At 64.7% G+C, this 56257-nt stretch carries 54 protein-coding genes and 2 tRNA genes (2 of these 56 only partly in view); 33 read left to right on the plus strand and 23 right to left on the minus strand.

Going from position 1 to position 56257, the window contains the following annotated elements:
- Together ettA and IEW81_RS10960 are read left to right on the plus strand one after the other, a co-directional pair.
- On the plus strand, positions 1–637 hold the 3' portion of the coding sequence (gene ettA / locus IEW81_RS10955) for an energy-dependent translational throttle protein EttA (protein WP_097061300.1). It extends 1046 nt beyond the left edge of the window; the window shows 637 of its 1683 coding nt (coding positions 1047–1683); its start codon lies off the left edge, out of view; the stop codon is at positions 635–637.
- Positions 638–654: 17 nt separating this feature from the next.
- Positions 655–1116, plus strand: a complete 462-nt coding sequence (locus IEW81_RS10960; protein WP_308421904.1) for an acyl-CoA thioesterase — start codon at positions 655–657, stop codon at positions 1114–1116.
- Positions 1117–1147: 31 nt separating this feature from the next.
- Here IEW81_RS10960 and IEW81_RS10965 read toward each other — a convergent pair whose 3' ends face one another.
- The 4 genes from IEW81_RS10965 to IEW81_RS10980 form a co-directional block, all read right to left on the minus strand.
- A complete protein-coding gene (locus IEW81_RS10965; RefSeq protein ID WP_097061298.1) occupies positions 1148–2035 on the minus strand; it encodes a glycine betaine ABC transporter substrate-binding protein in 888 nt (295 codons plus the stop codon).
- A gap of 104 nt (positions 2036–2139) precedes the next feature.
- Positions 2140–3090 (minus strand): ABC transporter permease, encoded by a 951-nt coding sequence (locus IEW81_RS10970; RefSeq protein ID WP_097061297.1) that lies wholly within the window; start codon positions 3088–3090, stop codon positions 2140–2142.
- Positions 3087–4385, minus strand: a complete 1299-nt coding sequence (locus IEW81_RS10975) for a quaternary amine ABC transporter ATP-binding protein (RefSeq protein ID WP_097061296.1) — start codon at positions 4383–4385, stop codon at positions 3087–3089. The genes IEW81_RS10970 and IEW81_RS10975 overlap by 4 nt, the downstream gene beginning before the upstream one ends.
- A 379-nt stretch (positions 4386–4764) precedes the next feature.
- Positions 4765–5628 carry an acyl-CoA thioesterase gene (locus IEW81_RS10980; RefSeq protein ID WP_179691881.1) on the minus strand — a complete coding sequence of 288 codons (864 nt, stop codon included), beginning with the start codon at positions 5626–5628 and terminating at the stop codon, positions 4765–4767.
- Between the two features lie 21 nt (positions 5629–5649).
- On the opposite strand from IEW81_RS10980, the gene IEW81_RS10985 reads away from it, so the two are divergent.
- Positions 5650–6330 (plus strand): DUF8185 domain-containing protein, encoded by a 681-nt coding sequence (locus IEW81_RS10985; protein ID WP_097061295.1) that lies wholly within the window; start codon positions 5650–5652, stop codon positions 6328–6330.
- An 8-nt stretch (positions 6331–6338) separates the two neighbouring features.
- On the opposite strand, the gene IEW81_RS10990 is transcribed toward IEW81_RS10985, so the two are convergent.
- From IEW81_RS10990 to pepN, 4 genes are all read right to left on the minus strand, one after another.
- On the minus strand, positions 6339–6953 hold the full coding sequence (locus IEW81_RS10990) for a DUF2510 domain-containing protein (protein WP_097061294.1): 615 nt from the start codon (positions 6951–6953) through the stop codon (positions 6339–6341).
- Positions 6954–7001: 48 nt separating this feature from the next.
- Positions 7002–7385 carry a globin gene (locus IEW81_RS10995; RefSeq protein WP_097061482.1) on the minus strand — a complete coding sequence of 128 codons (384 nt, stop codon included), beginning with the start codon at positions 7383–7385 and terminating at the stop codon, positions 7002–7004.
- 56 nt (positions 7386–7441) lie between these two features.
- Positions 7442–8536, minus strand: a complete 1095-nt coding sequence (locus tag IEW81_RS11000) for a mechanosensitive ion channel family protein (RefSeq protein ID WP_097061293.1) — start codon at positions 8534–8536, stop codon at positions 7442–7444.
- 61 nt (positions 8537–8597) lie between these two features.
- Positions 8598–11141: an aminopeptidase N gene (pepN, locus tag IEW81_RS11005; protein ID WP_097061292.1), complete on the minus strand. Its 2544-nt coding sequence runs from the start codon at positions 11139–11141 to the stop codon at positions 8598–8600.
- A gap of 83 nt (positions 11142–11224) precedes the next feature.
- On the opposite strand from pepN, the gene IEW81_RS11010 reads away from it, so the two are divergent.
- The gene (locus IEW81_RS11010; protein WP_097061291.1) at positions 11225–11860 is read left to right on the plus strand and encodes a mycothiol-dependent nitroreductase Rv2466c family protein; all 636 of its coding nucleotides are present in this window, start codon (positions 11225–11227) and stop codon (positions 11858–11860) included.
- Positions 11861–11909: 49 nt separating this feature from the next.
- On the plus strand, positions 11910–12512 hold the full coding sequence (locus tag IEW81_RS11015; RefSeq protein WP_097061290.1) for a hypothetical protein: 603 nt from the start codon (positions 11910–11912) through the stop codon (positions 12510–12512).
- Here IEW81_RS11015 and IEW81_RS11020 read toward each other — a convergent pair.
- Positions 12465–13136, minus strand: coding sequence for a hypothetical protein (locus IEW81_RS11020; protein ID WP_143544708.1), 672 nt, complete (start codon positions 13134–13136; stop codon positions 12465–12467). The two genes, IEW81_RS11015 and IEW81_RS11020, sit on opposite strands and share 48 nt — an antisense overlap.
- A gap of 83 nt (positions 13137–13219) precedes the next feature.
- Between IEW81_RS11020 and IEW81_RS11025 the strand changes: the two genes are divergently transcribed.
- The 5 genes from IEW81_RS11025 (at position 13220) to IEW81_RS11045 (ending at position 17864) form a co-directional block, all read left to right on the plus strand.
- A complete protein-coding gene (locus IEW81_RS11025; RefSeq protein ID WP_229671367.1) occupies positions 13220–14200 on the plus strand; it encodes a DUF2332 domain-containing protein in 981 nt (326 codons plus the stop codon).
- 75 nt (positions 14201–14275) lie between these two features.
- Positions 14276–14764 (plus strand): ribose-5-phosphate isomerase, encoded by a 489-nt coding sequence (locus IEW81_RS11030; protein ID WP_097061287.1) that lies wholly within the window; start codon positions 14276–14278, stop codon positions 14762–14764.
- The gene (locus IEW81_RS11035; RefSeq protein ID WP_097061286.1) at positions 14764–15711 is read left to right on the plus strand and encodes an Fpg/Nei family DNA glycosylase; all 948 of its coding nucleotides are present in this window, start codon (positions 14764–14766) and stop codon (positions 15709–15711) included. Before IEW81_RS11030 ends, IEW81_RS11035 begins: the two co-directional genes overlap by 1 nt.
- A gap of 16 nt (positions 15712–15727) precedes the next feature.
- A complete protein-coding gene (locus IEW81_RS11040) occupies positions 15728–16405 on the plus strand; it encodes an FMN-binding negative transcriptional regulator (RefSeq protein WP_097061285.1) in 678 nt (225 codons plus the stop codon).
- Complete coding sequence (locus IEW81_RS11045) at positions 16392–17864, plus strand: amidohydrolase (protein ID WP_097061284.1); 1473 nt, start codon at positions 16392–16394, stop codon at positions 17862–17864. The genes IEW81_RS11040 and IEW81_RS11045 overlap by 14 nt, the downstream gene beginning before the upstream one ends.
- A gap of 76 nt (positions 17865–17940) precedes the next feature.
- Here IEW81_RS11045 and IEW81_RS11050 read toward each other — a convergent pair whose 3' ends face one another.
- Positions 17941–18429 (minus strand): Dps family protein, encoded by a 489-nt coding sequence (locus tag IEW81_RS11050; protein WP_097061283.1) that lies wholly within the window; start codon positions 18427–18429, stop codon positions 17941–17943.
- A 175-nt stretch (positions 18430–18604) separates the two neighbouring features.
- Between IEW81_RS11050 and IEW81_RS11055 the strand changes: the two genes are divergently transcribed.
- Positions 18605–20005 (plus strand): sensor histidine kinase, encoded by a 1401-nt coding sequence (locus tag IEW81_RS11055; RefSeq protein WP_229671368.1) that lies wholly within the window; start codon positions 18605–18607, stop codon positions 20003–20005.
- Positions 20006–20024: 19 nt separating this feature from the next.
- Positions 20025–20672 carry a response regulator transcription factor gene (locus IEW81_RS11060; protein ID WP_097061281.1) on the plus strand — a complete coding sequence of 216 codons (648 nt, stop codon included), beginning with the start codon at positions 20025–20027 and terminating at the stop codon, positions 20670–20672.
- Between the two features lie 52 nt (positions 20673–20724).
- On the opposite strand, the gene IEW81_RS11065 is transcribed toward IEW81_RS11060, so the two are convergent.
- A complete protein-coding gene (locus IEW81_RS11065) occupies positions 20725–24489 on the minus strand; it encodes an SCO7613 C-terminal domain-containing membrane protein (RefSeq protein ID WP_097061280.1) in 3765 nt (1254 codons plus the stop codon).
- 110 nt (positions 24490–24599) lie between these two features.
- Here IEW81_RS11065 and IEW81_RS11070 point away from each other — a divergent pair, with 110 nt between their 5' ends.
- Positions 24600–24773, plus strand: a complete 174-nt coding sequence (locus IEW81_RS11070; RefSeq protein WP_179691880.1) for a hypothetical protein — start codon at positions 24600–24602, stop codon at positions 24771–24773.
- Between the two features lie 5 nt (positions 24774–24778).
- A complete protein-coding gene (locus IEW81_RS11075; protein ID WP_097061279.1) occupies positions 24779–25672 on the plus strand; it encodes an alpha/beta hydrolase in 894 nt (297 codons plus the stop codon).
- Positions 25673–25767: 95 nt separating this feature from the next.
- On the opposite strand, the gene IEW81_RS11080 is transcribed toward IEW81_RS11075, so the two are convergent.
- Positions 25768–25838: transfer RNA gene (locus IEW81_RS11080), tRNA-Gly, on the minus strand.
- 168 nt (positions 25839–26006) lie between these two features.
- Here IEW81_RS11080 and IEW81_RS11085 point away from each other — a divergent pair.
- The 4 genes from IEW81_RS11085 (at position 26007) to IEW81_RS11100 (ending at position 29099) form a co-directional block, all read left to right on the plus strand.
- A tRNA-Pro gene (locus tag IEW81_RS11085) sits at positions 26007–26080 on the plus strand.
- A gap of 38 nt (positions 26081–26118) precedes the next feature.
- On the plus strand, positions 26119–27531 hold the full coding sequence (tig, locus tag IEW81_RS11090; protein WP_097061278.1) for a trigger factor: 1413 nt from the start codon (positions 26119–26121) through the stop codon (positions 27529–27531).
- A 276-nt stretch (positions 27532–27807) separates the two neighbouring features.
- Positions 27808–28428 carry an ATP-dependent Clp protease proteolytic subunit gene (locus tag IEW81_RS11095; protein ID WP_097061277.1) on the plus strand — a complete coding sequence of 207 codons (621 nt, stop codon included), beginning with the start codon at positions 27808–27810 and terminating at the stop codon, positions 28426–28428.
- A gap of 2 nt (positions 28429–28430) precedes the next feature.
- Positions 28431–29099 (plus strand): ATP-dependent Clp protease proteolytic subunit, encoded by a 669-nt coding sequence (locus IEW81_RS11100; protein ID WP_097061276.1) that lies wholly within the window; start codon positions 28431–28433, stop codon positions 29097–29099.
- Between the two features lie 113 nt (positions 29100–29212).
- Here IEW81_RS11100 and IEW81_RS11105 read toward each other — a convergent pair whose 3' ends face one another.
- Together IEW81_RS11105 and IEW81_RS11110 are read right to left on the minus strand one after the other, a co-directional pair.
- Positions 29213–29839, minus strand: coding sequence for a copper resistance CopC family protein (locus tag IEW81_RS11105; protein WP_229671369.1), 627 nt, complete (start codon positions 29837–29839; stop codon positions 29213–29215).
- Positions 29840–30014: 175 nt separating this feature from the next.
- Positions 30015–30596, minus strand: a complete 582-nt coding sequence (locus tag IEW81_RS11110; protein ID WP_188732718.1) for a hypothetical protein — start codon at positions 30594–30596, stop codon at positions 30015–30017.
- 182 nt (positions 30597–30778) lie between these two features.
- Here IEW81_RS11110 and clpX point away from each other — a divergent pair, with 182 nt between their 5' ends.
- The 3 genes from clpX (at position 30779) to IEW81_RS11125 (ending at position 34348) form a co-directional block, all read left to right on the plus strand.
- Entirely contained in the window at positions 30779–32053 is a 1275-nt protein-coding gene (clpX, locus tag IEW81_RS11115; protein WP_097061274.1) for an ATP-dependent Clp protease ATP-binding subunit ClpX, read from the plus strand.
- A gap of 66 nt (positions 32054–32119) precedes the next feature.
- Complete coding sequence (locus tag IEW81_RS11120) at positions 32120–33295, plus strand: benzoate/H(+) symporter BenE family transporter (protein WP_097061273.1); 1176 nt, start codon at positions 32120–32122, stop codon at positions 33293–33295.
- A gap of 36 nt (positions 33296–33331) precedes the next feature.
- The gene (locus tag IEW81_RS11125; RefSeq protein WP_097061272.1) at positions 33332–34348 is read left to right on the plus strand and encodes an LLM class flavin-dependent oxidoreductase; all 1017 of its coding nucleotides are present in this window, start codon (positions 33332–33334) and stop codon (positions 34346–34348) included.
- On the opposite strand, the gene IEW81_RS11130 is transcribed toward IEW81_RS11125, so the two are convergent.
- Positions 34345–36384, minus strand: a complete 2040-nt coding sequence (locus IEW81_RS11130; RefSeq protein ID WP_097061271.1) for a M3 family metallopeptidase — start codon at positions 36382–36384, stop codon at positions 34345–34347. The two genes, IEW81_RS11125 and IEW81_RS11130, sit on opposite strands and share 4 nt — an antisense overlap.
- 123 nt (positions 36385–36507) lie before the next feature.
- Here IEW81_RS11130 and IEW81_RS11135 point away from each other — a divergent pair, with 123 nt between their 5' ends.
- Positions 36508–37302 carry a methyltransferase domain-containing protein gene (locus IEW81_RS11135; RefSeq protein ID WP_097061270.1) on the plus strand — a complete coding sequence of 265 codons (795 nt, stop codon included), beginning with the start codon at positions 36508–36510 and terminating at the stop codon, positions 37300–37302.
- A gap of 8 nt (positions 37303–37310) precedes the next feature.
- Here the strand turns inward: IEW81_RS11135 and IEW81_RS11140 are convergent, their stop codons facing one another.
- From IEW81_RS11140 to valS, 3 genes are read right to left on the minus strand one after another with little or no spacing between them, the layout of a single operon-like run.
- Complete coding sequence (locus IEW81_RS11140; protein WP_097061269.1) at positions 37311–37532, minus strand: hypothetical protein; 222 nt, start codon at positions 37530–37532, stop codon at positions 37311–37313.
- Positions 37532–37972 (minus strand): GNAT family N-acetyltransferase, encoded by a 441-nt coding sequence (locus IEW81_RS11145; protein WP_097061268.1) that lies wholly within the window; start codon positions 37970–37972, stop codon positions 37532–37534. The genes IEW81_RS11140 and IEW81_RS11145 overlap by 1 nt, the downstream gene beginning before the upstream one ends.
- Positions 37972–40608: a valine--tRNA ligase gene (gene valS / locus IEW81_RS11150; protein ID WP_097061267.1), complete on the minus strand. Its 2637-nt coding sequence runs from the start codon at positions 40606–40608 to the stop codon at positions 37972–37974. The genes IEW81_RS11145 and valS overlap by 1 nt, the downstream gene beginning before the upstream one ends.
- Before the next feature lie 206 nt (positions 40609–40814).
- Between valS and IEW81_RS11155 the strand changes: the two genes are divergently transcribed.
- Together IEW81_RS11155 and nusA are read left to right on the plus strand one after the other, a co-directional pair.
- Positions 40815–41087: a hypothetical protein gene (locus IEW81_RS11155; RefSeq protein ID WP_097061266.1), complete on the plus strand. Its 273-nt coding sequence runs from the start codon at positions 40815–40817 to the stop codon at positions 41085–41087.
- Between the two features lie 319 nt (positions 41088–41406).
- A complete protein-coding gene (gene nusA, locus IEW81_RS11160) occupies positions 41407–42408 on the plus strand; it encodes a transcription termination factor NusA (RefSeq protein ID WP_097061265.1) in 1002 nt (333 codons plus the stop codon).
- 86 nt (positions 42409–42494) lie between these two features.
- Here the strand turns inward: nusA and IEW81_RS11165 are convergent, their stop codons facing one another.
- On the minus strand, positions 42495–43550 hold the full coding sequence (locus IEW81_RS11165; protein WP_097061264.1) for a LacI family DNA-binding transcriptional regulator: 1056 nt from the start codon (positions 43548–43550) through the stop codon (positions 42495–42497).
- Positions 43551–43749: 199 nt separating this feature from the next.
- Between IEW81_RS11165 and IEW81_RS11170 the strand changes: the two genes are divergently transcribed.
- Genes IEW81_RS11170 through IEW81_RS11185 form a run of 4 tightly spaced genes read left to right on the plus strand, consistent with a single transcriptional unit; the run spans position 43750 to position 47499 of the window.
- The gene (locus IEW81_RS11170) at positions 43750–44760 is read left to right on the plus strand and encodes a substrate-binding domain-containing protein (protein WP_143544706.1); all 1011 of its coding nucleotides are present in this window, start codon (positions 43750–43752) and stop codon (positions 44758–44760) included.
- Positions 44761–44775: 15 nt separating this feature from the next.
- Positions 44776–45810: an ABC transporter permease gene (locus IEW81_RS11175; protein ID WP_097061262.1), complete on the plus strand. Its 1035-nt coding sequence runs from the start codon at positions 44776–44778 to the stop codon at positions 45808–45810.
- Entirely contained in the window at positions 45810–46583 is a 774-nt protein-coding gene (locus tag IEW81_RS11180; protein WP_097061261.1) for an ATP-binding cassette domain-containing protein, read from the plus strand. Before IEW81_RS11175 ends, IEW81_RS11180 begins: the two co-directional genes overlap by 1 nt.
- Positions 46576–47499 (plus strand): carbohydrate kinase family protein, encoded by a 924-nt coding sequence (locus IEW81_RS11185; RefSeq protein ID WP_229671370.1) that lies wholly within the window; start codon positions 46576–46578, stop codon positions 47497–47499. Before IEW81_RS11180 ends, IEW81_RS11185 begins: the two co-directional genes overlap by 8 nt.
- Here IEW81_RS11185 and IEW81_RS11190 read toward each other — a convergent pair.
- Positions 47496–47792, minus strand: a complete 297-nt coding sequence (locus tag IEW81_RS11190; protein ID WP_097061259.1) for a putative quinol monooxygenase — start codon at positions 47790–47792, stop codon at positions 47496–47498. The genes IEW81_RS11185 and IEW81_RS11190 overlap by 4 nt on opposite strands.
- Before the next feature lie 55 nt (positions 47793–47847).
- Between IEW81_RS11190 and IEW81_RS11195 the strand changes: the two genes are divergently transcribed.
- The 3 genes from IEW81_RS11195 to rbfA all read left to right on the plus strand — a co-directional run bounded on the left by IEW81_RS11195 (position 47848) and on the right by rbfA (position 51643).
- The gene (locus IEW81_RS11195; RefSeq protein ID WP_097061258.1) at positions 47848–48135 is read left to right on the plus strand and encodes a YlxR family protein; all 288 of its coding nucleotides are present in this window, start codon (positions 47848–47850) and stop codon (positions 48133–48135) included.
- A gap of 92 nt (positions 48136–48227) precedes the next feature.
- Complete coding sequence (gene infB, locus IEW81_RS11200) at positions 48228–51005, plus strand: translation initiation factor IF-2 (RefSeq protein WP_097061257.1); 2778 nt, start codon at positions 48228–48230, stop codon at positions 51003–51005.
- A gap of 167 nt (positions 51006–51172) precedes the next feature.
- Positions 51173–51643, plus strand: a complete 471-nt coding sequence (rbfA, locus tag IEW81_RS11205; protein ID WP_097061256.1) for a 30S ribosome-binding factor RbfA — start codon at positions 51173–51175, stop codon at positions 51641–51643.
- A gap of 25 nt (positions 51644–51668) precedes the next feature.
- Here rbfA and IEW81_RS11210 read toward each other — a convergent pair whose 3' ends face one another.
- Positions 51669–52562 carry a DNA-formamidopyrimidine glycosylase family protein gene (locus IEW81_RS11210; protein WP_097061255.1) on the minus strand — a complete coding sequence of 298 codons (894 nt, stop codon included), beginning with the start codon at positions 52560–52562 and terminating at the stop codon, positions 51669–51671.
- A gap of 53 nt (positions 52563–52615) precedes the next feature.
- Positions 52616–53482 carry an iron-sulfur binding domain-containing protein gene (locus tag IEW81_RS11215; protein ID WP_229671371.1) on the minus strand — a complete coding sequence of 289 codons (867 nt, stop codon included), beginning with the start codon at positions 53480–53482 and terminating at the stop codon, positions 52616–52618.
- 23 nt (positions 53483–53505) lie between these two features.
- On the opposite strand from IEW81_RS11215, the gene IEW81_RS11220 reads away from it, so the two are divergent.
- Positions 53506–54243 carry a nucleoside/nucleotide kinase family protein gene (locus IEW81_RS11220; protein ID WP_143544705.1) on the plus strand — a complete coding sequence of 246 codons (738 nt, stop codon included), beginning with the start codon at positions 53506–53508 and terminating at the stop codon, positions 54241–54243.
- Positions 54244–54247: 4 nt separating this feature from the next.
- Here the strand turns inward: IEW81_RS11220 and IEW81_RS11225 are convergent, their stop codons facing one another.
- Positions 54248–55243: a ketopantoate reductase family protein gene (locus IEW81_RS11225; RefSeq protein ID WP_097061253.1), complete on the minus strand. Its 996-nt coding sequence runs from the start codon at positions 55241–55243 to the stop codon at positions 54248–54250.
- Positions 55244–55332: 89 nt separating this feature from the next.
- On the opposite strand from IEW81_RS11225, the gene truB reads away from it, so the two are divergent.
- Positions 55333–56257: the 5' portion of a tRNA pseudouridine(55) synthase TruB gene (gene truB, locus IEW81_RS11230; protein ID WP_097061252.1), read on the plus strand. 38 nt of this gene lie beyond the right edge of the window; the window shows 925 of its 963 coding nt (coding positions 1–925); the start codon lies at positions 55333–55335; the stop codon falls past the right edge of the window.

The following is a 56257-nucleotide window of genomic DNA, read 5'->3' on the forward strand; positions in this document are numbered from 1 at the left end:
CGGAATCGTCGGCGTCATCGGCCCGAACGGCGTCGGAAAGACCACCATGTTCAAGACGATCACCGGTCTCGAGCCCCTCGATGGTGGAGACCTGAAAATCGGTGAAACCGTCGACATCTCCTACGTCGATCAGGACCGCGGCGGTATCGACCCGAACAAGACGCTGTGGGAGGTCGTCTCCGACGGCCAGGATTACATCCAGGTCGGCAGGACCGAGATCCCGTCGCGAGGCTACGTGTCGCAATTCGGTTTCAAGGGACCCGACCAGCAGAAGAAGGCTGGCGTGCTCTCCGGTGGCGAACGAAACCGGTTGAACCTCGCACTGACGCTCAAGCAGGGCGGAAACCTGCTGCTGCTCGATGAACCGACCAATGACCTGGATGTGGAGACCCTCGGCTCGCTCGAGAATGCGCTGCTCGAGTTTCCCGGTTGCGCTGTGGTCATCACTCACGACAGGTGGTTCCTCGACAGGATCGCCACCCACATCCTCGCTTATGAGGGAACCGCCGATGACCCGTCCAACTGGTATTGGTTCGAGGGCAACTTCGAATCGTACGAGGAGAACAAGATCGAACGTCTCGGTCCGGATGCGGCCAAGCCGCACCGCAGCGCTTACCGCAAGCTCACCAGGGACTGACCATCGCCAGGGTCACCGTGCCGGTCGCCCTTCGGTGGGGCGACATGGACGCTTACGGGCACGTCAATAACGTCGAGATCCTGCGCCTCATCGAAGAAGCACGGGTGCGGGTCATCTGGCGTGCCGATGTCCCGGGGGAGAACCTGCCGACGGCGATGCTCGACCCCGGCGTCGGGGATGTGCTGACGGTCGTGGCGAGGCTGGAAACCGAATATCTGGCGCAGATGCCGTACTCGAGGGCTTCTGTTGACGTCGAAGTATGGTTCGGAGCTATCGGCGGCGCAAGTTTCGACATGTGCTACGAGGTGTACTCGCCCGCACGAATCGAGCCGCGGGTGTTGTTCGCGCGGGCGGTGGTGACGATGGTGACGGTGACGGCAGCCGATGGGCGACCCACCCGGCTGCCTGAATCCTGCCGCGCCGCGTGGGCCGACTACACCGAGGATCCCGTGACGTTCACGAGGCGATCCCGCGCGTAGCGGCCACACGAGGCGGCTTCGACGGCAGTGCCTAGGAGGTCAGGCCGTCGACGTACTCCTGGTTGTCGGTAATCCACTTCTCGATGATGGGCTCGAAATCGGTTCCGTCGTATTCGTTGTACATGACGTTTTCGAGCGAGTAGAGCAGCTCTGAGCTCATCGTGAAGTCTGAGAGCCAGGCAGCGACCTCGGGGCTGTCGCCCTCGAAACCATCACGAGCAAGCGTGTGAAGTGACTCCTTGTCGCCGAGCGTTCCCTCGGGGTCTGCGAGATCCTTGAGGGGGAACGCGTCATATGCCCAGTGTGGGCGCCACAGGGTCACAGCGATGTTCTCGCCAGCGGCCAGGGCGGCTTTGAGCTCACCGAGCATCGCGGGAGTCGACGACGTCTGGAAGTCGAACGAGTCGAGTCCGTAGGTCGGGATCGTCTCGTCGCTGACGGCCTCGGTCAGTCCTGCGCCCGGCTCGATGCCGACGATGCGGTTGTCGAAGAGATCGCCCTCCGCGGCGAGTTCCTCGAGAGAGTCGATCGGGGCATCCTCGTTCACCGCGACGGTCAGCACGGCCTCGTCGTTCCAGGCACCGAGGTCGCTGATGGTGTCGCCGTACTCGTCGAGGAGGGTCTTATGGGTGGTGGGGAGCCAGCCGTCGAGGGTGACGTCGTAGTCTCCGGTGCTGAGCGCCGAGAAGACGGGCAGCACATCGGCGTATTCGAGCTCGACGTTATAGCCCTTTTCCTCGAGAATGGTCTTCCAGAGGATCGAGACCGCTTCGCCCTCGGGCCAGCCGTTGAACACACCGATCGTGAGGTCCTTGTTGCCAGCGCCGCTGGCGTTATCGCCTGACGGGGTGGCGCAGGCCGTGAGTGCGAGGAGAGCGCTTGCTCCGATGGCGGTTGCCATCCTGAGATTCTTCTTCATACGGGTGTCATCCTGTTCTGCCCGCAATGCTGCGCGGGCGGCGTTGACTTGAGTGTCATGCGAATGGTGCTGCATGATTCACGAGTGCCGTTGGCACACGAGAACTAGTGGCGCGCTGGGATACCCAACGCTGCGGGGGCGGCGGCGGCCGTGGCATCCGGAGTCGACGACGTCGTATCGGTGCGAGAGCGCAGTTTCATGGAGTTGACGAGGAAACCGATGAACCCGGTTCCCGACCCGAACGATGCCGTGAGCCGGTCGAGGAAGATGGCGAGCACGACGACCGAGAGCCCCGCTTCGAAGCCGAGGGCGACGTCACCGCGACTGAGGCTCCGGATGACCGGCTGGCCGAGCCCGTTGGCCCCGACCATCGACGCGATGACGACCATCGAGAGCGACAGCATGATGACCTGGTTGATGCCGGCCATGATCGACGGCATGGCCAGGGGCAGCTGGATCTGGCGCAGGATGCGCATGGGTGAGGCTCCGAAGGCCTGGCCGGCTTCGACGATCTCGGAATCCACGCCTCGGATGCCGAGCTCGGTGAGCCGGACTCCCGGGGCTACGGCGAAGACGACGGTGGCAACGATTCCGGGAACGTCGCCGATCCTGAACAGGATGAGTGCCGGAATCAGGTACACGAATGCGGGCATTGTCTGGAGGAAGTCGAGAATCGGTTTGAGGATCGTCGACACGGTGCGATTGCGTGCCGCGAGAATACCGAGCGGCACGCTGATCGACACCGCCACCAGAGCAGCCACCAGCACGAGGGCGAGGGTATCCATCGCATTCTCCCACTGGTCGACGCCCAGAATGATGCCGAAGCCGACAACGGTACCGACCGCGAAGATCCAGCCGCGTGCCGCATATGCGATCGCTGCGAAGATCAGGATCATGACCCAGAACGGCGGTGAGGTCAGGAGCACATTGACGCTGTCATGAGCGCCGCTGATGACGAACCGGATGGCGTCGAAGAACCAGCCGAAGGTTTCTGTGATGTAGTCGATGCCACCTTCGACCCACTGGCCGAGGGGGAGGCGGAAGAAGTCGGTCATCGGTTTCCTCCTGCAGCCGTCATTGACTCATCGGCGACGCGCAGCGCAGCGGTGATCGCTGCGGGTTCGACGGTAGGTGGTGGATCGAGCACCGGTGTCTCCGCGGTGTCCGTACTCACGTTGCCGAGGGCAGCGAGCAGCGTGACCCGGGGGATCACACCCACGAGCCGCTGCCGCTCATCCACCACAGCCAGGGGAAGAGTGCTTTCGACCGAGGGAAGGAAGAGGTCAGAGAGGAACGTGGCCGAATCGACGGCCGAGTAGTCATCGGTGATGATCGACCCGAGGTCGGGGTTACCGCTGCGCACGAGCTTCATGGCTTGGCCGTCACGGACGACGCCCAGCAGTTTGCGGTCACGCCCGAGCACGAACGCGGCAGAGGTCTGCAGGTCGCGCATCGTTTTGAGCGCGGCTCGCGGGCCAGCCGTCGAGTGCACGGTGGAGCGCGCGGGCTCCATGACGCTCGCGGCGGTGAGAACGCGGGCGCGATCCACATCCTGCACGAACTGCTCGACATAGTCGTTGGCGGGATCGGTCAGGATCTCTTCGGGAGTGCCGACCTGCACGATGCGACCGTCGCGCATGACGGCGATGCGGTCACCGATGAACATGGCCTCGTTGAGGTCATGGGTGATGAAGATGATCGTCTTGCCGAGATCGTGCTGCAGTTCGAGCAGCTGCTGCTGCATCTCGCGACGGATGAGGGGGTCAAGGGCACTGAACGCTTCATCCATGAGCAGCACATCGGTGTCTGCGGTGAGGGCGCGGGCCAGGCCGACGCGCTGCTGCATCCCGCCGGAGAGCTCGGATGGCATACGCTCGCCCCAGCCGCTGAGACCGACAAGCTCGATGGTGCGATTGGCGCGCTCCAGACGCTCGGCACGAGGAACACCCTGTACCTCGAGCGCATAGGCCGCATTCTCGAGCACTGTGCGATGTGGGAAAAGGGCGAAGTGCTGGAAGACCATGGAGATGCTCTTGCGACGCACGGCCCTGAGTTGCTTCGCGGAGATGCCCGTCGCGGTCTGGCCGTTGACGGTCACGGTGCCGGCCGTCGAATCCAGGAGGCCGTTGAGCATGCGGATGAGCGTCGATTTTCCTGAGCCGGACAGGCCCATGACGACGAAGATTTCACCCTTCTTCACTTCGAAGCTGGCGTCGATGACCGCAGCCGTGCCGAGGTCGGCGATCTCTGTTCGGGAGGAACCATCGCGCAGTCTCTGCACGGCTTCCTGTGGGCGGCGGCCGAAGACCTTATAGAGGTTTCTGGCGCTGACGGCGATGTTGTCGGTCACGTTCTCCTGGAGGCACGCGCACAGCGCTGCTTCTTCGGTTGACGGTCCGGGTCGGGCACACAATGTCAGTGGCTGACTGCAATGGCAATCTTCGGCGGTGGAATCGTCACGGGGCGATTCGACGTGTACCGACCATACGACCACGGTTGCACTGGGCTTCCGGGTCGCGGCCTGCGGGATGATTCAAGCCTGCGGCAGATCGGATGATCCGCCCTGCATGGCTCCCTCAACATTAGCTGGGTTTGCGTGTCGCAACAACCAATCGCCATCCACGCAGGCCGTTCGCCGGCGTTCCCGGGCCCAAAATCTCACCAACGACGGGGATCCTGAGGCCCATAGCTGTTATTGATCCGTTAGGCGACACCATGGTCTCGCGTGCTTACGGCACCCGAACCATAATCTCCTGGGCGACGCTCGCCAGGAGCATTCCCGAGCGGGAGTAGATGCGACCCTGGGCCAGTCCACGCCCTCCCACGGCGTTGGGAGACTCCTGGACGTAGAGGTTCCACTCGTCGGCGCGACCGAACCTGTGGAGCCACATCGCGTGGTCGAGACTGGCAACCTTGAGTCCCGGTGTAACCCATGGCAGGCCGTGACGCCTGATGACGGATTCCTGGATGGTGAAGTCGCTCGCGAACACGAGGGCGGCGCGGTGGAGGTTCTCGTCGTCGGGCATCGCCGAAACCGTCTTGAGCCACACGGCCTGGTGCGCGACGTTCCGACCTTCGACGGCCAGGTAGATCGGTGTGGGAACATGACGGATGTCGAAGGGCCGCTCATACGCCCATGCCTTCGCGATGGGGTGGTCGAAGTCTTTGAGGATCTCTGCGGCGGTCGGCAGAGACTCGGGGTCGGGGATGTCGTCGGGCATGTTGGCCTGGTGATCGAGACCGGCATCCGGATCCTGGAACGAGGCGATCATCGACAGGATCGGCATACCGTCCTGGTAGGCCTGCGTGCGTCTGGTCGAGAACGACCTTCCGTCGTGGATGCGATCGACGGAGAAGGTGATCGGCAGGTCGAGACTGCCGGGGCGCAGGAAGTATCCGTGCATGGAGTGTGCCGCGCGCTCTGCGGGGAGGGTGCGCTGGGCCGCCACCAGCGACTGGGCGAGCACCTGGCCACCGAATACCCGCCCGTGGGGCTGCCATTGGCTGTGGCCGGTGAAGATGTCTTCGCTCGTTCGCGCACCGGTGTCGGTCAAATCCAGTGCGGAGAGAAGTCCGGCCAGTGGGTCGCTCATGCCCTGTAGTTTAGAAGACCTATGAGCAACACCTTCACCCTCACCGACTCCCTGGCGCTGGGGGACCTGCACGTGTTTCTCGGTCGAGCCATGCGAGTCGACGACGGTTCTGTGCGCCTGATTGCCGGCTCCGGAGTGCTCGCTGTATACGTGTCTGTGCTGCATCCTGCCGGGCTTCTCGATGAGAGCCCGACGGTGCTCGGGCTTCGCACGTTCGCCATTGCGCCGGATGACATATTCGATGTCGTTGTGCCCGTGCGCTCGCTGCTGATGCGCGTGGAAGGGAAGCTCGAGGCCGCGAATGCCAGCCCAGACGAGCGCATCACGATCTCACTGCCGATGCAGGTCAACACGGTGACCTGGGCGGCGATTTCACCGCCGCGTGGCGGTTGGATCACCCTGGAGTCGACCGATAGTGCGAGGCTCGAGGCGGCCGCGCGAGCCGGCATCGACGAGATTGCGCAGGCGATTCCCACAGGCACGGGGGAGCAGATCGTGCAGCGGGTTCGCACCGAGGTGTGGGGCCGCTCGATCGACGAGCTCGATTTCGTGCCGACCGGTGCTGCGTTCGCGGCACTCAGCCTGGGTTTCCTCGGCGAGAACGAGCCGGTGTCGATCTATGAGACCGGCCCCTGGACGCGATTGACCACCCGGGGTGGGCACGTACTGGTCAAGCGCCGCGCCTGGAGTCTCACGCGCTGATCCGGCACTCAGGATGACGTGAACGTCGACAGTTGCTGGAAAATCTGCGAGAACACCAGGCCCATCCAGACGACTGACACGACCAATGACACTGCGTACATGGCAATAGCGGCCCACATCGGCGCAATTCCCCGGCCCGTGCGGCGGCGCACGATGACGGAGCGGCCGATGGCATAGGCCGGAGACGACAGGAACGTCCAGGCCCAGTGGAACGGGCGCGGCACTCCTCGTTCGATGAGCGCCTTCCGGTCGAGGAAGGCGAAGAGGGCGCAAAGGCCATACGTCAGAAAGCCAGTCAGAACCAGGGCCAGGTACCCGGGGGAGGTGAGCATCTCGAGCTGGGCCATGCTCGTCGAATTCGGGTCGGTGGAAGCGAGGCCGGTGAACATCCCGCTGGTGTCCACGGTGAACAGCAGGGGGAGCGTGAGGTACGGCAGGAAGACAATCAGCCAGATCCAGGGCGTGTAAACCCTCGTGTTGTTGGGAGCGAGGGCCGCTGCAGAGGCTGTCGGATCGTACGGCTGTTGCCGATGGTCGGTCCATTGCGAGCCGTCCCACCACCGTGACGCGGCGGGTTCTGCGGGATCCGGATACCAGCCTGCTGGGGTCGCGGGGATGGTCATCATTCAGCTCACTTTCGGATGGGGTACTCGCGCAGGGGCATCGAAGCGTTACTCGTCGAAGGTGTTCACCATCGACTGCGCGGCGCGGTCGAGGTAGGACCACAGCGTCGCGTCGTGCAGGGGCGACAGCTCGAGGGTGTCGAGCGCGGCCCGCATGTGCGTGAGCCAGCGATCGCGGGCATCCGGATTCACTCTGAAGGGAACGTGGCGCATGCGCAGTCGCGGATGACCTCGTTCGTCACTGTATGCCGTCGGACCACCCCAGTACTGCTCCAGAAACCCTGTGAGCCGCTGGATTGCCCCTTCGAGGTCGGGTTGCTCCGGATACATCGGCAGCAGCACCTCGTCGGTGGCGATCCCGTCGTAGAACGCGCGCACGAGCTTCTCGAAGGTCGGTCGTCCGCCGACCTGCTCCCAGAAATTCCCCTGCACCGATTCGCCTCCGGAGCTCGCCCGCAAGCGGATCGGAGTCGGTTGGGCGTTGTCGCTCACGGTTGCGCTCCGGGTGCTGTGGTCTTCGGTGTGGACCGAGATGCTGTGGTCTTCGGTGTGAACCGAGCGGTCGGGGCCGCACCATCCTGTTCCTGCACCTGTTCCTGCACCGCGACAGGCTTGGTTTTCGGCGGCTGCGCTCCGTTCACGCTTGCCGCGTTCTCGGCTCCGGAGAGCACCATCGTGTTCAGCGAGGGCAGGCGCACGCCCATCTCGTCGAGCGAGGTTTTGAGCCTCGCGCGCAACTCACGAGCCACATCGTCTTTCGATGCCGATGCGGTTTTCACGACGATGCGCAGCACGACAGCCTCCGCGGAGATGGATTCGATGCCCCAGATCTCGGGCTTTTCCAGGATGCGCGATGTCCACTTCGAGCTGGTGGCCATCGTCGTCGCGGTCTGCAGGATCCGATCCTGCACGGCATCGACATCGGTCTCGTATGGCACGGCAAGGTCGATGATGACCCTGGCCCAACCCTGCGACTTGTTGCCGACGCGCAGGATCTCGCCGTTGCGCACGAACCACAGTGTTCCGTTGACGTCGCGCACCTGGGTGATGCGGATCCCGACCCCCTCGACCACGCCGGTCGCCGGCCCGAGGTCTACGACGTCGCCGACGCCCAGCTGGTCTTCGGCGACCATGAACAGCCCGCTCAACACATCCTTGACGATGTTCTGTGCGCCGAAACCGAGCCCGGCACCGAGCGCAGCGGTGATCAGGGCGAAGGCCGACGTCGCGCCGGGGAAGATTTTGTTGAACAGCACGAGGACGGCCATGATCACGATGACGGTCGTCACAAGGTTGCTGAGTACGCTGCCGAGTGTGCGGGTGCGCTGCACAACGCGGACAGCCGCCAGCGGCGACATCAGGAGAGCCTGGGTGTCGTCGAAGTTCTGTCGCCTCTTCGCCCCGTTGATGATGCGGCGCACGACTCGGCGAATGGCGAACAACAAGGCCCAGCGCAGGATGATGGCCCCGACAATCACAAACAGGACCGTGAAGAGGTGCCAGCTAGCGTCGAACGCGAGAAGGTTTTGAACGAGAACGTTCCAGGGAGCGGCGGTCGCGGGCGGTTCAGTCGTCTGGTGCATAGCCATCCAAGTTTAGCGACGGCGGCTGTGCCCACTCTGGAGCGGCACAGCCACCGGTCGACTATTCGGCTGCGTCTCGCTTCTGCGCCTCGATCGCCCGCTCAACACCCGCGAGGTTCTCGATGAGCATTCGACGCAGCGCCGGGATGCCAGGGTTGGCCGTGAGCCAGGCTTTCGTGGCATCCACCAGGCCGGCGGAGGCCAGCGGAGCGGGATACAGCCCCATGATGATGTATTCGGCGATCTTGTACGAGCGGTTCTCCCAGATGTCGTTGATCGCCGCGAAGTACGGCCCAACGAGGGATTCGAGTGAGGCGGGATCGTTGACGTGCTGGTAGCCCATCGTCGCCATGCGCACGATGGCGTTCGGCAGGCTGTCGCTGGTCACGAGGGAATCGAATGCAGCGCGCTTTCCCTCGACCGTGGGAATGGTGGCACGAGCCCGAGCGGCAGCCTGTGCCCCGTTGGACGTGTTGTCTTCCGCCAGTGCAGCGTCGATCGCCGCGTCACCCGCAGCGCCGTTGAGCACGAGGCCCTCGAGGATCTCCCACCGCAGGTCGGTGTCGATCTCGAGACCATCGAGTGTGAGCGAGCCGTCGAGCAACCCGGCCAGCGTCGTTGCATGCTCACCAGTGGATGCCACGTTCGCGAAGAACTTCACGAACTGGAACTGTGAATCAGACGCAGATTCGGCCGTGAGCGCCAGCGCCCACAACGCGTCCCCCACCGTCTGCAGGGTGGCGACCCGAGTCGAGGGGGTCACATAGAGCCGTGCCACGCTCACCACCTGGTTCAGCGTGGTGCGGATCGTGGTGGACTCCGTCTCGCTGCCGATGTTATTCAGCACGAGGTGCACGTAGTCGCTCGCGGCGGTCTCGGCGTCGCGAGCCGCGTCCCACGCTGCTCCCCACACGATGGACCGGGCCAGCGGGTCGCTGATGTCGGCGAGGTGCTCCATCGCGACCGCGAGCGACGCGTGATCCAGCCGGATCTTCGCGTAGGCGAGGTCTTCGTCGTTGACGAGCACGAGGTCGGGGCGGCCGAGCCCGACAAGCGCCGCGACATCCGTCCGCTCACCGTCGACATCGATCTCGATGCGGTGGTCGCGCGTGAGCTTGCCACCGTTGAGGTTGTAGAAGCCGATCGCGAGCCGGTGCGGGCGGATCGTCGGGTAGTCGGCAGCGGCCTCCTGCAGCACGGCGAACGAGGTGATCGTGCCATCGTCGGTCGTCGTGATCTGCGGACGCAGGGTGTTCACGCCGGCAGTTTCCAGCCAGAGTTTCGTCCACTCGCTGAGGTCACGGCCGCTGGTGGCCTCGAGTTCGACCATGAGGTCGCTGAGTTCGGTATTGCCGAACTCGTGCTTGGCGAAGTAGTTGCTCACGCCCAGCATGAACTCCTGAAGCCCGACCCAGGCGACCAGCTGCTTGATGACCGAACCACCCTTGGCGTAGGTGATGCCGTCGAAGTTGACCTGCACGTCTTCGAGGTCGTTGATCGTCGCGACGACCGGATGCGTGGATGGCAGCTGGTCCTGCTTGTACGCCCAGCTCTTCTCCATCGCCTGGAACGTCGTCCAGGCCTCGGTCCATTCCGTAGCCTCGGCCGTCGCGAGGGTCGATGCCCACTCCGCGAAGCTCTCATTGAGCCACAGGTCGTTCCACCACTTCATCGTGACGAGGTCGCCGAACCACATGTGCGCCAGCTCGTGGAGGATCGTGACGACCCGGCGTTCCTTGATGGCATCCGTCACCTTGGAGCGGAAGATGTAGGTCTCGGTGAAGGTGACGGCACCCGCGTTCTCCATGGCGCCGGCGTTGAACTCAGGAACGAAGAGCTGGTCGTATTTCTCGAAGGGGTACGGGTAGTTGAAGTGCTTCTCGTAGAACTCGAAGCCCTGCTTCGTCTTCTCGAAGATGTAGTCGGAGTCGAGGTATTGACTCAGCGACTTGCGGGCGAAGATCCCGAGGGGGATGACCCTGCCACTGCTCGAGGTGAGTTCGTCATGCACCGAGACGTATGGCCCTGCAACGACAGCGGTGACGTAGCTGGACAGGATTCCCGTGGGAGGGAATGCCCAGGTCGCGGAGTCGCCCTCGGCGACTGGCTCGGGAGTGGGGGAGTTGCTGACGACCACCCAGCTGGCCGGGGCCGTCACGGTGAACTGGAAGGTGGCCTTGAGGTCGGGCTGCTCGAACACGGCGAAGACGCGGCGGCTGTCTGGTACCTCGAACTGCGAGTAGAGATAGACCTCCTGGTCGACGGGGTCGACGAAGCGGTGCAGCCCCTCCCCGGTGTTGGTGTACGCGGCATCCGCGACGACATCCAGCACATTCTCGGCCTTCAGGTCATCGAGCTGGATGCGCACGCCATCGCTCACGGCGGTCGGGTCGAGCACGATGCCGTTGAGCGTCACCGAGTGCACGGTCGTCGTGATCGCATCGATGAACGTGGATGCGCCAGCTTTCGCCGCGAAGGTGACCCGGGTCGTGCTGCTGAAGGTTTCCGGGCTCGAGGTGAGGTCGAGCGAGATCTCGTAGCTCGACACTGATACGAGAGCTTTGCGCTCCTGTGCTTCGATTCGGGTGAGATTGTCTCCAGGCACTGGCGCTCCTTGTGGTTCGGGTGCGGCTCGTGGCCGCACCAAACCAGCTTAGGCACTCAGATGCGCCGAACTAGTCTGGAATTGTGACTGACGCCAATGCGACCGATGAGAATGCACTACGAACCGCCGTCGATTTCTGGTTCGACCCGAGCTGCCCCTGGGCCTGGATGACCAGCCGCTGGGTCGATGAAGTCGCCCGCCAGCGTCCTCTCGACATCACCTGGCACATCATGAGCCTCGCTGTCCTCAATGAAGACAAAGACGTCAGCGACGATCACCGCGCCTTCTTCCCCCGAGCACTCAGGTACACGCGGCTCGTGACCGCGGTGGGTGAATTGCACGGCGCCGATAAGGTCAAGCCGCTGTACGACGCACTGGGCGAACTGATCCATCCCGGCGGCAGCGAAGACCCGGATACGGTGATTCCTGCGGCGCTCGCCGCCATCGGCCTGCCGGTGGACCTCGCGCGTTACTCGGACAGCGACGAATTCGACGCCCGGATGCGCGAATCGCATTTCGATGGGATCTCCCGGGTGGGGGAGGATGTCGGTACCCCCGTGATCGCAGTCAACGGTGTCGCCTTCTTCGGTCCCGTGATCTCGCCTGCGCCGCGAGGCCAGCAGGCGCTCGATCTCTGGGATGGCGTGGTCGCCGTGTCGTCATACGACGGCTTCTTCGAGCTGAAGCGCTCACGTACACGGGATCCGATCTTCGAATAGTCGAGATACGACCGGGCGTGGCGAGCCTGGTTCACGAGACAATAGAGCAATGCGGTTGTTTCGTCGGCGGAGTTCGGTAGATCTCGGCATCTACAAGTCGCCGGCACCCCTGAAACCGCCGCCCATCCCGCGGATCGTGGAGGACGGGGTGCTGATCGCCGAATCACTGATGGTGATGACGCTGCGCAACCATCTGATCGTGAATGTGCTTCGAGACAAGCGTGATTTTGACGAGGAGTCACTCTTTTCGATGGCCACGAGAGAACTCGAGTCCCTCGCCGACAATGAATGGGAGACGGCAGAGCGATTGCGCATGCGCCGCGAGCCCACGAGTGTGGATGACCCGTGGCTCGAGGATCCGGACATCTCGGGTGATCACCGTCGTGAGAGCCAGCGCCGGGAGGCTGTGCACCGTGCCATGTCTGACGCCTTTGCAGCGCGGGCCACAGACCGCGATGTGCTGTCAGCGCTCGTGGAGCGGTCACGCACCAGCGCATGGGATGAGATTGCGACGGTGCTCATCGACCGGGCGACCGTCGATGAGCCAGTTCGCGATGCCGACTACGAGGCGCACCGAAGTGAGCGATTGGGGGCGCTGCTCGCGCTAGACCTCAGCGAACTCGCTGCGGAGCGCGGAGTCTCGCTGCTCTGAAGCGTGGGCGCCGGGCGTGCCGGTCATGCGCTCAACGAGTTCGATGGTGCCGACCAACAGGGATTTCAGCCGCGCGTCGGCATCGGGCACGCAGGCCAGCGCGATGCCGGCCACCGCGGTATGCACGATCATCGTGGCCGTTCGATCGGTGAACTCCTTCGAGCGGGCGGTCGACATGTATCTCCTCGCCCACCGTTCCTCACCCGGTGCCGTCAGGAATGCGTCGGCTGCGACCGCTTCCAACTCCGCGGAGCTGACCGAGTTCACGGCGACGAGCATCCCCACCGCCAGGGAGCGCTGTCGTTCGAAGCTGGCGATAGGCAGAGCGGCTGCGGCAGCATGCACGGCAATCGCTACAGTCACCAGCGGATCGCTGCTCGTCAGATTGACCACGCGATGGATGTGTTGGGTGAGGGTCGCGCGCGTGGCATCAGTCGACAGATCGTTGACGTTGCGTGCAACGGCCGCGAGCACCGGGTGCGTGCACGCAGGGTGGTCGCTCCAGTTCTCGCCCGCCAGGTACGAGGCGAACTCCATGAAGCAGGCGCCTCGCCTGGGGTTCCGATGCCGCCCGGCAGACAGGATCGGCATGACAAGTTGTGGTGCGGTGCGTGAGCTTCTCATGGTGCTCTCCTTCGCGAGGAATCCCCACCACAATTCTGCGCCAAGGCTGGCCTTACCGCCAGAGGAAGATGCAAAATCAGGGAATGGAACCTGTGGATGATGCCGGGCCGACGACGGCCGAGCGCTATCGGTCTTTCGCGGAGATCGACGGACTGGGCCAATCGGCGATCTATGCAGAGTGGGCCTTCGGTGTGGCCGCTGATCCGACCATCATCGACCTGATCGAGCAGTTACCGCCCGCGAAGCGCCAGGTGAATCTCGTGTTCGCCGCCGCACGGGCTGCTGGCGCGGCAACGGGCGGCTATCTCGAATTCCGAATGTGGATGCTCGAGCACTGGGCCACGGTTCGGGGCATCGCCCTGGCCCGCTCGACCCAGACCAACGAGGCCGCCCGCTGCGGGGTGCTGCTCCCACTGCTGGCCTCGCTGCAGCAGCCCATCGCTCTCATCGAGGTTGGCGCATCCGCCGGACTCTGCCTGTTCCCTGACCGGTACAGCTATCGCTACGGTGACACGGAGTTGCATCCAGTCGATGGACCGAGTGAGGTGGTCATCTCTCCGAAGATCTCCGGTGAGGTCCCCGTCCCCCGGCGAATGCCGCAGGTCGTGTGGAGAGCCGGTATCGATCTCAATCCCCTCGGGGTGGACGACCCCGTCGAGATGGCGTGGCTCGAAGCCCTGATATGGCCGGAACATGGTGAACGGCGCAGGCGGCTGCGATCGGCAGTGCGTGTCGCGCAGCAGGAGCCGCCGCGCATCGTGCGGTCGGACGCTCTCTCGGGGTTGGCGGCGCTCGCGGCCGAGGCCCCGCCCGACGCCACCCTCGTGATCTTCCACAGTGCGGTGCTCGCATACTTTCCGAAACAGGATCGGGACGCCTTCGTCCGGCTGGTTACCGGATTACCGGGACACTGGATATCGAACGAAGGCCAGACTGTCACTCCTGGCGTGCAGGAGCGGCTTGCCCGCCAGCCCGCGGATCCTGCGCTCTTCCTTGTCGCCATGGACGGTAATCCTGTTGCTTTCGCGGGAGGGCATGGTCAGAGCCTCGACTGGATCGACTGATCCCTGCACGGGTACCTGTGATCCATGGACCGGGGGTGTCCCATGAACCGGCGCCGGGATCCATAAACTGGCAGGATGCGCATCCACATCGCCACCGACCACGCTGGCCTCGAGTTCAGTGATGACCTGAGGCGGCACCTGTCAGCGGCCGGTCACGACGTGATCGATCACGGCCCCACCAGCTACGACGCTCTCGACGACTACCCCTCGTTCTGCATCAACGCCGCACTCGCGGTCGTCGCAGACCAGGCCGCCGGCATCGAGTGCCTCGGCGTGGTCTTCGGTGGCTCTGGCAACGGAGAGCAGATCGCGGCGAACAAGGTGGCCGGTGCACGTGCGGCTCTCGTCTGGAATGACAGCACCGCGCTGCTGGCGCGCCAGCACAACGATGCCAACATGATCTCGATCGGCGCGAGGCAGCATACGGTCGAGGAAGCCAAGCACTTCATCGACGTTTTCATCTCTGAACCCTTTTCCGGTGACGAGCGTCATGCGAGGCGGATCGACCAGATCGCCGAATACGAATCGACCGGCCTCGTCGTCGGCCACGGGATTGGTCGCTGATGCCCGAAGGGCATTCCGTCCATCGGCTCGCGAATCGATTCGGCCAGCTCTTCGTGGGGCGGGAGGTCGCGGCATCCTCGCCACAGGGTCGTTTTGCGGGTGGCGCAACACTCATCGACGGACGCTGGATGACGCAGGCCATGGCTGTCGGCAAACATATGTTCCTCGAGTTCGACAATAACCTGTGGCTGCACATTCACCTTGGGCTGTATGGCGCGTGGGATTTTGCGGGTGACATCAGCGCTGAGGCGCTATCAGCCCCATCGACCGAGGGCACAACGATCGGCGAACATGAGGATTCGCTGTCGAGCATCGGCGCACCTCGACGAGCCCGGCTGCGGATCTCCGAGGTGGAAACACTCGAAGAGGACAACGCGATCTTCCCCGCGGAGCCTGTGGGGGCCGTTCGGGTCAGGCTTCTGACGCATGCCACCGTCGCCGACCTTCGCGGACCAACGGCGTGCGAGGTCATGCGCGCTGATGAGGTGCAGGCCAAGATCGACACCCTGGGGCCCGACCCCATCGTGGATGCAGGTCGTAAAGCCGAAAACCGCTTTGTGGCGGCGGTGATGAAAAGAGCCGTGCCGATCGGGCTTTTGCTCATGGACCAATCGGTGGTCGCAGGAATCGGCAACGTCTATCGCGCCGAAATCCTGTTTCGCGCGCGACTGGACCCACACACGCGAGGTCGCGACCTGGACGAGAAGACCGTTCGCGCACTGTGGAAAGACTGGACGAAGCTGTTGAAGATCGGCGTCGAGACGGGCCAGATGTTGACGCGGGACAATCTCGGCCCGAATCCCGCACGGGGGTTGATGGCGCGGCGGGCGAATCGCTATTGGGTCTACCACCGCGAGGGTCTACGGTGCCGGGTGTGTGACTTCCCGATCGTCATGGAAGTGATGGGCGCGCGCAAACTCTATTGGTGTCCGCAGGATCAACGGTGAGCGAGAAGGAGCAGCCATGCGGATGACCCCGACGTACCTCCTCACAGATCCGGAGGAGGTCAAGCGGCTCATCCGGGAGAACCCGTGGGTGACGATGGTGTCGACCACCTCGGCGGGAATCGTGGCATCCCACTATCCTGTCGTGCTGGAAGAAACGGCCGAGGGCATCAGCATCGTGAGCCACGTCGGTCGACCCGACGAGCAACTCCACGAACTGGGCCAGCACGAGATGCTTCTCATCGTGCAGGGTCCGCACGGATACATCTCCCCGGGCTGGTACGCCAACAGCGACCTCATCCCGACCTGGAACCACCTGACGGCTCACCTTTACGGCACCCCCGAATTGCTGGGCGATGAGGAGAATTTCGCAGTGCTGCACGATCTCGTCCACCATTTTGAGCAGCGGATGCCGCAACCGGTCTCCCTCGACGTCGACGAGCGCGCCGCCCGCCGCATCGCCCGGGGTACCGTCGGGCTCAGACTGCGGGTCACGCGCTTCGATGCTCGGCTGAAGCTCAGCCAGAACAAGTCCCCAGAGGTATTCGATCGCATCGTCGAGGCCCTTGCTGGTGACGGTCCGTACAGTTCTGCAGCATTGGCTGCAGAGATGCTGCGTGTGCGGGCTGCCGCGGTGCTCGAGCCCTCCGAAGACGACGCGACCGACTACGACGCGACCGACGATGCTGCTTCGTAACGCCCGGATCTCCCGCGGTGACGGCACAGTCGTAGACCTGCAGATCGACGACGGACGGATCGTCTCGATCGTCGCGGCAGGGTCTGTTCCGCCGGGCACCCCTCCGGAGAGTGCCGACGAACTCGACGCCGGAGGACGCTGGGTTTCTCCCGGGCTGTGGGACAATCACGTGCACGCGAGCCAGTGGGCGCTCATTGCGAAGAGGCTCGACCTGTCGTTCGTCACCTCGGCGCGACAGGCCGCCGAACTCGTGGGTGAGGCGCTCGCTGCGGGGGTTGCCATCGAACCGGGGCAGGCTTTCGTCGCTTCGGGATTCCGTGATGGGCTCTGGCCGGATGCGCCAACCCTGGAGGTGCTCGATACCGCCAGCGGCGGAATCCCGGTCGTGCTCATCAGTGCCGACCTGCACGCGGTGTGGCTGAACTCCGCTGCGCTCGACCTGTACGGTCATCGCGGCCACCCGAGCGGACTGCTGGTGGAAGATCCGGCGTTCGAGATCACCCAGCAGCTGAACGCGGTTCCCGTCGATGTGCTCGATTCGTGGCTGGTGGATGCTGGCCACGCCGCCGCCGCTCGCGGAGTCGTCGGGGTGGTCGACCTCGAGATGGCCTGGAATCTCGAGTCATGGCAGCGGAGGATGGGCAACGGCTTCGACAGCCTGCGCGTCGAGTTCGGTATCTACAGCGAGCACCTCGAGCGGGCCATCGAGCTCGGGCTGCGCACCGGCGACGTCATTCTGCCGCTGCTCACGGTCGGACGGTTCAAGGTGATCACCGATGGATCGCTGAACACCCGCACCGCGTTTTGCTATGACGAGTACCCCGGGATGGAGGGTGAGCAGCACGCGCACGGGATGCTCACCGTGCAGCCCGCCGAGCTGCTGCCGCGAATGCGAGCGGCCCGGCAGGCCGGCATCGAGTCGTCGGTGCACGCGATCGGGGACCACGCCACATCACTCGCCCTCGACGCGTTCGAAGAGCTCGATGGTGGTGGGCGGATCGAGCATGCCCAACTGGTGTCCACGACGGACATTCGGCGTTTTGCCGAACTGGGGGTCACCGCGAGCGTGCAGCCCGATCATGCGATGGATGATCGTGACGTCGCTGAGAAGTTCTGGGCCGGTCGCACTGGCCGCGCTTTCCCGTTGCGTGCGCTGCTCGACGCCGGCGCGCAACTCGCCCTGGGATCCGACGCTCCGGTGTCACCGCTCGACCCCTGGGTAACGATCGCCGCGGCGGTCGGGCGCACGCGCGATGGGCTGGCACCGTGGCATCCTGAGCAGGCGATCACGATGCGCGAGGCACTCGCAGCCAGCACACGCACGACGGTTGCAGTCGGTGAGCCTGCGGATCTCATCGTGACCGACAACGACCCTGATGCTCTTGCGGCAACGCAACTGAGGGATGTTGTCGTACTGGCCACGCTGCTGGGTGGCCGAGTCACGCACAGCGTCCTATAACTCTCGCGGCTGAAGCGATAGGCGCAACGCAAGAGGCGGACCGACTCCGGTGGAGTCGGTCCGCCTCTTGCGAGAACTACTTCGTGGCGAGGTGGGCGAAGAGGAACCAGCGGTCCTTCTCGAGCCCGCGCGCGATCTCGATCGCGACATCCTGGCTCACCGGGTCGAGCTCAGCGAGCTCCGTGACCGCGGTGCGCACGGTGATGAGGGTTGCGTCGATCGACGCGATGACCTCGGCGATGACGACGTCAGACTGCTGGAAGCCTGCCGTGAGGGCTGGATTGGTGGCGCGGGCGCCGACGCTCTGGATACGGGCGTCGATCGGCAGCCCGAGAGCGACAACGCGTTCTGCGGCGGTGTCTGTGTATTCGCGGACGCGGTCGACGATGTCATCCAGGAGCAGGTGGACCGCCTGGAAGTTTTCGCCGCGTACGTGCCAGTGCGCCTGCTTGCCGTCGACGGACAGCGCCGTGAGGTCGGTGACGACCGGGCCGAGAAACTGAGCGACGCCGGAGGTGACGTCCGGGTCAGCTGATGCCTGGGAAATTGCCTGAACTTCAGTCATGGGAGACTCCTTCTCTATCTGTCTGGAGACAACGCTAGCGATGCGGGGATATTCCGCAAGCAAGCTGAGGCAACGCTAAGTCAACGTGCAGCAGAGTCACGGGGGGCTAACCCCACGTCGATTCGGTGTGGCTGCCCGCTGGCAGCAGAGCGGGCCAATTCGGGAGGCTTGACTCGTGATTGCGACAGACTTGGCCGGTGACCCCATGGCAGCAGACCCCAAGGCAGCAGGCCCCATGAGTGGCTCCACGACGCCCAGGGGAAACGGCTACGGCCGACTCTGGCGACGCCTGCCGGCCGAGCTCGTGTACCTCCTGATCGGCTTCCCGATTGCGCTCACCGGTTTCGGGATCGTGATCACTCTGTTCTTCACCGGGATCGGCACGCTCGTGACCTTCTTCATCGGGGTCATCCTGATCATCGGTGCCCTCTACGTGGCGCGCGGATTCGGAACTCTCGACGTGATTCTCATCGAGTGGACCGGTCGCCCCGCTATCCCTCGACCCGAGTGGCAGGATGCGCGCGCCGCGACCGGCTTCTTCGGCTGGCTTCGTGCGGTGCTCGGCAACGGCCACTATTGGCTCTACCTGCTGCACACCATGGTCGTCGACTTCGTTGTCAAGACCGTGACCTGGACGATCACGATCGCCTGGTTATCGATCACTGTCGGTGGGCTGACCTTCTGGTTCTGGGACATGATCGCACCCGTCGGTGTTGGCGACTGGCGCCCCTCCCAATGGCTTCTGCCAAACGCCGCCATCGACCACCAGATCGCCGACCGGATCCTGGGGATGCTGGTCGGGGTCCTGTTCCTGGCGACACTCCCGATCGTCACCCGTGGGCTTACGTCGCTGCACTGGCTCATCGCCCGTGGCATCCTCGGCGCGTGGAAATCTGATGCGCTGCAGCGCGAGGTTGTCACGCTTGCGGCGTCGCGTGGAGCCGCCCATTCTGCCGAGGGCCACTCGCTTCGCCGGCTCGAGCGCGACATCCACGACGGCCCACAACAGAGACTCGTGCGATTGCAGATGGATCTCGCGGCCGCCGACCGCCAGCTCGCGACCGATCCCGACCAGGCGCGGATCCTGATCGCTGAAGCCATGCAGCAGTCGAAGGATGCCCTCGAGGAACTGCGAGCGCTATCGCGGGGTTTCGCGCCGCCTATCCTGCTCGACCGCGGACTGGTCGCCGCTCTCGAATCTGCGGCGGTTCGCAGCACCGTGCCAACCCGGGTCGTGGACGAGCTTCCGCCCGGCGCCGAGTTCGCTGAGGAGATCGAGCGCAACGCCTATTTCGTTGCCAGTGAGGCCCTGACCAATGCGGCCAAGCACTCCGGGGCGACAGAAGTCGAGATGGTGGTCTCGCTCGTCGCCGGTGTGGGAAGCGATCTGGCCCTAAGCGTGACGGTGACAGACAACGGGATCGGTGGCGCGTTCTCCATTGCGGGCCACGGGATCGCCGGGCTCCAGGGGCGAATGCGAGGGCTCGGGGGCACTCTCGAACTGAGCAGCCCTGCCGGTGGACCGACTGTGGTGACGGCCAATATCCCCGTGGCATCGCCCGCATCGGTCCCGTGAGCCATGCCATCCTTGGGGCATGACGGCATTGCGTGTGGTGGTTGCTGACGACTCTGTGCTGCTGCGCGAAGGTCTTGTGCGGGTACTCGACGAGGCCGGGTTCACTGTCGTCGGCTCATACGGAAACGCGATCGACCTGCTGACAGAACTCGAGACCCTCGACCCCGATGTCGCCATTCTCGATGTCAGGATGCCGCCCACGTTTCGTGACGAGGGTGTGCGCGCCGCGATCGCCGCGCGCGGCCTGCGGCCGGGTCTCGGCATCCTGTTGCTGTCGCAGTACGTCGAGGTCGCCTACGCGCAGGAGTTGCTGTCGTCAGGGAAAGGTGGCATCGGCTACCTGCTGAAAGACAGGGTGGCGTCGCTCGACGAGTTGAAGGATGCCGTGCAGCGCATCGCGGCAGGCGGCACCGTGCTCGATCCGGAGGTGGTCGCGCAATTGCTCGGTCGCCGTGTGGACCCGCTGGCCACGCTGACTCCTCGCGAGCACGAGGTGCTGGCACTCATGGCTGAGGGGCGAACGAACGCCGCGGTGGGTGCTGCGCTCGTGATCGGCACCGGTGCGGTCGAGAAGAATGTGACATCCATCTTTCAGAAGCTGGGACTCGACGATTCAGGCTCAGACCACCGACGTGTTCTCGCCGTGCTCGCCTGGCTGCAGCGCTGAATCAGGAGCGCCGAATCAGGAGCGTTGAACCGGGGTCGCTGGCGCAGACCCGCTAGCGAAGTGCCGAGATGCGCCCGCCCATCGACGTGAGGTCGCGCATGCGCTTCTCCAGTGTGATGGCGACGAACAGGATGATCGCGCCGCCGACTACGGCCCAGACCCACCACTCGGTGAGCTGGTAAACGGCGACAATCTGCGGCGCGAAGGTGCTGATCGCGTGGATCAGCACCACGACAGAGCCAAGCACCAGCGGCGCTTGCAGTTTCGCGATGGCTCCGACGATGATCAGAATCACGCAGGCAGCCCCGAGCCCGACAAGCCGCCAGATCGGTGCGTCGGTGAAGGTCGCGAACAGGGAGGGCAGCAGCAGGACGAGGATGCCAGGGCCCAGCCAGGGCCAACTGCGCAGCTGGGTTTCGCGACGGAGCCGCACCGCTCCCACCACCAGCAACGTCGCAGCGAGGATGCCGGTCGCCCACTCGAATGGATCGATCGCACCGATGACGGTGGCGGTGGCGGCAACCACGACAACACCCGCGAAGGCGATCCAGCCTGCGATGCGGGTGAAAGGTGCGCGGTCGACGAGTTGCGAGCCGACAGACAGGCCAGAAAGGAGCACGAGCAGGGTTCCGGCCCGAGTGGCTCCGAGGGCAGTGGCCTGCATGACCGAGATCTCGATGACGACGATGCCGATCATCGCCATGACCAGCAGCACCTCGATGGCTTCGATGCGGCGCCTGCGAGTCTCGGCATCGGCAATCCTGGCCTGGATGACCACCGCCGCGACGAGCACGGCGAAGGTTACTGCCGCCCAGGCATCCACCTGGAGGTCTTCGCGCAGGGGCACCATCGCGATGACGAGTGGTCGCCCGAATCCCGCAACCAGCAGCCCTGCCGTGCTCGCAACGGCAGCCCCGTCGAGGTAGGGACGAAGCGCCGCCGGTCGCGTTATGAGGCTGGTGATGAGCAGCAGCGCAGCACAGGAGGCTGTGATGATAACGGTGCGGGTGGTCGGTCCGGTTGTGGCTACGACGGCGATCGGCAGGATCGCGACCAGCATCGCGGCGACAAAGATGTTCGGGGCTGCGACGCCTGTCACCTTCCTGCGAGAGGCGCCGCGCCAGTCGAGCAGCGCGATGATCATGAGCGCTCCGGCGAGGGGAAGTGCGAAGGGTTCGATGGGCTCGACACCTGCGTCACCGAGTCCCCGCCACAGACCGCCAATGGCGAGCAGCAGTGCCAGCCAGCCGATGTACTTTCGAGGATGCACTGACGAGAAGAGCCCGTCTCGCGAGATGGCGAGCATGAGCGCGGTCACCGCAGCTATCACGAGCACGAGCCACGTGGCATCCGTCCGGGCAGCGAGGAAGATGCTGGGAACAGTGACGATGACGACGCCGATGTCCAGCGGGGCCCGCAGGCCTTTTCCTCGCAGCTCCAGGGCCAGCGCTATGACACCAACGACCAGCGCCGCCGCAATCGGGGCACTCATCACGGCGAAGGAGGGCAGCAATGTCGCCCTCGCCAGCGAGTCGAGCGCCCACGCGGCGGCCGGCGCCATCAGCACGGATACCGCGATCCGCTCGATCGTGAGGGTCGCCGCAGGGGCACGCGCCACCCATAGCGCCAACACAACGATGAGGCCGAGCGCCAGCACGAGAGTGGTCGGACCATAGGGGAGCACGAGGCCCGTGAGCTGATCCCTGCTCGACGAGGTGATCCACAGGATCGCTCCGACCGCGACGGCCCCGACGAGTGACAGCCAGAACAGCACCCGCGTCTCGAGGGCCGATAGTCGGCTGGAGAGCATGGTTGAGGCGGCCAGGAGCAGCACGGCGAGAATGCCGACGAAGAGGCTGGATTCCAGCGAGGTGTTCGCGGCGTTGGCGAACCGCTCGTTGAGGTAGAACCCCTCGGCTGCGGCGGCGACGAAGGAGAGCACAGCCGCGGCACCGAGAGTCGCAGCCCGGATGGCGACCTTCCTCGTGGCCAGGCGAGCGGCGACCAGGATCACGATGACGCCCACCGAGCCGTACCACCAGGTGTCGATGCTGGCCCACGACGAGAGGTAAGCGAGAGTCGACGACACGAGCGCGCCAGCTACGAGGGTGATCCGGATGCCCGCGCTCCAGCCGTGCGTGTGGGAGATACGGAGCGCCACGAGCGCTGCCGCGGCAACGAGCACCCACGCGACAACTGCTGCCCAGAGCACTGCGACAAGCGGAACAGCGACCAGCAGCGTCGCGACTCCGGCGGCGACCACGATCGGGAGGCGTTTCTCGAGTGTTCCGGCGATCGCCCACGCCGCTCCCACCAGTATGACGATCACCAGCAGGGCGAGAATCGCGGCGGCATTCTCCGGATTGAGGAGGAGACGGGAACCACCGGTAGTGGTCCACCGCGGCGCGCCGGCGGTCGCGGCAGCCGCGCTGGGGATCACCGCGTACGTGAGGGGAATCAGCAGGATCAGGATGCCGATCACGGCGGCGGTCCGCGCGGCGATCCTGGCGAACTGCGACGCGAGTTCACCCATCGGCCTGCGTGCCAGCGATTCCAGCCCGAGTGCCACGATCGCAGCAGCGACGACGGGCCAGAATGCGGTAAACCCTGCGTCGACGACGCGGGCTGCGACGAAGAAGGCGGCGCTCGCGAGGGACGCCGCGCCGATCACGGCAGCGATGCGTGCGGGAACCAGCGGGTTACCGCGCCGAACCACCAGCAAGATCTGGGCCACAGCCGCAATCGAGACGATTCCCAGCCCGACTGCGGGAGCAGCCTCCCAGCCCGCGAGGAAGTTGTCGTTGAGGAACGGGCTGGTGACGGCCGCAAGACCGAGACCCAGCACGCCGAACGCTGCCACGATCGTCTTCTCGACGCGGTGCCTGAACAGCGGATGAGCCAGTCCCGCGACGGCCAGCGCGATGAAGGCCGAGAACAGGACGATGGAATCGTCTGCCGCATCCAGCGCGCTGCCGAGCGTGAGGGCGGCGCCCGGCGCAAGCACGATAGAAGCCACGACACTCGGTAGCCGCAGCCCGGAGAGTCGGTGCCAGGCAGCGAAGCCGACCGCTGACACCAGCAGCGCGATTCCCCAATAAGCAGGATCACTCGCGGCGCTCGCACCGAAGAAGTTGTTGGCCCGCACCGCGTAGACGTCGAGATAGAGGAACACGACTGCGAGGGCGGCGATCCCCTCAGCTGTGACGCGCAGGCGCCGCCGACGCTGGATCGAAGCACCGACGATCGTCACCGCCGTGACGGCGAGGATGATGACGGTGCGCCACACGAGCCCGAAGTTGATGAACGCGTAGACGAGGAAGAAAATCGCGCCGATCGACAGCAGCGACACCCCGGTGACCAGCAGGATTATCTGCACGCCGACGTGACGGCGTGGTGTGGCGGGAAGCGGGGGCGTAGCGGCAAGCGGGGGCGTAGCGGCAGGCGGCGCCGTTGCGGACACGGTGGGGGCTGCGGCAGCAACACGAGGTTGCGCGACAGGTGCTTGCGCGACAGCGATGGTCTGTGGTGCCATGGCGGCCATCACCGGTGCCGAGACGGCTGCCAGCTGCTGCGCTTCGGCGGCCGCGAAGTCGAACCGGATCTGCCCGATGAGTTCGAGTCGACGATCGAGGGCTGCTGCGGCATCCGTCGACGACGAATCCAGATGGGCGACGAGGGGCCCCTGCAGGTCGAGCCCGCAGGTGGAGCAGACCGGATGGACTCGGTCGACGAGGCAGGCCGGGCAGACCTGGTCGGAGAGATCCCGGGGGTTGCGCGGAAACTGTACGAAGCCGACGTATGGGAGGTAGGTACTCATCGCGGCTCAGGTTACTGGTGACAACGCGAATAAAGTTCACACGCTCCCTGACTGGGGAACGCCAGCCACGGCGTACGGGTGGGTCGAGAGGTCGCAGCTATCATAGAGCTGTGAACATCGTCGCTTTCATCATCTCGCTGGGCCTCTTCGTCCTGGGCCTGTACGTCATGGGTTCAGCGTTCTATGTGGAGGGGGCTGAATTCCTCGTCTTCCTCGGCGGCATCCTGCTGAGCAGCCTCGGGGTGTTCATCCCGATCCATGTTCTGAAGCGCATAGACGGCTGAACACCGTGCCGAGTCTGTTGAGCAGGCTCGCGCCTCTCGTCATCACCCTGAGGGGATCGAAGCGCGGATTCAGCACAGCCCAACGCACCCTCGACGATGTGGCGAGGCTGCAACGTCATCCGAAATCCTCCACGCCCCCCGCCCGGCTCGCGTCAAAGGTCGATATCACCCGTCGCGACGTCAACGGCTGGCCCGTGTACCACGTCTCACCGAAGGGCGGCCGACCCACCACCAGGGCGATCTTCCTGCACGGTGGATGTTACGTGTACGAGATCGACCCGGTGCATTGGAACTTCGTGGCTAACCTCGCGGTCGAGGCGGGCATCACCGTCATCGTGCCGATCATGCCCCTCGCGCCCACCGGGACAGCGAGCGTGATCGTTCCGGCCGTCGCCGACCTCGCAGCTTCGGTCATCGCTGAGGTCGGTGCCGAGAACCTCAGCATCATCGGCGACTCTTCCGGGGGAGGGATGTCGCTCGCGGTGGCCATGGAGCTGCGCGATCGCGAACTGCCGCCGCTGCACAGGCTCGTACTGGTCGCGCCCTGGCTCGACATCAGTGGAACCGATCCGATGCTGGCCGTCATCGCACCGAGCGACCCGTGGCTCGCGGTGGCAGGAACCCACGCCGCAGGTGGGTTGTACCGCGACGAGCTCGGCGAGGGCGACTGGCGTGTGAGTCCGATTCACGGCGACCTGACGGGCCTCGGGCCGATCACCATGTTTAGCGGAACCCGCGACATCGTGCACGCCGATGCGATCCGGTTCCTGCCGCTCGCCGCCGAGGCCGGACTCGAGGTCGACTACCACGAAGGCCAGGGGATGCTGCACAACTACCCGATCCTGCCGATGCCCGAGGGTGACGCCGCGCGGATGGCCGTGGTCGCCGCGATCCGCTGACGGTTCGCGTATCGACGGGAAGGTCCGACCGCCTTTCCGTCCAACCGGCCCGCGCCGATCAAGCGAATACATGTCGATCGGGTCAGCACATTCGGAGGGGATACGGAGAATCGAACTCCGGTCATCAGTTTGGAAAACTGAGGCTTTACCATTAAGCTACATCCCCGGATTCCGGCAGCAAGGCAACCGGAGAACCGTAGATGAGTGTACCCGACGGAATGGGCTGCGGCGCGCACTCGTGCCCGCAGAAGACACAGACAGTTGCGCTGTGCTCAGCGCGCTAGACTTGGCGAGGCCAATTTCGTTTCAGGACGACTCGAGGGCAGCCGACGTCCGGGGCGTAGCTCAGCTTGGTAGAGCGCTCGGTTTGGGACCGAGAGGCCGCAGGTTCGAATCCTGTCGCCCCGACAGCACTTCCCCCCAACGATCTACAGGAGAACCACAACGTGAAGACCACGGTTGAGAAGCTCACCGCCACCCGCGTCAAGCTGAACATCGCAGTGACCCCCGACGAGCTCGAGCCGAGTATCGCGCATGCCTACGAGCACATCGGCTCACAGGTCAACATCCCGGGTTTCCGCAAGGGCAAGATCCCGAAGCAGCTACTCGACCAACGCGTCGGTCGCGAAGAGATCCTGAATCATGCCGTCACCGAGAGCCTGGACAAGTTCTTCCGTCAGGCCGTGACCGACGAGAAGATTCGCGTTCTCGGTCGCCCCGAGGCCGACGTCACAGCGTGGCCAGAGGTTAAAGACTTCAGCGGCGACCTGGAGATCGTCATCGAGGTCGACGTACGCCCCGAGTTCGACCTCCCGTCTCTCGAGGGACTGACGCTGACCGTCGACGAGGCCAAGGTCTCAGCCGATGACGTCAAGGACGAACTGGATGCCCTGCGTAGCCGCTTCGGCACACTCGTCACCGTCGACCGCCCGGCCAAGAAGGGCGACTTCGCCCAGCTGGACCTCGTCGCGAAGATCGGCGACAACGAGGTCGACTCGGCCACGAGCATTTCGTACGAGGTCGGATCAGGCGAGCTCATCGAGGGCATCGACGAGGCGCTCGACAGCCTCAGCGCCGACGAGACCACCACGTTCGAGTCCACGCTGCTCGGTGGAGACCACGAGGGTGAGGCCGCCCTGATCACCGTCTCGCTGCTGGCCGTCAAGGAGCGCGAGCTTCCCGAAGCCGACGATGACTTTGCCCAGATCGCCAGCCAGTTCGACACCATCAAGGAATTGAAGGCGGACATCAAGGAGCAGGTCGCCAAGTCGAAGGTCTTCGGCCAGGGTGCACAGGCTCGCGACCAGATCGTCGACGAGCTGCTCAAGTCTGTCGAGATCCCCGTTCCGCCGAAGCTGGTCGAAGACGAGGTGAACCGTCATCTCGAGAACGAGAAGCGCCTCGAAGACGCCGAGCACCGTGCCGAGGTCACCGAGTCGAGCGAGAAGACGTTCCGGACGCAAATCCTGCTCGACTCGATCGTCGAGGCCGAGGGTGTCAAGGTCAGCCAGAACGAGCTCACCAACTACCTCGTGCAGGGTGCCCAGCAATACGGCATGGAGCCGAGCGAATTCATCCAGGTTCTTCAGCAGAACGGCCAGATTCCCGGGATGATCGCCGAGGTTGCTCGCGCCAAGGCCCTCGCCGTCGTGCTCGGCAAGGCGAAGGTCGTCGATTCGAAGGGCAAGGAGATCGACGTGTCGCCGTTCACCGCTTCGGCTCTCGGCGACGAGAACGATGAATCGGATGAGATCACCGCCGCCGACCTGGCTGGGTCGAGCGACGACCACGGTCATGACCAGAAGGATCCGCACGGTCGCAAGGCTGGCCACGAGCACTTCGGTCACGACCACAAGTAGCTTTTCACACGAAGGGCCCGTCACCTCGGTGGCGGGCCCTTCGTCGTTCACGAGAAACTTATGGAAATTCAGGATCTCCGATACGGATCCGCCGAAATGACGATGGCAGATGACCTCGTGATCCGGGGGTTCCTGAATTTACGAAGCGTGGAGGAGGGGGCGCGCGACTCTCCGCTATCTGCCCACGGCGAACACCGCCATCTGGGCTGATGCGCTCCAGTAGATTCGAATCAAGCGATAACGCAACACCGATTAGAAACAGACGGAGCGCACACAATGGCCCAACCGGCATTGGTCTCAAGCATCTTCGACCAACTCCTCAAGGACCGCATCATCTGGCTTGGCTCAGAGGTGCGTGACGAGAACGCCAACGAGATTTGCGCGAAGATCCTGCTGCTTGCAGCTGAGGACCCGAAGCGAGACATCTTCCTGTACATCAACTCACCCGGCGGCTCGATCACCGCTGGTATGGCCATTTACGACACGATGAAGTTCGTCCCGAACGACATCGTGACCGTGGGTATCGGCCTCGCGGCGTCGATGGGGCAGTTCCTGCTTTCATCAGGCACCAAGGGCAAGCGGTACATCACCCCCAATGCGCGAGTGCTCCTGCACCAGCCGTCCGGTGGTTTCGGCGGCACCTCTGCCGACATCCAGACGCAGGCTGGTGTCATCCTCGATATGAAGAAAAGGATGGCCGAGCTCACCGCCGAGCAGACCGGCAAGTCGATCGAGCAGGTGCTCATCGACAACGACCGCGACAATTGGTTCACGGCGCAGCAGGCACTCGAGTATGGATTCGTGGATCATCTTCGCGAGTTCGCATCAGACGTCGTGGGCGGCGGCGGAACAGACGAGGCCGTCTCCAACGAGACAGCTACAGGCGAAAAGGACTGATCATGGATAATTTCAACCTCCCGGGTTCGGGCATGGCCAGGCCCACGCCCAACGACCGCTACATCCTGCCGACGTTCGAAGAGCGCACGGCCTACGGCTACAAGCGCCAGGACCCGTACGCGAAGCTTTTCGAAGACCGCATCATCTTTCTTGGTGTGCAGATCGACGACGCTTCGGCTGACGACGTCATGGCTCAGCTCCTCGTTCTCGAGAGCCAGGATCCCGATCGCGACATCGTGATGTACATCAATTCACCCGGTGGATCATTCACCGCGATGACCGCGATCTACGACACGATGCAGTACATCCGTCCGCACATCCAGACCGTAGTGCTCGGCCAGGCCGCTTCGGCGGCCGCGGTGATCACCGCGGGTGGCACTAAGGGGAAGCGACTCGCGCTGCCGAACGCGCGCATCCTCATCCACCAGCCCAGCGGTGGGTCAGAGGGCGCGAGCCAGGCGTCTGACATCGAGATCCAGGCACGCGAGATCCTGCGGATGCGCGGCTGGCTCGAGGAGACCCTCGCGTTCCACTCGAACCGCTCACCGGAGCAGATCAACAAAGACATCGACCGCGACAAGATCCTCAGTGCGGCCGAGGCGATGGAGTACGGTCTCATCGACCAGGTGCTCACGAGCCGCAAGAACCTGCCGGTGCTGACCGCAGGCTAAGCAGCCCCAGCATCACAGAAGAAGGGCCGTCCCCGATCGGGGACGGCCCTTCTTTATTTCGACGGCCCTTCTTTATTTCGACGGCTCAGGCCCTACGGCTCGGGCTTTCTGGCTCAGGCTTTGCGGCGTCTGGTTGCGACGAACAGTGCGACGGCGCCGGCGACCAGCACCACCGCGATGGCGCCGCCGATCCACAGCACATCACCGAGGTTCGCGTCGCCGCGGACGACCGGGGCCGTGGACGACTCCGGTGGCGCTGCGACGGCCTGGCCTCCGCAGTCCGGCGCGGTGGCCGAGCCGGGTGACGTCACCGCGTCGGTAGACGGTGCCCACGCGAAGTCCACCTCGCCCGAGACTGTGTGGCCATCGGCGGAAACCAGCTGCCAGAGCATCCGATAGTCACCGGCATCGCCGAGCGAAGAGCCGACAGACACTGTGGAGTCGACGATCGAGACGCAGCCGTCGCCATAAAAGAGGCCATCGGCATCGGTGACCTCGATCGCGAATCCCGAGCCGTCTTTCGACAGGTCCAGCAGCGCCTCGTCGGTCGTCACCGAGAAGCTCTCGGGAACCTCGGTGATGGTGCTGTTTTCTTCAGGGTTCGATGACACAAGGTAGTCGTGGGCGGATGCCGGGGTGGCGACCGCCAGCACCAGGGCGGCGGCGACGGCCAGTGCCCCTGCTGCTCGGATGCCCGAAGACATCCTGGCGCGTGACGCGATCAAGGCGCGTGACGACATCATTATTTCGCTGCCGGGGGAGGCATCGTGGAGGCACGGACGAGCTGGGCGAGCCCGGCGCGACCGGCGGTGATGGCGATGGTGGTCATGGTTCTGCTATTCATGAGTGATTTTTGTGACGATTCTCGCGGCCATGAGCCAGCGATGGCAAAGGTGGATGTTGTGGGGTGACTGCCTAGACGGCTGCCAGCTCCGGCGGTCCACGGTGCCGCATCGTCGACAGCAGAACGGAGAGGTCGCGAGCCACGTGCCGGCGTGCCGCGGGGATCCTCGGGGGCCGTAGTGCTGGTGCGACCGGAACGATGGCGGCGAGCAGCCTCGTGAAGAACAGTCGCGCGGTGTCTGAGATACCCCAGAACGTACGCTCGGCATGGAGGAACACGACGATGGTGACCAGCGCGGCCACGGCGTGCGCAATCCACATGGCCGTGCCGGCGTGGAGGGGTGCCAGCGCGGGCGCCGTGGGCAGTGTGACGAGCCCGGTGTGTGCGTGGGCTGCGGCCACGGGCATCCCGAGCGCGCTGAAAACTCCGTGGAACAGCGCCTGGCTGAGGGCGATGGATGCGGCCAGCCGCCATGTCGACAGGGTTCGCCCGGCGAAGAGCGTGCAGGTTGCGGCCGAGATCACGAACGTGGTGATGATGGCCAGCGCGCTGGGAGCTGCGCTACCACCGAGGGTGTGCGAGAGCGCTGCGACGAAGGTCGCAAACCCGGCGGCGGTCATGCCCCGCGCCACCCGCGCCCATCTCGAACCCACTGGTGCTCCGATTTCTACCTCTTGTAGACAATCGTGCCATATCTCCCGGGTGGCGGCGGCGCGCCGTCTCATTGGCCAGCTCATGCCCGAGAGTGTCGCCGGAACCGGTTAGGCTCAGTAAAAGGCCCGTCTTTCGGGTGCCCCGTTTTTCGGGTGCAGTGTGTGAGGAGAGGAACTTTCGCATGGCCCGTATCGGGGAAAGCGCAGACCTTCTCAAATGCTCATTCTGCGGCAAAAGCCAGAAGCAGGTCCAGCAGCTCATTGCCGGTCCCGGCGTGTACATCTGCGACGAATGCGTCGAATTGTGCAACGAGATCATCGAGGAGCGACTTGCCGAAGCGGGCGAAGAGGTCTCGAGTGAGTTCGATCTTCCCAAGCCTCGCGAGATCTACGCGTTCCTCGGGGAGTACGTCATCGGCCAGGAGGCAGCCAAGCGTGCGCTGTCCGTCGCCGTCTACAACCACTACAAGCGCATCCGCGCTCGAAACACGATCGCTTCTGCAGACATCATCGACGATATCGAGATCGCGAAGTCAAACATCCTGCTCATCGGCCCGACCGGTTGCGGCAAAACGTACCTTGCCCAGACTCTCGCCAAGCGACTGAATGTGCCGTTCGCGGTCGCGGACGCCACGGCTCTCACCGAGGCCGGCTATGTCGGTGAGGACGTCGAGAACATACTCCTCAAACTTATCCAGGCCGCCGATTATGACGTCAAGCGGGCCGAGACCGGCATTATCTACATCGACGAGATCGACAAGATCGCCCGCAAGGCCGAGAATCCCTCCATCACCAGGGATGTCTCGGGCGAGGGTGTGCAGCAGGCACTGCTGAAGATCCTCGAAGGCACCGTCGCTTCGGTTCCGCCGCAGGGTGGCCGCAAGCATCCTCACCAGGAATTCATCCAGGTCGACACCACCAACGTGCTGTTCATCGTCGCCGGTGCATTCGCCGGCCTCGAAGAGATCATCTCGCAGCGTGCGGGCAAGAAGGGCATCGGCTTCGGCGCCCCCCTGCACACCAAAGGTGATGACGTGAACCTCTTCGGCGAGGTACTGCCGGAAGACCTTCACAAGTTCGGCCTGATCCCTGAGTTCATCGGTCGGCTTCCCGTCGTCGCCACCGTCACTCAGCTCGACCAGGCCGCGCTCATGGACATTCTGATCCGGCCGAAGAACGCGCTCATCCGCCAGTACCAGCGCATGTTCGAGATCGACGGTGTCGAGCTCGACTTCGAACCGGATGCGCTCGAAGCCATCGCCGACCTGGCGGTGTTGCGCCAGACCGGTGCTCGAGGTCTTCGCGCGATCATGGAGGAAGTGCTCGGGCCGATCATGTTCGACGTGCCATCCGAAGACAACGTTGCGCGCGTGATCGTGACCAAGGCCGCCGTGCTCGAGAACGCTGCACCGACGATAGTTCCCCGCAAGGCCGTGCGCGCGGAGAAGTCGGCCTAGAGCCCGCCGGTGCGCTGTCGGGCCGCCGCCCTTCCGCCACCCTAAGCTGGGGGTTCGCTCAGGGGATTGGCGCAGGGGGGTTCTACCGTTTTCCAGCCTATCTCCGCGGGATTCGTCGCCGCGATCTCCGGCTTCGCGAGCTCGTTCGCTCTCGTCATCGCCGGGCTCGTGGCCGTCGGCGCAACATCGGCCGAAGCGTCATCCGGGCTCTTCGCGATCTGCCTCGCGGTGGCGATCACCAACATCGTCGCCGCGCTGTGGTTGCGCATCCCGCTTGCTTTCGCGTGGTCGACCCCCGGCGCCGCAGTGTTGCTCGCGGCGGCGAACAACGGCATCAGGTTCTCGGATGCGGTCGGTGCGTTCCTTGTGTGTGCTGTGCTCATCCTGCTGTGCGGGCTGTGGCCAGCTCTCGGGCGGGCTATCACGAGCATCCCGAGGCCTCTCGCCAGCGCGATGCTGGCCGGTGTGCTGCTGCCGATCTGCCTCGCGCCGATCCAGGCCGTCGCCACCCTTCCGCTGCTTGCCGCTCCGATCGTGATCGTCTGGCTCGTGCTGTACCGACTCGCGCCGCGCTGGGCGGTGCCGGCAGCGATGGTGGTCGCGATTGCTGCCGTCGTCATCGCGGCTGGCACCGACTGGGCGACGACCGCGTCGGTTCCCCAGCTCATCTTCGTCGGGCCCACCTTCGATCCGTTCATCGTGGTGAGCGTGGGCCTGCCGCTGTTCGTCGTCACGATGGCGGGGCAGAATGTGCCTGGCTTCGTCGTGATGTCGACCAACGGTTACCTCGCGCCGCCGAGGTTCGCTCTCGTGGCATCCGGGATCGGATCCGGCGCGGCCAACCTCTTCGGTGGGCACGCCATCAACCTGGGGGCGATCACCGCGGCGATCATGGCCGGGCCCGAGTCCCACCCCGACCGCAATAAACGCTGGATTGCGACCCTCACCAACGGAATCCTCTACATTCCGCTCGGCCTGGGTGCTGGCCTGGCGGGCGCTCTCGTTGCCGCGGCCCCCTCCATCCTCATCACGGCAGTGGCAGGGCTTGCGGTGATGGGCGCGTTGATCTCGAGCGTCGTGAATGCGCTGGAAGACCCGAGACATCGACTGGCGGCGATCCTGACCTTCCTGGTCGTGGCATCCGGAGTCGTCGTGGTCGGAATCGGCTCAGCGTTCTGGGGGCTGCTTGTGGGCGGTGTGGTCATGGCCTGGCTGGGATGGGCTCGCCGATCGGCTGTCTGATGGAATGCCCGGTGTGTGTGGTCGGTTGACGCACGCATGACAGTTCCGCTCTCCGTGCTCGACCTTGCCTCCGTTTACTCCGGAATGAGCAACGCCGAAGCGCTGCGGCAGACCATCGAGACCGCGAAGGTCGCTGAGCAATCCGGCTATCGTCGGATCTGGGTAGCCGAACATCACGCGATGCCCGCCGTGGCATCATCGGCCCCGGCTGTACTGGTCGCCGCAATCGCCGCGGCCACCTCCACGATCCGGGTGGGGTCTGACGGAGTGATGCTCCCCAACCATTCATCTTTGGTCATCGCCGAGCAGTTCGGAACGCTCGTCGCGCTTTACGGCGACCGGATCGATCTCGGGCTGGGTCGCGCCCCGGGGAGTGACGGGCTGACGTCGTCGATCCTGCGCCGCGGCGCTGGCCCCGACAGCGTAGACGATTTCCCCCAGCAGGTCATCGAGCTGCTCGCCTGGTTCGGAACCATCCCGCCGCTCGACAACGGCATCGGATCGAGGATCACCGCGACCCCGGGCCTCGGTGATACGCCAGAGTTGTGGCTGCTCGGCTCGAGCGACTTCAGCGCGAGGCTCGCGGGGCTCATGGGCCTGCCGTTCACCTTCGCCCACCACTTTGCCGGCGGCCCGAATACGCTGCGTGCCTTCGAGACGTACCGGTCGTCGTTCACCCCGTCGGTGATCCTCAGGGAGCCGCATGCGATGGTGTCGGTCTCCACCCTGGTGGCGGATTCCACGGTCGAGGCCGAGCGTCTCGCGCTGCCGAACTCGCTCATGTTCCTGCGGATGCGCCAGGGCGGCCGACCTGACCGCATCCCCACGCTCGCCGATGCGGAAGCCCACCCGTGGAGCGCTGCGGAATTGGACTGGGTGGCCGAGCGTAATTCACACCAGGCGATTGGAGACCTCGCCCTCGTCACGAACCGCATCGACGACCTGGTGGCAGCCACCGGTGCCGACGAAGTGATCGTCGCGCCGCAGGGGCCTGACCTGCCTTCGAAGACCAGGACCCTGCGTGAACTCAGCCCACTGGTGGCGGCTGTCTAGTTCAGTCCGCGGCGGTCGAGCAGCGGCTGGATTTGGGCGTCACGACCGCGGAAGTCGCGGAATGCCTCGAGTGGATCCTTTGATCCGCCGACACCGAGCAGCCTCTGCCGGAAGCGATCGCCGTTCGCGCGGGTGAGACCGCCGTTCTCGGTGAACCAGTCGACCGTGTCTGCGTCGAGCACCTCGCTCCAGATGTAGGAGTAGTAGCCAGCGTCGTACGCGGAGTTCGCGAACACGTGCTGGAAGTAGGTGCTCGAATAGCGCGTCGGCACGGCCGGGTTGTCCAGCCCGGCGGCGGCCAGCGCTGCCGCCTCGAACTCGTCGACATCGGCGATCGGGGCATCCGGTGCAATGGCATGCCAGGCCTGGTCGAGAATCGCTGCCGCGAGGTACTCGGAGGTCGCGAACCCTTCGTTGAAGGCCGACGACGCCTGGATCTTGTCGACGAACTCCTGCGGCATCGGTTCACCAGTCTGGTGGTGCACGGCGTAGTTTGCGAGCACCTCGGGCCAGAGCATCCACATCTCGTTGACCTGGCTCGGAAACTCCACGAAATCCCGGAACGTGTTCGTGCCCGAGAAGCGTGGATACACCACCCGTGCGAACAGGCCGTGCAGCGCGTGCCCGAACTCGTGGAACAGGGTGTTGACCTCGTCATAGGTCAGCAGCGTCGTCTCGCCCGCGGCGGGTTTCGGCACGTTGAGATTATTGGTGACGATAACAGGATGCCCCATCAGCTCGGATTGCGAGATGAGCGAGTTCATCCAGGCCCCGCCGCGCTTCGAGTCGCGCGTGTAGAGGTCGAGCGTGTACAGCCCTACCTCCGTGCCGTCGTCGTTGGTCACCTCGAACACCCGCACGTCGGGGTGGTAGGCCGTGATGTCCGGACGCTCGCTGAAGGTCACTCCGTAGAGCTTCGTCGCGGCGAAGAACACGCCGTCCTGCAGCACACGCTCAGCCTCGAAGTACGGCCGCATCTGGGCGGTATCGACGTCGTAGGTCGCTTTTCGCACCTTCTCGCTGTAGAACGACCAGTCGTGGGCCTCGATCGGATGACCGGCCAGGGCTTCGAGGTCGGCCTGCTCTGCCAGCGCGTTGCGCGCCGCGGGTGCCGCAAGCCTGCCGAGCATCGCAGCGACTGCCGCCGGGGTTTTCGCCGTCTCGTCCGAGATCACCCAGGCGGCATGCGAGTCGAAACCCAGAAGCGTCGCGCGCTCGGCTCGGAGTCGAGTGATGTCGAGCACGAGTTGCGAGTTGTCCCACACTCCACCGCGACTGCCGCGCTGCATGGACGCCGTCATGACCCGTTCGCGCACGGCACGGTCGGTCAGTGCGGACAGCACCGGCTGGCCGCTCGGGAGAATGAGGGTGATCAGATATTTCCCCTCGAGCCCTCGCTCCCTGGCAGCTTCGGCTGCGGCCGAGATCTCCCCGGATTCGAGACCGTCGAGTTCGACGACGTCGTCGATCACGACCGCGAGATCGTTGGTGTCGGCCAGGAGGTTCTTCTCGAATCGCGCGTTGAGGGTCGACAGTTGCTGGTTCAACTCGCGCAGTTTTTGCTTCTGCGCGTCATCGAGGGCGGCCCCGGCGATGGTGTACTCCGCGAAGTAGCGCTCCACGAGGTAGCGCGACTCGGCATCGGCATACTCGTCATCCGGGCCAAGGGTGTCGAGTTGCTCGAACAGTGTCTTTATGCGCCAGTAGAGCTGGGCATCCAGCCGAATCGAGTCGGCATGGGCCGATAGCAGCGGGGCAAGCTCCTCTTCGAGCGCACTCGTGAACTCGTTGCCATCAGCAGAGGTCTTGTTGAAGAAGACCGTCGCGACGCGCTCCAGCAGCTGGCCGCTCTTCTCCAGAGGGATCATCGTGTTCGCGAATGTCGGCATGTCGCGGTGCACGGTTATCCCGCGAATCTCGGCGAGCTGGTCAGCCATGCCCTTATCGAAGGCCGGTCGGTAATCGGCATCCTGGATGCTCGCGAATGGTGGCATCCCGAAGGGCAGGCTGCTCGGTTCGAAGAAGGGATTCGTCATGCATCCAGCCTATGGGGAGCGCCAGAGGTGTTGTCATCGGGCGAGCGCTGCACTTTTTGCCCAGCGCCGCCGCAATGGACGTGGCGCTCGGAGCCCGCCACCCAACGGGGTTACGATCGGGCGGTGAACTCGCAGGAGAAATACACCCACGGTCATCACGAGAGCGTCCTCAGGTCGCACACCTGGCGCACCATCGCGAACTCCGCCGCGTACCTTGCGCCGCGACTCGCGCCCGGCCTCTCCCTGCTGGATGTCGGTTGCGGCCCCGGAACGATCACCGTCGAGCTTGCCGATACCGTAGCTCCCGGCCGGGTCGTGGGGGTGGATGCCTCGGCCGAGATCATCACGAAAGCGACCGGGTTCGAGCGCCCGAACCTGGAGTTCATCGTCGCGAACGCCTACGCGCTGCCCTTCGAGGATGACACGTTCGACATCGCCCACGCCCACCAGACGCTCCAGCACGTTGCCGACCCCGTCGCCGTGCTGAGGGAGCTGCGTCGCGTAGTGAAGCCGGGAGGGCTCGTCGCGGCGCGGGATGTCGACTACGCGGGCCTGATCGTCCATCCGCAGTCGCATGGGCTCGACGAGTGGCTGCGGATCTACGAGCTGGTGCACCGCGGCAACGGAGGCGAGCCGGATGCGGGGCGGCGCCTGAAAGCCTGGGCGCTGGACGCCGGTTTCGAGGATGTCGCGACGAGCGCATCCATCTGGAATTTCTCTGACGCGACCGATCGCGAATGGTGGGGGAGCATGTGGGAGGCGAGGGTGCTGCAGTCAGCGTTCGCCGCAGACGCGACGGGCACGGGCATCGCGACACTGGCCGAGCTCGATGCCATCAGTCGGGCGTGGCGCGCATGGGCTGACACCGAGGCGGGCTGGCTGGCGATGCCCCACGGGGAGATCATCGCGACCGCGTGAACGCGGAGCTAGTCGTCCTGTTCGACGGAGACGGTTCCGTCGTAGCCCATGCGAATGGTCGTGCCATCGTCGAGCTCGACGACCGGCCGGTCTTCCAGCCAGGTCAGGGTCCAGCGCCAGCCTTCCCGCTCGCCGACCTCGGTCTCGACCTCACGAATGGCCGCGACGACGTTCTCGGCCAGTCGTGCGGGTGGTTCGTCACCCAGGTTCCAGCGGGTTCCCAGCTGCATCAGGTCTGCCTCTCGTAAGTGACCCAGCTCGTGCGAGTCGCGATCCTGTCGTAGACCGACTGCGCCGCGGTATTGTCTGCGGCGGTGATCCAGCGCAGCGTGCCACCACCATCGGATGCCGCACGCTCCGCTACCGCGTCGACCAGCGCCGTCGCGGCACCAGAGCCCCGGGACTCCGGCTGTACGTACAGGTCGTCGAGGTACCACTCGGTGCTGGCGGTGAACGTGTCGGGCAGCTGCCGGTAGTGCGCAAAGCCCACCACCTCACCAAGATCGACGGCGACGACCCCGCAGACATCGGACTCGGCATCCATCAGCCATGCCCACACGCCGTCGAGAGTCGCTGCGCTGAACTTGGTCTTGTAGAACACGCCATAGTCGCTGAACAGCCGGTGCCACGCATCGCGGTCGGCTTCGTGGATGTCTCGGACCTCGGCCATTAGACGCCTTCCGTCGGCAGCTCAGCGACCTCGGCCAGCACGATGTCGCGCACCTCGATCGACTCTGATTCCACGAACTCTACGCTGGCGATGCGGCCCACGGCAGAAAGATCGTCGAGTGCCAGTTCGAGCATTGCGGGGCCGGCGATCGTGGCGCTCGTGACATCCGATTTTTGCGAGGCCTTCGCATCGGTCTTCGCGCGTCGGATTCCGATCAGCGCGGCGCTCACCGCGCCGAGCAGGCCCGTGGGGGCAGCTACCACCCCGGTGTCTGCCGCGGTCGGCCAGGCCGAGGTGTGCACAGAGTCGTCATGAGTCCAGCTCCACACCTCTTCCGTGGCGAACGGCAGGTAGGGCGCGAGCAGCCGAAGGAGCACGTCGATGGCCGTGCGGAGCGCGGTTGTCGCACTCGCGTGTGCCTCGGGCGTCCCAGCGCCGTACGCCCGCTCCTTCACCAGCTCGAGGTAGTCGTCACAGAACGTCCAGAAGAACTTCTCGGTGACCTCGAGGGCTTTCGCGTGATCGAACTCGTCGAGGGCTTTCGTCGCAGCCTCGATCACTGAGTTCAACTCGCCGAGCATGTCGATGTCGAGCGGCACTGTGACGGCGCCGTCAGCTTCAGGGAACGAGTAGACGAACTTGGCTGCGTTGAGTACCTTGATCGCCAGCCTGCGACCGATCTTGATCTGCTTCGGGTTCTGCGGGTCGAATGCCGCGTCGGTGCCCAGCCGGCTCGATGCTGCCCAGTAGCGCACGGCGTCGGATCCGTGATCGTCGAGCATGCCCTTGGGCGTGACCACGTTGCCCTTGGACTTCGACATCTTCTTGCGGTCCGGGTCGACGATGAAGCCCGAGATCCCCGCGTTCTTCCACGGTATCCTGCCTTCCTCGAGCTCGGCACGCAGCACGGTCGAGAACAGCCACGTGCGGATGATGTCCTGGCCCTGGCTGCGCAGTGAGTATGGGAACACGAGGTCGAATAGTTCAGGATCTGTCACCCAGCCGCCGGCGATCTGCGGGGTCAGCGACGAGGTCGCCCAGGTGTCCATGATGTCGAGCTCGCCCACGAAGGTCACGCCGCGGTCGGCTTCGATGAAGCCGTCTGGCACATCGCTCGACGGGTCGATAGGCAGCCGGTCTTCCGGGGGAACGATCGGTTCGCCCTTGGCGCCGTCGGCATCCAGGTGGTACCAGACGGGGATCGGCACGCCGAAGAACCGCTGGCGCGAGATCAGCCAGTCACCGGTGAGGCCACCGACCCAGTTCTCGTAGCGCACGCGCATGTGGTCGGGGGTGAAACCGATCTGCTTGCCGGCCTCGACCAGTCGAGCCCGGAGGTCGGCATCGCGCGCGCCGTTCTTGATGTACCACTGGCGCGTGGAGATGATTTCGAGCGGCTTGTCGCCCTTCTCGAAGAATTTCACGGAATGGGTGATCGGGCGGGCGTCGCCGATCATCTCCCCACTGGCCTTGAGCAGTTCGACCATTGCGGCTTTGGCGCTGAAGACCGTCTTGCCGGCGAGCTCGGCATACGCGGCCCTGGCGGCATCCGTCTCGATAGCCTCTGGTGCGTCTGCGACGATGCGGCCGTCTGCGCCGATGATCGTGCGGTTGGGCAGGTCGAGTTCGCGCCACCACACCACGTCGGTCACATCACCGAAGGTACAGATCATCGCGATGCCCGAACCCTTGTCTTTCTGGGCCAGGTGGTGGGCCACCACGGGTACTTCCACGCCGAAGATAGGGGTGGTGACGGTGGTGCCGAACAGGGCCTGGTATCGCTCGTCATCAGGATGCGCGACCAGCGCCACACAGGCTGCGAGCAGCTCGGGGCGGGTCGTCTCGATATGAACGTCGTCGCCGCCAGGGCGGTGGAATGCGAGGCGATGGTATGCGGCGGGCTGTTCTTTGTCTTCGAGCTCGGCCTGCGCGACGGCGGTGCGGAACGTGATGTCCCAGAGCGTGGGAGCCTCGGCCTGGTAGGCCTCGCCGCGACCGAGGTTGCGCACGAAGGCTCGCTGGGCTGCAAGTTGCGCCTCGTGGCCGATGGTGCGGTAGGTGAGCTTCCAGTCGACGCTCAGTCCGAGCTGGCGCCAAAGATCCTCGAACTGCTTTTCGTCTTCGGCGGTGAGGGTCTCACACAGTTCGATGAAGTTGCGGCGAGAGATCGGCAGCTGGTCGGCTGCCTTGGATGAGGCGTTGTCTCCGCCCTGCAGCGGTGGGGTGAAGGCGGGATCGTAGGCGAGCGTGGGGTCGCAACGCACACCGTAATAGTTCTGCACCCGGCGCTCGGTGGGGAGCCCGTTGTCGTCCCATCCCATCGGATAGAAGATGTGCTTGCCGCGCATGCGCTGGAACCGGGTGACCAGGTCCATATGGGTGTAGCTGAAGACGTGCCCGATGTGCAGGCTGCCGGACGCGGTCGGCGGTGGGGTGTCGACCGAGAACAGTTCGGCGGAACCTGCGGCGAGTGCTGCATCACGATCGAACTGATAGACGCCCCGGGCTTCCCACTGGGGTGCCCACTTGTCTTCGAGGCCTTCGAGTGCAGGCTTTTCCGGGATTGCAGGCGACAAGGCGGTGCTCCAATTCGATATGTGCGGCACCGAGTCTGTATCGCGGTCTCTACAAGACATGGCGATGAGGTGCCTGAGTGTGACGATCGGGTCGAGTCTATCCGGCCGCTCGGGGACACCGTCCGGTGGGGCGTTCTACCTGCTAGCTCGCCATGCGAGCGCCTCCCGCCCGGCTGTCGACCACCGCTGGCCTGTGGGCGGAGTCATCCCGGTGTGCGGGGGCGGTCGGCGAAGTCGACACCATGCGGGCCACGTAGTCTGGGGCGATGTCCAGTCGGCGTGTCACCATCGGCCTTCGTCGGCCGCTTCTCAGGCTCCACTTCGGAATCCGACCGACGATCGTCATCGACGGCACAACGCAACCGACGCAGTGGGGTGAGGGAACATGGCAGGTCGATGCCGGTCGCGAAACTCCCGTCGAGGTGTTTCTCTATATCGGAGGCGTCACGTTCGGGCGCGCGAGTGCGACCGTCGGCGAGCGCGGCGCCACCTACCTGGCACCACGCCTCCCGTTTCGACCGGGCAGGTTCCTCAGCTGACCCGCGACTCATAGCTCAGGATCGGGTCCGCCTCCATCGCACGCGCCTTTCGCGAGGCAGTAACGACACCGCGAGGCGATGATGGCACCGCGAGGCGAGGATGACACCGCGAGGCGAGGATGACACCGCGATGTGGTGAGGGCACCGCCGGGGTAGGCAGGATTCGGCATTTCGATCCCCGTGCCGACCACGATCCCGACCGCGCGCGCCGGGCCAGTGCATCTGGGATCGTCACGCCGCGGGTTGACTCGCGGGTAAACTGGCCGAGCGCAGTGCGACTGCGCTCACCACACCGACATCTGAATAGCGGAGGCCCTCAGTGGACATCGACCTGAGCGTACTGCGCCTGATGGAGCGCGAGCGCGAGATACCTTTCGAGGAACTCGTGCAGATCATCGAACAGGCCATCTTGACGGCCTATCTCAAGCACATCGACGAACCCGACTCGAAAGAGGCCGTGGTCACCCCGAGCGCGAGGGTCGTCCTTGACCGCAAGACCGGCAAGGTCAGCATCTTCGTTCCGGAGCTGGATGACGAGGGAGCCGTCATCGGTGAGGCCGAAGACAACCCGACCAACTTCGGTCGTATCGCCGCATTCGCCGCGAAACAGGTCATCAACCAGCGACTCCGCGATATCGGGGACGACAAGGTGCTCGGCGAGTTCAAGGGCCGCGAGGGTGACATCGTGGCCGGAGTCATCCAGCAGGGTCCCAACCCGCGCATGATCCATGTCGACCTCGGGACGATCGAGGCGATCCTGCCTCCCGAAGAGCAGGTGCCGGGGGAGGACTACTCGCACGGTCGCCGGATCCGCGTCTACGTGACGTCGGTGAGCAAGGGAATGAAGGGTCCGCAGATCACCGTGAGCCGCACCCATCCTGCGCTCGTCCGGAAGCTGTTCGCGCTCGAAGTTCCGGAGATCGCGAGCGGAATCGTCGAGATCACGTCACTCGCCCGAGAGGCCGGTCACCGCACCAAGATGGCGGTGCGCGCCATGGAACCGGGCGTCAACGCCAAGGGTGCCTGCATCGGAGAACTGGGCCAGCGTGTTCGCGCGGTTACGAACGAGCTCAACAACGAGAAGATCGACATTGTCGACTACTCGGAGAACCTTGCGACATTTGTCGCGAACGCCCTGTCACCGGCGAAGGTCACGAGTTCGTTCATCATCGATCAGGCCACGAAGGCCGTGCGGGCCCTCGTTCCCGACTACCAGCTCTCCCTTGCGATCGGCAAGGAGGGCCAGAACGCCCGTCTCGCGGCGAAGCTGACCGGTGCGCGGATCGACATCCAGCCAGATTCAATCCTCGAAGAGGACTGATCCATGGGTGCGGCAATCCTCGAAGGGGATTGATCGATGGGTGCGGCAATCCTCGAAGGGGATTGATTCAGCGCTTCGGGCTTCCGCTAGATTGTCGCGACCGAGCTGCGGCTGATGTACTGCGTCGGCAGTACGAGTCGCTCGACATCCTGGCCGGGCGATTCGATCCGCTCGACGAGGCGTGCCACGGCGATGGAGCCGAGCTCTTCCACGGGTCGTGCGATGACGGAGATTCCCGGCACCATCGCAGCCGCCCACACGCTGTCATCGACTGTCACGAGGGAGAGGTCTCGCCCGATGGCCAGACCTCGTTGGCCTGCGACCTGCAGCACGGCGAGGGCCATGTCGTTGTTGGAGGTGAAGATCACCGACGGTGGCATGTCGCTGTCGAGCATGGACGCTACCGCCGCCTCGGATGATGACGGCTCGTCGGCGCAGTAGACCCACAGCTGGTCTGCGATGGGAATGTTCGAGTCAGTGGCCCCCCGGCGGAATCCGTTGGAGCGATCCCTGACCGTGGAGATCATCTCGGTGGGCGCGATCGTGGTGAACTCGGGTACTCCTACGGCGGAGATGAGAAACCCGAGCTTCCTGTGGCCTTTCGCCGTGGCATCCAGCACAGCGGCGCGCGTTCCTGATGCGTCGTCGGTTGTCACCGACGTCAGCGGGAGTTCGTCGATCCGGCGGTCGATGAGCACCACCGGGCGACCACCGAGCTGGGTCGTTCCGAGGTGCGGATGTTCCTTCGCGAGCGATGGCACGATGATCAGTCCGTCGACCTGCTTGTCGAGAAGCGTGAGCACGGCCTGCTGTTCGACGTCGATGTCTTCATCGGTGTTGGTGATCAGCACCTGGTAGTCGTGCGCCCTGGCCGCGTCGACGATCGCCTTCGTCGCGCGGTCGAAGAAGGCGTTGGTAAAGTCCGCGATGATGACCAGCCCTATGGTGCGGGTGCTGCCGACGCGCATCGCCCTGGCAAGTTCGTTGGGCCGGTATCCGATCTCGGCTGCGGCGGAGCGCACCTTCTCGACTGTATCTTTCGAGACCCGGCCGTAGTTGCTGAGCGCCCGTGATGCCGTGGCCGGCGACACTCCTGCTCGCTCCGCGACGTCGGCGATTGTGGGAGCGGGTGTTCGCTGCATTTTTCCCCCATTGGATAACCGTGGCCCAACCGTTACGGAACTGGTGTGCGTTCGGCGTTGCGAAAGTAACTATAGTGAGGTTTTGCGAGAACGTTCTCGCACAGAATGCCACAACCCGCATCGCAATATCAACAGCGTGACGACGACGTCCAACTCCGGTCAGGCATCACCGTCGCTCGACTTGACACAGGAGAAATCAATGAAGAATTCCCACCGCCTCATCGGGGCAGTCGGCGCGTTTGCCGCCCTCGCTCTCGTGGCCACCGGCTGCTCGGCCGCCTCGGGTGACTCGACCGGCGGTTCGGCCGCCGACGAAGAGATCACTATCGCCTTCGTGATGGGTGCCGAGTCCGACCCCTTTTTCCAGGCCATGAAGGTCGGCGCTGAGGAAGAAGCCGCGGCCCAGGGCGTCACACTCGTGTGGCAGGGCGACCCTTCGAACTACTCGGCCGAAACGCAGATCCCGATCGTCGATGCGGTGCTGGCCAACCAGCCCACCGCGCTCGTGCTCATCCCCACCGATCCGGTCGCGCTGCAGGCATCCGTTGACAAGGCAGTCGCTGCCGGCGTCGTCGTCGCGAACGTCGACACCCGCGTCGACGACCTCAGCGACGTGCTGACCTTCATCACCGGTGACAACAACGACGGTGGTTCCAAAGCCGCAGACGCGCTTGCCGCGAAGATCGGCTACGAGGATGGAGGCTCCTACGAGGTCGTCGTCGGCCTCACGAGCCCGACCGCTACGACGAACGTCGGCCGCCTCGACGGCTTCACCGCGCAGGTCGAAGCGAAGTACCCCGGAATCTCGATCGTCGACGTGGCGTACTCCGAGTCCAACCCGGAGAAGGCAGCCACCAACGTCAACAACTGGCTGACGAAGTTCCCGGGTCTCGACGGCATCTTCGCCATCGACGGCACCAACGGGTCGGGTGCTGCTGCAGCTCTCGAGGCCAAGGGACTCGATGGCACGATCGGTCTTGTCGGCTACGACGCCTACCCTGACAACGTCGCCAAGATCAAGTCGGGCATCTTCACCGCCCTGATCGCACAGGACCCGGCCGCTGAGGCTCGACTGGCGATCAAGTCGATCGTCGAGTTCATCCGTGAGGGCAAGACGTCCACTAAGGCCGAGGTTGTCATCCCGAACGTGGTCCTCGATGAGACCACCTCCGCTGACGACCTCTCCAAGTACACCTACGTAGCGAACTAGGCAGGAACAGAACACATGACCGGCAGCGTCAAGGTCGCGCCCACAGCGCGGAACGATCGGCGAGACCACCTCGTCGGTGTTGCGACCAACCAGGTGACCATCCTCATCGGGGTGATGGTCATCCTGGTAGGGATCTTCTCCCTCCTCGAGCCCAAGTTCTTCTCCGTTCCTACGGCGAACAACATCCTCACGGACTGGGGTTCGGTCGCCCTTATCGCTGTCGGTCAGACCTTCGTCATCATCAGCGGTGGCATCGACCTCTCCGTCGGAGCCATCGTCGGCCTGAGCGGAGTGGTCGCCGCCTGGACGATGGCCAACGGCCTCGGTCTCGACCAGACGGTCAAGGGAGCGGATGCCGCTCCCGGCCTTGTGGTCGGCGCCCTGGTCGCCGTGGGCGTGGGCCTCGGCGTCGGTCTCGTCAACGCCTTTCTCATCAACGTCCTCAAGATCGTTCCTTTCATCGCCACGCTCGCGACGATGGGCGCCTGCCTCGGATTCTCGGTGATCATCTCGTCGGGCGCCCCGATCGGCAGCGCGAACGACTTTTCGCTCATCTCGGCCATGGACCCGAAGGCCAACCCCTTCTCCTGGACCGTCCTGGGTGTCATCATCGTTATTGCCATCGCAGGGCTGTTCCTGCACAAGTCGCGGTTCGGCCTGTACACGTACGCGATCGGCTCCAACTCCTTTGCCGCCTCGGCAGCCGGCATCAACGTTAAGCGCCATCTCACGATGGTGTACGCCCTCTCGGGTGCGCTCGCCGGGCTCGCCGGAATGTTCGTCTATATCCGCCTCGGTGCGGGGTCGCCATCATCGGGTACCGGACGCGAACTCGATGCCATCGCCGCGGTCGTCATCGGCGGCGCCTCGCTCATGGGCGGCATCGGCAGGATCTGGGGAACCATCCTCGGTGCCCTGATCCTCTTCACCGTGCAGTCCGGCCTCATCATGATCGGCGTGGCTCCAGACTGGAAGAAGGTCGTCGTCGCCGTGCTCATCGCGGCGGCCGTGTCAGCACAGGTGCTGCAGAACCGGAACGGAAGAAAGTAATGTCGGGCGAACTGATTTACGAAGTCGAGAACGTCTCCAAAAACTACGGGTCGGTCGTTGCCCTCGACGGCGCGAGCCTCAAGCTCCACGCCGGAGAGGTCGTTGGACTCGTCGGTGACAACGGCGCAGGAAAGTCCACGCTGGTCAAGGTGCTCTCGGGCGCACACCAGCCAGACGCCGGGCGCATCCTGCTGGACGGGAAGGAACGCCACTGGGGTTCGCCGCGAGAGGCTCTCGATGCCGGGATCGAAACCCTGTACCAGGATTCGGGTCTCGCACCGCATCTCACCGTGTCCGAGAACGTCTTCCTCGGTCGTGAGCTCGTCGCTCCGGGTCTTCTCGGAAAACTCGGATTTCTCGCGAAGAAGAACATGGCCAGGGAAGCCCATGAGGATCTCGAGCGGGTCGGCATCGCCGTTCCGGCATCCAGTCGATCCATCTCCCAGCTCTCAGGCGGCCAGCGCCAGGCGGTCGCGATCGGGCGCGCGGTGTCGTGGGCGCGCAAGGTGATCATTCTCGACGAGCCGACGAACCATCTCGGGGCCAGGCAGGCTGGGGAGGTACTGGAGGTCATCAAGGCAGCCAAGGCCAAAGGCCTCGGCGTGATCTTCATCTCGCACACCCTTCCGCATGTGCTGGAGGTCACGGATCGAATCGTGGTGCTGCGCCTCGGCCGGATCGTCATGGATGCGCCAACCTCCGAGTTCAACTCCGATCGACTGCTCGGAACTATTACCGGCAGCATCAGCGCTGCAGGAGCAGAGGGTGAGTAAGCCCGTCCTGGTCGTAGGTGAGGCGCTCACGGACGTCGTGGTGACCGAAGGGCACTCACGCGAACATCCCGGTGGCAGCCCCATGAACGTGAGCTTTGGACTCGGTCGCCTGGCGGTTCCCGTCGTCTTCGGGACGCGCCTCGGTGCCGACGACCGTGGTCGTGCGATAGAGAGACACCTGCGGGGTGCAGGCGTCGACATCGAACCGGGGCTGTTGGAAGCCCAGGGCACTTCCTCGGCGACGGTCACGCTCGATCCGACTGGCGCGGCGAGCTACGATTTCGACGTCGAATGGAGCCTCGACCTCGGCGACCTGGACCTGCGGCGATTCGACCACGTCCACTTCGGTTCTATCGGCGCCTTTCTCGAGCCGGGAGCGACGACAGTTCGAGACATCCTGGCCGCCGTCGCCGGGTCGGCGTCGATCAGCTTCGATCCGAACATCCGCCCGCAGTTTCTTCACGATCACGCCGAAGCCGTCACGGCTACCGAGCGTCATGTCGCCGCGAGTGACATCGTCAAGGCCAGCGACGAAGACATCGAATGGCTGTACCCCGGGTTGGGGTTGCGCGAGATCGCGACTCGATGGCTCGAAAGCGGCCCATCGCTCGTCATCGTCACGAGTGGGTCTGGCGGGTCGATCGTTGTCACGAGAACGGGCCGCTTCAGTATTCCGTCCCGCACCGTGCAGGTCGCCGACACCATCGGTGCGGGGGACTCTTTCATGGCGGGCCTGATCGATGGTCTGGCTACGAGCGGTTTGTTGGGCGCATCGAATCGTGAGGCCCTTCGCTGGATCGATCTCGCGACGATGACGGGGATCGTAGAGAGGGCCACGCTCTGTGCGTCGATCACCGTGTCGAGATCTGGCGCCAATCCGCCTACCCTCGCCGACCTTGCGGTCGCGCGAAGCTAGCTGTCGATGCTGGCCAGCCAGGTCAGGTCCGAGCTCGTGCCCTCGATGAGGGTGGCCAGTTCGGCGTTGAATCGTGCCCCATATTCCGCGGAGATGTGTGCATCAAAGGCTGCGTCATTGACGTACTCCTCGAACACGAAGAACCTGCGGGGGTCGGTCGCGCGCGTGAACGGCTGAAAGACGACGTTCCCTTCCTCCCTGCGCACATGTGCTGCGAGAATCTGGAGGATTTCGCTCACTCGCTGCTCCTTGCCCGGAAGGGCAGTGAACTCGGCGTAGAGGCTTTTCGTCATACTGGTTAGCGTATAGCGGTGCGAGTCGATGTACGGCTGTGACGGAGGGCGTAGGATGATCCATGTAAGAACCTGCATTGGCTGCCGCATCCGCGCTGATTCTTCCCTGCTGTTGAGGGTCGTCGCGCGAGATGGTGAAGTGCTTCCGGATCCGTCCGCAACGCTTGTCGGCCGAGGCGCCTGGGTTCATCCCACCATCGAATGTCTCGAGAGTGCTGCCAAACGCAGGGCTTTCGGTCGGGCGTTGCGGGTGACGGAGGCGTTGGATCTACATAACCTCACCGAAGTGGTGAAGCAGAAAACAGTCGGGATCTCGTCCGAGATCCCCCAACCCAAAGGCTGATTGACCTATGGACAACTAATGAGCGGCTCGAAATGAGTTCCGTCCGTAATTAGGTCTGCCCCTGTCCGGGTGCAGACCCAGACAGGAGAATTGTGGCTGCTAAACCACGCGTACACGAAGTCGCTGCCGAACTCGGCATCGACAGCAAGATCGCCCTTGCAAAGCTTAAAGAGATGGGTGAGTTCGTCAAGGGCCCATCGTCCAGTATCGAACCGCCGGTCGCCCGCAAGTTGAAGGCTGCGCTGCTGGCCGACGGCGTGAAGCCGGCTGTTGCCGAGGTTCCGAAGGTTGCCCCCAAGGCTGCCCCGAAGCCCGTCAACCCCACCCCGCCAGCACCAGCGCCCGTTGTGGTCATCGAGCCGGATCACGACGCTCCGGCTCCCGCCGCCCCGCCGTTGACCGTCGCAGAGCGCCAGGCTCACGCCCAGGCGCACGCAGCAGAGCAGGCACAGGCGCAGGCCGCCGAGAAGGCCTCGGGCCAGGCGGCTCCGGTCGCTGTGGCCACGCCGGGAGCAGCAGCTCCGGGCCCGTCGGGCATCCCGCGCCCCGGGCAGCCTCGTCCCGGAAACAACCCGTTCGCGTCGAACCAGGGCATGTCTCGCCCCGGTATCCCGCGCCCGGGCAACAATCCTTTCGCCTCGAACCAGGGCATGGGGCGCACCGCTACACCCGGAGCGGTTCCGCGCCCGGGAGCACCTCGCCCCGGCGGTCCGGGCCAGGGTGCACGTCCGGGTGGCTTCGGCCAGCGTCCCGGCGGTCCCGGTGGTAACTTCCAGCAGCGACCGGGCGGTCCCCGTCCGGCTGGTGCCGGTGGGTTCCGTCCCGGTGGCGCACCCGGTGGTGCCCCCGCGAACAACTTCGGCCCCAACCGTCCGCCTGCTGGTGGCGCCGGTGGTCGTGGCCGTGGTCCCGGTGGTGGAACCGCCGGTGCGTTCGGTCGCGGTGGCGGTAAAAGCAAGGCACGCAAGTCGAAGCGTACGAAGCGCGCCGAATTTGAGCTGAGAGAAGCTCCGTCGCTCGGTGGCGTCAGCGTTCCTCGCGGTGATGGCAAGACGATCATCCGACTGCGTCGCGGAGCATCCATCTCAGACCTGGCCGACAAGCTGGAGACGATAACCGGATACCTGGTGCAGCCGGGTGCGCTGGTCACAGCCCTCTTCCACCTCGGACAGATGGCTACGGCAACCGAGTCCCTCGACGAGGGAACCTTCGAGATTCTCGCCGGTGAGCTCAACTACAAGATCGAGATGGTTTCGCCCGAGGATGAGGATCGCGAGCTTCTCGCGGGCTTCGACCTCGACCTTGACCAGGAGCTTGAGGACGAGACCGACGAAGACCTCGAGATCCGTCCTCCCGTCGTCACGGTCATGGGTCACGTCGACCACGGTAAGACCAAGCTGCTCGACGCGATCCGCCAGGCGAACGTCGTTGCTGGTGAAGCCGGTGGCATCACCCAGCACATCGGTGCTTACCAGGTGTGGACCGAGCATGAGGGCTACGAGCGCGCCATCACCTTCATCGACACCCCGGGTCACGAGGCGTTCACCGCCATGCGCGCCCGAGGCGCGCAGGTCACCGACCTCGCGATCCTGGTGGTCGCTGCCGATGATGGCATCATGCCGCAGACGGTGGAGGCGCTCAACCACGCCCAGTCCGCTGGCGTGCCGATCGTCGTCGCCGTGAACAAGATCGATAAGCCGGGTGCCAACCCGGCGAAGGTGCGCCAGCAGCTCACCGAATTCGGTCTCGTCGCCGAGGAGTACGGAGGAGACACGATGTTCATCGACGTCTCCGCCCTCAACAATGTCGGAATCGACACGTTGCTCGATGCGGTGCTCCTTGTGGCAGACGCGGGTCTCGACTTGCGCTCCAACCCGAACAAGGATGCCCGTGGTGTCGCCATCGAGGCGAAGCTCGACAAGGGTCGTGGTGCCGTCGCTACGGTGCTCATCCAGTCGGGAACGTTGCGAGTGGGAGATTCGATCGTCGCCGGAACGGCTTACGGCCGCGTGCGGGCGATGATGGACGAGAACGGCGATCCGGTGCTCGAGGCATTCCCTGCTCGGCCCGTGCAGGTGCAGGGTCTTTCGAGCGTTCCTCGTGCCGGTGATACCTTCCTCGTCACCGAGGAAGACCGCACCGCCCGCCAGATCGCCGAGAAGCGTGAAGCGGTCGAGAGGAACGCGCTGCTGGCCAAGGCCCGCAAGCGCATCAGCCTCGAAGACTTCACCAAGGCACTCGAGGACGGCAAGGTCGAATCGCTCAACCTCATCATCAAGGGTGACGTGTCTGGTGCCGTCGAGGCACTGGAAGACTCGCTGCTCAAGATCGAGGTCGACGACAGCGTCCAGCTGCGCATCATCCACCGCGGTGTGGGTGCGGTCACCGAGAGCGATGTCAACCTCGCGACCATCGACAACGCGATCATCATCGGGTTCAACGTGCGACCAGACACAAAGGCGCGCGAACGCGCGCAGCGTGAAGGTGTGGATGTGCGTTTCTACTCGGTCATCTACGCCGCACTCGAAGAGATCGAGAACTCGCTCAAGGGCATGCTCAAGCCCGAGTTCGAAGAAGTGCAGTCTGGTGTCGCCGAGATCCGCGAGGTGTTCCGCTCCTCGAAGTTCGGAAACGTCGCGGGTGTTATCGTGCGCTCCGGAGTCATCACCAGGAACGCGAAAGCTCGCGTCATACGTGACGGAGTGGTCGTCGGCGATAACCTCGCCATCGAGTCGCTGCGTCGCTACAAAGACGACGTCACCGAGGTCCGCACGGACTTCGAGGCGGGAATCGGCCTGGGCAAGTTCAACGACATCCAGATCGGTGATGAGATCGAGACGATTGAAATGAAGGAGAAGCCGCGGGTCTAGCTCCCGTAGGTGGCGGTCCGGGATCCGTTCTCCGGGCCGCTTGCGGCGGCGTCACCCCCGGGTGGCGCCGCTGCAGGCTCCAGCCAGCGGCCCGGAATCGACATCCCTTCCCGCTCGTACGCTGGAGATAGTCCCGTTGCACGATTGATCGGCAGAAGAGAGAAATCATGGTTGACGCAGCTCGCGCCGCAAAGATGGCAGACCGCATCCAGGTCATTGTCGCCAAGACACTCGAGCGGGGGATCAAAGATCCACGCATGGGATTCGTCACCATCACCGACGTCAAGGTGACCGGGGACCTGCAGCACGCCTCGGTGTTCTACACCGTGTACGGCACCGACGAGGAGCGTGCAGACAGCGCGGTGGCTCTGAAATCGGCCACGGGGATGCTGCGTAGCGAGCTGGGAAAGAACCTCACAGCACGACTGACTCCGAGTCTCGAATTTATCCCGGATGGAATCCCCGAGAACGCAGCGCTCATCGAGTCGCTGCTCGCCGAGGCCGCCGCACGGGACGCGGAGATCGAGAACCAGAAGAAGACGGCCGTCTACGCCGGCGATGAAGACCCCTACGTCAAGCCGAGGGTGATCGTCGAGAATGAGGACGACTTCGACGAGGATGAGGACGGCAAGGCCTGAAACGGCCCGTGCGTCGCTCGGCGACTCACTTCAAGAGTCGTGACAGCACGCGGTCCGCGAGTGGCTTGCCGTTGGTCTGGCAGGTTGCGCAATACTCGAGGCTCGAGTCGGCGAAGCGCACCTGCCGAACCACGTCCCCGCAGACCGGACAGGTCTCGCCGGCCCTGCCATGCACCCTCAGGTGAGATTTCTTCTCCCGCTTGAGCTCAGAGGCGGCCAGTCCGTCGGCACGGGCGATGGCAGCCTTCAGGGTGGACTGGATGGCGGCGAACAGTACGGCTGTGTTCTCCGGGCTCATGGATGCGGGCGCGTATGGCGACATCTTTGCAACGTGCAGGATCTCATCGGAGTACGCGTTACCGATACCTGCGATGACGGCCTGGTTGCGCAGTAATCCCTTGATCTGCGAGCGGCCGGCGCCGGCGAGGATGCCCGCGAATAGGCTTTCGGTGAAGCCCGCGTCGAGCGGATCCGGGCCAAGACTCGCGACGCGGGGCACCTCGGCCGCATCCCGAACCAGGTGGATCGCCAGCGATTTCTTCGTGCCTGCCTCCGTGATGTCGAAGCCCGAGCCGTCGTCGAGCACGAGCCGAGCCGCCAGTGCGCCGCGACCGGGCGCCGCGGACGGCTTCGGGGCCGAGTCACGCCAGCGAATCCAGCCGGCGCGAGCAAGGTGTACCAGCAGGTGCAGCCTGTCGCCATCGCCATCGCCATCGCCATTGGTGTGGTCGAAGGCGATGTCGAGGTACTTGCCATGGCGGGTGATAGGCCCGATGGCGCGCGAACCGAGGCTGGAGACGGGAGGATCGAACGTCTTGAGGGCCGAAAACGACAGGAGGTCGAACCTGTCGACCACGCGTCCGGTGAGGCGCGAGCCGAGATCGGTGGCGAGCGCGTGGACTTCGGGCAGTTCTGGCACGAAATCCAGTGTGCGCTGATCGACGTCATCCGTCCATCCCGCAACGGGCTGGTTCAGGGCAGGAGGTATGCGTCCGAGTCGTCGGCGACCACGAGACCGTCGGTCTCGAGGCTGGCCAGTGCCCGGGCGAGCTGGGTCGCATCAGGCCACAGCCTCTCGATCTCGGCTCGGGTTACCGGGATGTCGCTGGCCCGGAGTTCGGCCATGACCAACCCGCGCACCTGGCGGTCACTGCCCTCGAATTTCGCCTGGACGGCACTTCGAGGTCCGTCATATTCCGGATATCCGGCAGCGCGCCACGCGCAGCTTCCCGCGAGCGGGCAGTCACCACAGCGCGGCGCTCGGGCCGTGCATACGAGGGCGCCGAGCTCCATCATGCCGGCGTTGAACACTTTCGCCGCTGGCTCATCGTGGGGGAGCAGCGCCTCCATCGCGGCGAGATCCCGACGGGTCGATGCTGGCGCAGCCTCACCCTGGCCGAGTATGGCCCGTGCTACGACGCGGCGCACGTTCGTGTCGACGACCGGATGCCGCAACCCGAACGCAAACGCGGCGACGGCCCGCGCGGTGTAATCGCCGATGCCGGGCAGTTCGAGAAGCTGCGCGACATCCGATGGAACCACGCCGCCATGCACCTCGGTGATGGCCGTTGCCGCGGCGTGCAGCCGCAGCGCGCGCCGGGGGTAGCCGAGCCGATCCCACGCCCGCACAGCCTCGCCGGGCGGTGACGCGGCGAGGGCTGCCGGTGTCGGCCAGCGCTCCAGCCACTGCTCCAGGCGCGGGATGACCCGAACTACCGGGGTCTGCTGCAGCATGACCTCACTGACGAGGATGCCCCACGCGCCGAATCCCTCGCGGCGCCATGGCAGGTCGCGCTGGTTCTCGACAAACCAGTCGTTCACTGTCACGGCGATCTCCACTGGGCAAACCTAGACTGGGCGACATGGTTGAGCCAACACCAGTGATCCCGACACCACCTCCCGTCGTGCCCTCCCCGTCGCTCTTCGGTGCCGCCGCCATCATGCCCGATCCGTTTGCGATGGCGCGACGCGAGTTGCTCGATGCGTTGAGCGACGAGTTTCTGCATAACTACGCCAGGGGCAGGACCCTGCTGGCCGTCGACGGTATCGATGGCGCTGGCAAGACCACGTTCGCTGATGCGCTGGCGACGCGGATGGGCCGGAGTGGGCATTCGGTGTTTCGCGCATCCATCGACGATTTTCATCGACCGCACGACGACAGGTACGCGCGCGGGGTCGAGCGCGCCGAGGGCTTCTATCGGGATTCTTTCGACTACGACCTGTTTCGCAGGGTGCTGGTCGAGCCGTTCAGGATGGGCGGAAGCACGGGCTTCGTCACGGCGGCGTTCGATCTCGAGCGAAACACCCAGATCGAGATGGACTGGAAGACGGGTCCCAGGGATGCCACCCTCATCGTCGACGGGATCTTCCTGAACCGGCCGGAGCTGAGGGGCCTCTGGAGCTACTCGGTCTGGCTCGACGTGGATCGCGCGACGGCTGACGCGCGACTTCTGGCCCGCGACGGCACCGCAGGCAGGGAGCGATATGAAGGGAGCCAGGCTCTCTACATCGCCGAGGCGGTTCCCCGCACCCGGGCGACGGCGATCGTCGACAACTCCGACGTTGAACGTCCGCGACGGATCTTCGCAGACAGCTGTTAGCCGGTTACGGCTGAACGCGCGCGATGACCTGCGCGGCAGTGAAGAACTTGCCGCTCGACTCCACCTCGTGAACCAGCGCTACGAGCGCGGCGTTCACGGGAGCCTCCCACCCGATGGTGCGGGCCGCGGTCACGACGGCCCCATTGAGGTAGTCGATCTCGGTGGGCTGGCCACGGCGGATGCTCTGCAGTGTCGAACCGGGATTCGGGGTGGTTCCGATGCGCCTGCTCATCAGCAGCGGAAGAAGCTGCGCCACCCAGGCTGGCACTGCCGCGAAGATGCGAAGCCCACGGTGTGACAGCCCCTGTAACTTCTCGAAATGGATGCGGCTCGCGAGGCCGATCCGCACGTTCTCCTGCATGCTCGCGGTCATGACCCGTCTAAGACTCCGGTCGGCGATCACCTCCTGCACGCTTATCCCGGTGATCGCCGGGAGGGCGTTGACCTGGTTGATGACGAGCTTCGTCCACTGGGCGCCCGCGAAATTGGCTACGACCGACGTAGGCATCACCCGGTTGAGGATTTTCGCTGCGTGACGGGCGGGAATGTCGCTGTATCCCGTTTCGACGCCGAGGTAGGTGGGCCCTGCCGTCGTCACGGTGATCTCGCCGGGGATGAGATACGACGTCGCGAACGTCGCGAGGCCGCCAACGATATCGGAACGGGGCGACGCAATTCGGGCGGCGGTCATGCCCTCGAGGCCGTTCTGGATCACGACGACCGGAACGCCTCGCAGCACCGTCGCGTTGTCGGCGATCGCCGCGGCGGCGTCCCGCGCCTTGGTGGCGACGATGACCAGTTCTGCCCCTCGGGTCAGCAGTTCGTTGGCGAGCACCCTGGCCGTGTGCTCGCCCCACGCGCCGGAAAGACGGATGCCTCCACTGCGGATCGAATCGAGGTTCGCGCCGCGCGCCGTGACCTCCACATCGTGCCCGGCCCTGGCCAGCATTGCGGCGATGGCCCCACCCACCGCACCGGCCCCGATTACGGCTACTCGCATCCTCGAATCCTATGTGGGCGACGCGCAGGAGAGGTGGGCGGCGCGAGACTGTAGCCTGATGGAGTGATGTGTGCTGCAGCGGAGAACGCGTGAAACCGCCCAGCAACCCCACAAGCGGCATAGTGCTTGTAGACAAGCCGCAGGGGGTCACTAGCCATGACGTGGTGGCCAGGGCGCGGAAGTCGATCGGCACTCGCAAGGTCGGCCATGCCGGCACTCTCGATCCGATGGCGACCGGGTTGCTCATTCTGGGGGTCAACAACTCCACACGCCTGCTGACCTGGGTGGTCGGCCTCGACAAGGAATACACGGCCACCATCCGACTCGGCGCAGCGTCGAATACCGACGATGCCGACGGTGAGATTGACGAACCAGTGGATGCCACCACCCTCGCCGAGGTCACCGATGCCGCGATTGCGGCTGGCGTCAAGGCCCTCACGGGGCCGATCCTCCAGCGGCCGAGCTCTGTGAGCGCCATCAAGGTTGACGGGAAGCGGGCGTATACGCTTGCCCGGGCCGGCGAGGCCGTGGTGCTGCCCGAGCGTCCTGTCATGGTCAGCGCGTTCGACGTGCTCGCCACCCGCAGGGGGCAGTGGCTCGACCTCGACGTTCGCGTGCAGTGCTCCACCGGCACGTACATCCGCGCCCTTGCCCGCGACCTGGGCGCTACGCTCAGCGTCGGCGGGCACCTCACGGCGCTCCGCAGAACGCGTATCGGACCCTTCGCAGTCGACGCGGCATCCCCTATCGATCGGGACAGGGACGTGGAAGACGATCTCGGTGCAGCCATGCTCGACCCGGCCGCCGTCGCCACGTCCCTCTTCACCCGGCTCGACCTGACCGAGACCGAGGCGGTCGACCTGGCACACGGCAAACGAATCGCCCTCTCCCTCGAGTCAGACGGACCCATCGCTGCGGTCTCTCCCGAGGGCAGGCTGGTTGGGCTGGTGCAGAATGTGGGTGGCAGGGCGCGCGTTCTCGTGAACTTCCCGCCGGATGTCCCGGTCGCGGCTG

Origin of the sequence: Salinibacterium xinjiangense (assembly GCF_014645015.1) — a bacterium.
GTDB classification, from domain to species: domain Bacteria; phylum Actinomycetota; class Actinomycetes; order Actinomycetales; family Microbacteriaceae; genus Rhodoglobus; species Rhodoglobus xinjiangensis.

What these genes read in the sequence shown, in the direction of transcription:
- IEW81_RS11155 (WP_097061266.1), top strand. Translation starts at nt 40,815, where the DNA reads ATGTCCAGTCGGCGTGTCACCATCGGCCTTCGTCGGCCGCTTCTCAGG.
- IEW81_RS11130 (WP_097061271.1), bottom strand. Translation starts at nt 36,384, where the DNA reads ATGACGAATCCCTTCTTCGAACCGAGCAGCCTGCCCTTCGGGATGCCA.
- IEW81_RS10980 (WP_179691881.1), bottom strand. Translation starts at nt 5,628, where the DNA reads ATGAGCGACCCACTGGCCGGACTTCTCTCCGCACTGGATTTGACCGAC.
- IEW81_RS11060 (WP_097061281.1), top strand. Translation starts at nt 20,025, where the DNA reads ATGACGGCATTGCGTGTGGTGGTTGCTGACGACTCTGTGCTGCTGCGC.
- IEW81_RS11165 (WP_097061264.1), bottom strand. Translation starts at nt 43,550, where the DNA reads ATGCAGCGAACACCCGCTCCCACAATCGCCGACGTCGCGGAGCGAGCA.
- IEW81_RS11225 (WP_097061253.1), bottom strand. Translation starts at nt 55,243, where the DNA reads ATGCGAGTAGCCGTAATCGGGGCCGGTGCGGTGGGTGGGGCCATCGCC.
- IEW81_RS11015 (WP_097061290.1), top strand. Translation starts at nt 11,910, where the DNA reads ATGCGGTTGTTTCGTCGGCGGAGTTCGGTAGATCTCGGCATCTACAAG.
- IEW81_RS11000 (WP_097061293.1), bottom strand. Translation starts at nt 8,536, where the DNA reads ATGCACCAGACGACTGAACCGCCCGCGACCGCCGCTCCCTGGAACGTT.
- IEW81_RS11175 (WP_097061262.1), top strand. Translation starts at nt 44,776, where the DNA reads ATGACCGGCAGCGTCAAGGTCGCGCCCACAGCGCGGAACGATCGGCGA.
- IEW81_RS11105 (WP_229671369.1), bottom strand. Translation starts at nt 29,839, where the DNA reads ATGTCGTCACGCGCCTTGATCGCGTCACGCGCCAGGATGTCTTCGGGC.
- rbfA (WP_097061256.1), top strand. Translation starts at nt 51,173, where the DNA reads ATGGTTGACGCAGCTCGCGCCGCAAAGATGGCAGACCGCATCCAGGTC.
- clpX (WP_097061274.1), top strand. Translation starts at nt 30,779, where the DNA reads ATGGCCCGTATCGGGGAAAGCGCAGACCTTCTCAAATGCTCATTCTGC.
- IEW81_RS11220 (WP_143544705.1), top strand. Translation starts at nt 53,506, where the DNA reads ATGGTTGAGCCAACACCAGTGATCCCGACACCACCTCCCGTCGTGCCC.
- IEW81_RS11180 (WP_097061261.1), top strand. Translation starts at nt 45,810, where the DNA reads ATGTCGGGCGAACTGATTTACGAAGTCGAGAACGTCTCCAAAAACTAC.
- IEW81_RS10965 (WP_097061298.1), bottom strand. Translation starts at nt 2,035, where the DNA reads ATGAAGAAGAATCTCAGGATGGCAACCGCCATCGGAGCAAGCGCTCTC.
- valS (WP_097061267.1), bottom strand. Translation starts at nt 40,608, where the DNA reads ATGTCTTGTAGAGACCGCGATACAGACTCGGTGCCGCACATATCGAAT.
- IEW81_RS11020 (WP_143544708.1), bottom strand. Translation starts at nt 13,136, where the DNA reads ATGAGAAGCTCACGCACCGCACCACAACTTGTCATGCCGATCCTGTCT.
- IEW81_RS10970 (WP_097061297.1), bottom strand. Translation starts at nt 3,090, where the DNA reads ATGACCGACTTCTTCCGCCTCCCCCTCGGCCAGTGGGTCGAAGGTGGC.
- IEW81_RS11100 (WP_097061276.1), top strand. Translation starts at nt 28,431, where the DNA reads ATGGATAATTTCAACCTCCCGGGTTCGGGCATGGCCAGGCCCACGCCC.
- IEW81_RS11145 (WP_097061268.1), bottom strand. Translation starts at nt 37,972, where the DNA reads ATGGCCGAGGTCCGAGACATCCACGAAGCCGACCGCGATGCGTGGCAC.
- IEW81_RS11040 (WP_097061285.1), top strand. Translation starts at nt 15,728, where the DNA reads ATGCGGATGACCCCGACGTACCTCCTCACAGATCCGGAGGAGGTCAAG.
- IEW81_RS11025 (WP_229671367.1), top strand. Translation starts at nt 13,220, where the DNA reads ATGGAACCTGTGGATGATGCCGGGCCGACGACGGCCGAGCGCTATCGG.
- IEW81_RS11095 (WP_097061277.1), top strand. Translation starts at nt 27,808, where the DNA reads ATGGCCCAACCGGCATTGGTCTCAAGCATCTTCGACCAACTCCTCAAG.
- IEW81_RS10990 (WP_097061294.1), bottom strand. Translation starts at nt 6,953, where the DNA reads ATGACCATCCCCGCGACCCCAGCAGGCTGGTATCCGGATCCCGCAGAA.
- IEW81_RS11050 (WP_097061283.1), bottom strand. Translation starts at nt 18,429, where the DNA reads ATGACTGAAGTTCAGGCAATTTCCCAGGCATCAGCTGACCCGGACGTC.
- IEW81_RS11030 (WP_097061287.1), top strand. Translation starts at nt 14,276, where the DNA reads ATGCGCATCCACATCGCCACCGACCACGCTGGCCTCGAGTTCAGTGAT.
- IEW81_RS10985 (WP_097061295.1), top strand. Translation starts at nt 5,650, where the DNA reads ATGAGCAACACCTTCACCCTCACCGACTCCCTGGCGCTGGGGGACCTG.
- IEW81_RS11035 (WP_097061286.1), top strand. Translation starts at nt 14,764, where the DNA reads ATGCCCGAAGGGCATTCCGTCCATCGGCTCGCGAATCGATTCGGCCAG.
- IEW81_RS11195 (WP_097061258.1), top strand. Translation starts at nt 47,848, where the DNA reads ATGATCCATGTAAGAACCTGCATTGGCTGCCGCATCCGCGCTGATTCT.
- IEW81_RS11140 (WP_097061269.1), bottom strand. Translation starts at nt 37,532, where the DNA reads ATGCAGCTGGGAACCCGCTGGAACCTGGGTGACGAACCACCCGCACGA.
- IEW81_RS11190 (WP_097061259.1), bottom strand. Translation starts at nt 47,792, where the DNA reads ATGACGAAAAGCCTCTACGCCGAGTTCACTGCCCTTCCGGGCAAGGAG.
- IEW81_RS11170 (WP_143544706.1), top strand. Translation starts at nt 43,750, where the DNA reads ATGAAGAATTCCCACCGCCTCATCGGGGCAGTCGGCGCGTTTGCCGCC.
- IEW81_RS11045 (WP_097061284.1), top strand. Translation starts at nt 16,392, where the DNA reads ATGCTGCTTCGTAACGCCCGGATCTCCCGCGGTGACGGCACAGTCGTA.
- IEW81_RS11125 (WP_097061272.1), top strand. Translation starts at nt 33,332, where the DNA reads ATGACAGTTCCGCTCTCCGTGCTCGACCTTGCCTCCGTTTACTCCGGA.
- IEW81_RS11065 (WP_097061280.1), bottom strand. Translation starts at nt 24,489, where the DNA reads ATGAGTACCTACCTCCCATACGTCGGCTTCGTACAGTTTCCGCGCAAC.